Consider the following 57,671-nt stretch of genomic DNA (forward strand, 5'->3'; position numbering starts at 1 on the left):
CGGCCGCATAGACATAATTCACGTCCGTGACCCGGCCACCGCTATAGGCGATCCAGCTCTGCGAATCGTTGCCCCCCACGACGCCGCCGGGATTGGCGAAGAGCTTCAGGTCGAGGCTGGTCAGGCCATATTCGTCGGGCTTGGAAATGGACCAGCCGAGCACCAGTTCGAACAGGCCCGCCTGGGCGCCGCCAATGCCCTCGCCGGTGAAGTAATTGCCGCGGTTGACGCCCTTGCCGGTCACGCCCAGCACCAGGTCGCCCAGATAGGTGCCAGGCAGGAGGTTCGAGATGGCGGTGCGGTAATAGACCGGCACTTCCAGCGTCTCATAAGTGTAGGAGAAGAGGGGAATTGTCCCGGCCTGACGGGAGGCCACATAGCTCGGGACGATCTCCAGGCTCTGCCGGTCGCCGAGCCCAAGCACCACCCGTCCCGCCTGGCTGTAGTAAAGCGGCTGCTGCGGACCCGTCCCCACGCTCCCCTGATCGCTCCAGAAGTCCCAGCTTCCGGTCATCTGGTAGGACACATAGCTATCCCGAAGCCCGGTGAGCGCGGCGCCGAAGCCGACGAAATAGCGATCGAAGCTGGTGGCGTGGGTGCCGGTATTGGACCAGCCGGCAAACACCTGCCACGGCTTCTGCTGGGTGACTTCCAGCGTGAGCGTCGACAGGCCCACCGCGTCGCCCGGCGCGAACACGCCCGACACCGTGCGATAGGGCGTGCGGTTCAGCCAGTTCAGGTCCTCGTCCAGCGCCTCGGCGGAGATGCGCTGGCCGGGAACGGCCCGAACCTGACCGGCAATGGCGGGATCCCCGCCTTGCACCCTCACCCCTCCAACCTTGAACTCCACCACCTGGAGCGTGAGGATGCCGCCCGTGATCTCCTGCGGCGGCAGGGACACGGACACGAAAGGATAGCCCGCGGCGCGATAGACCTTGGAGATGGCGGCCTGCACCTCGCCAATCAGCTTGCGCGTGACCGGTCGGCCCAGGAACGGCTGAAGCGCCTGCTCCAGGCCCGCATGGGGCAGGTCTCCAATATTGCCGATGGCAATGCCGGGCCGGGTGCGCCCCGCGATGCTGTCCTTCGGGCCCAGCAGGCGGATGCCGCGCAGGGCCACCCCAAGCGGTGTCTCGTCCTGGCTCAAGGCGAGGTCCTGGGGGCCGACCATCAAGCGCCCCTGCCCGGAAATGACCGGCGGGAGGTTGCGCTCCACGGGGGCGGCGGCGCGCTGTGCAAAGGCTGGCGCAGCCGCGGCCGCAAGGGCCAGAAGGGCGAGGGAGGAAGTGGCGAGAGCGGGAGTGGGGATGCGGCGCATGGATCTCAGTTCCCGCTCATGGACAGCCACCGGCCGTAGGTGAGCACGCTCGTCCCCGTGCGACTGAGCCCTTGGACCGGTTGCGTGGGCGCCGTGTCGAACACCACCCATGGCACATCGATGGGAGACGTCTGCACATAGGTGGGCTGATCGGCGATGGACACGACAACGACCGCCGCGGGTGACCCCCCCGTGACCGTCAGAACGCCCGGCACATAGGCAAGGGCATAATTGGCGCTCGCCGCCAGCGTGCCTTGCGTGATGTCATAGGCTCCCGCCGGCGAGGCGGCGGTCGCCGAGGTTTCCAGCTCACCGGAAAGCGTGTCGCCATTCACCAGCCCGCTTCCAGAGATTTGATAGGTCAGGGGCGGATTGGATTGCCCTATGGGCCGCTGCTGATTGTCCGCCGTGACCGTGATGGCCCGTGGCGTCACGCTGAGGCCGGAGGCGTTGTTCAGATAGGTGATGGCATAGTTCGACGCCGCGCCCGACGAGAACACGGCGTCGGAGGCGAGCAGGTTGTAGCTGCCCACATTCGACGTGCCCGTCGCAGACGAGGCGACCGTTGCGCCGGAAATGGTGTTCCCGTTCACCAGCCCGTCGCCCCCCACGGTCACCGCGCCCGAGGTCGGGTTGGCATTGCCATAGGTCCGTGACTGGCCATCGGCCGTCACCGTGATGACCCGCTGCGTCACACTGAGGCCAGAGGCATTGTCCAGATAGGTGATGGCATAGTTCGACGCCGCGCCCGAGGAGAACACCGCATCCGAGGCGAGCAGGTTGTAGGTCCCCACATTCGAGGAGCCCGTCGCAGACGAGGCGACGGACGCGCCGGAGATGGTGTTTCCGTTCACCAGCCCGTCGCCACCCACGGTGACCGCGCCGGAGGTCGGGTTGGCATTGCCGTAGGTCCGTGACTGGCCATCGGCCGTGACCGTGATGGCCCGTGGCGTCACGCTGAGGCCGGAGGCGTTGTTCAGATAGGTGATAGCGTAGTTCGACGCCGCGCCCGACGAGAACACGGCGTCGGAGGCGAGCAGGTTGTAGCTGCCAACGTTCGACGTGCCCGTTGCAGACGAGGCGACGGAGGCGCCGGAAATGGTGTTGCCGTTCACCAGCCCGTCGCCGCCCACGGTCACCGCGCCGGAGGTCGGGTTGGCATTGCCATAGGTTCGCGACTGGCCATTGGCCGTCACCGTGATGGCCCGCTGCGTCACACTGAGGCCGGAGGCATTGTCCAGATAGGTGATGGCATAGTTCGACGCTGCGCCCGAGGAGAACACGGCGTCGGAGGCCAGCAGGTTATAGCTGCCCACGTTCGACGTAGCCGTCGCAGAAGAAGCAAGCGTGGCACTGGAAATGGCATCGCTGTTCGCCAGCCCGGCGCCGCCCACGATCACCGCGCCGGAGGTCGGGTTGGCATTGCCATAGGACCGCGACTGACCGTCCGCCGTCACCGTGATCGCCCGCTGCGTCACGCCAAGGCCTGAGGCATTGTCCAGGTAGGTGATGGCATAGTTCGACGCCGCGCCCGAGGAGAACACCGCGTCGGAGGCGAGCAGGTTGTAGGTCCCCACATTCGAGGAGCCCGTCGCAGACGAGGCGACGGAGGCGCCGGAAATGGTGTTTCCGTTCACCAGCCCGTCGCCACCCACGGTCACCGCGCCGGAGGTCGGGTTGGCATTGCCATAGGTTCGCGACTGGCCATTGGCCGTCACCGTGATGGCCCGCTGCGTCACACTGAGGCCGGAGGCATTGTCCAGATAGGTGATGGCATAGTTCGACGCTGCGCCCGAGGAGAACACGGCGTCGGAGGCCAGCAGGTTATAGCTGCCCACGTTCGACGTAGCCGTCGCAGAAGAAGCAAGCGTGGCACTGGAAATGGCATCGCTGTTCGCCAGCCCGGCGCCGCCCACGATCACCGCGCCGGAGGTCGGGTTGGCATTGCCGTAGGTCCGTGACTGGCCATCGGCCGTCACCGTGATCGCCCGCTGCGTCACGCCAAGGCCGGAGGCATTGTCCAGGTAGGTGATGGCATAGTTGGACGCGGAGCCGTTTGCGAACACCGCATCCGAGGCGAGCAGGTTGTAGGTCCCCACATTCGAGGAGCCCGTCGCAGACGAGGCGACGGAGGCGCCGGAGATGGTGTTTCCGTTCACCAGCCCGTCGCCCCCCACGGTCACCGCGCCGGAGGCCGGGTTGGCATTGCCATAGGACCGCGACTGGCCATTGGCCGTCACGGTGATCGCCCGCTGCGTCACGCCAAGGCCGGAGGCATTGTCCAGATAGGTGATGGCGTAGTTGGACGCCGCGCCCGAGGAGAACACCGCATCCGAGGCGAGCAGGTTGTAGGTCCCCACATTAGAGGAGCCCGTCGCGGACGAGGCCACCGTTGCACCGGAAATGGCATCGCCGTTCACCAGCCCGTCGCCGCCCACGGTCACCGCGCCGGAGGTCGGGTTGGCATTGCCATAGGCCCGCGACTGCCCGTTCGCCGTGACGTTGATCGCCCGCTGGGTGACGCTAAGGCCGGAGGCGTTGTCCAAATAGGTGATGGCGTAGTTCGACGCCGAGCCCGACGAGAACACCGCGTCGGAGGCGAGCAGATTGTAGCTGCCCACATTCGAGGAGCCCGTCGCGGAAGAGGCGACCGTTGCACTGGAAATGGTGTTCCCGTTCACCAGCCCGTCGCCACCCACAGTCACCGCGCCGGAAGTCGGGTTGGCGTCGCCATAGGCCCGTGACTGCCCGTTCGCCGTGACGGTGATGGCCCGCTGGGCGATATTGGCGACGCCCACAAACGTGGTGCTGCCGCCGGCGGCATAGGTGCCGCTCATGCCCGTCACGGTGGTATAGGAGATGCCGGCGTTGGTTGAGGTGCTCAGCGTAGTCGTCGGCGTGCCCGACGTGGTGTTCCAGGCATTGGCGCCGAGATAGGTCACGGTGGCCGCCGCAGGATTATTTCCGTAGGTGCCGGTCTGCACCACGCCGACCACGCCGGAGACGCCGTACAACAGGGGCAGGGATGTCACGGTGGCGGGAGACCAGACCTGCCAGCTCCAGCCCTGGTAACTGGACCAGTCATGCATCTGGGCGGTGGTGAGGCCGGTGCCGCCGGCCGAACTGGCCTGGCCGGAGGTCTGCGTGTCCCAATAGGAGGAGGAGATCGTCCCCCCATTGGCGCCGACGAACCCACCATAATACACGCCGCTGGTCACGAGGCCGGTGGAATAACTCTGGGAGATGGTCCCCGTATTGGTACCGACGAAGCCGCCGACCGACCCGCTCGTGGCAGTCGCCGAACCGGTGGCGTAAGACTGGGTGATGCTGCCCGCATTCAGGCCCGCCAGGCCACCTGCGGTGCCGCTTCCCGAGACATTCCCGCTGCCGAAGGACTGGGTGATGGAGCCGCCGCTGGTGTTATAGCCCACAAGGCCGCCGACCGTTATGCCGCCCGTCACGGCGCCACTGGCGAAGGACTGCGAGATGGTACCCTCATTTTGACCGACCAACCCGCCCCCCCGGTCCCCGGTCGCCGTGACGGCGCCCGTCGCATAGGAGAACGTCACGACGCCATAGGACTCGCCGATCAGGCCGCCCGCCATTGTCGCCGCATTGACGGCTCCGCTGGCATAAGACGAGGTCACGTCCGAAGAGGTCCCGCCCACCAGGCCACCGGCAACTGAGGCGGTGGCGGTGACGGTACCGGTGGCGTAGCTCGATTGGATCGCAGAGTTGGCATAGCCCACCAGGCCGCCGACATATTCGTTGCCGGACACGGCGCCCGATGCCCAGCTGCCGGTGACAGCGGCGGACTCTCCGGCCAGCCCGCCCACACTGAAGCCCGTGCCGGTCACGGAACCGGTCGCATGGGATTGCGACACTGCACCGCCGGTATAGCCCACAAGCCCGCCGACCCAATTGGAGCCTTGGACGGCACCGGTCGCAGAAGAGGATGTGATCGTCGCAGCGAGGGTGTAACCGACCAGGCCGCCGACGTTCGCGCCGCCGGTGGTGACATCGCCGCTTGAGGACGACCCCGTGATCGTGCCGGATGACACATTGCCAAGCAGCCCACCCACAGAAGAATGGGTGCCCTGCACATCGACGTTGCTATGCACGTTGGAAATCGTGACTTTGGAGAGGGTCCCCGCCAGTGCGCCGAGAACAGCCCGGCCGCTGATACTGCCCCCGGACAGCGTAAGATTCTGCACCGTGACAGTGTTCAAACCATCCCCGACCTGAGCAAACAACCCTAGGCTCGAGTCAGTTGGCGCGTTGATGGTCAGGTTTGCAATGGTATGGCCTTGCCCGTCCAGGCTGCCGGTGAAGGTGTAGCCATTATAAGCGATGGACTGGAAGCCCTTCCCGCCCCAGACGCTGGACGAGGTCAGCGTGCTGTTGGTGGCGGCAAGGTCGATGTCGGCGCCCAGCACATAGGTGCCGGACAGGTTGGTGTTCACCAGCTGCAGTTGATGGCCATTCATGATGGTGGCCACCCCGTTCACCACCGGCGCGGCTTCCCAGCGGCCGATGGGGCGCATGTCGCCGGTCTGGTACCAGGTGGTGGTGAAATCCCAGTCATAGCTGGTGTAGTTGCGCGCCTGCGTGCTGGTCAGCCCCGTGGCGCCGCTGGCCGATGCGCCATTCAGGGCGCCGGACTGCGTGGTGCTGTCCGTGTCCCAATAGGCCTTGGTGAAGGTCACAGTGCCGCTGCCGACAAGACCGCCGTTCGCCGTTGTGGCGCCCGTCGCGGTCACCACGCCGGAGGCATAGACGCGCGTCAGGGTGGTGTTGGTGCTCGCTCCCACCAGTCCGCCGGCGTGGGAACTGCCCGCATTGGTCGCCGTAACCGAGCCCGTGGCATAGCCGTCGGTGATGGAGCTGGAATAGGACTCGCCGATCAGGCCTCCGGCTTTGGAGGCGCCCGACGAGACTGTGGTCGCCGAGACGGCGCCCGTGGCATAGACATTTGTGAGGGTGGCACCGGTCGCGTCGCCCACCAGGCCACCCACCCTGGCGATGCCGGAATTCGAGACCATAGTGACCGAGCCGGTGGCATAGGCATTGGTGATCTTGCCCGATCCGGTCATCAGACCCACCAGGCCACCTGCTTGGATCCACCCGCCCGTGACGGCGCCGGTGGCATAGGCATTGGTGATGATGCTGGCGCCGGTGGCCTGCCCGACCAGACCTCCCACCGGTGAGGCTCCCGTCACCGTGCCCGTGGCATAGACGTCGGTCAGCGTGCCGCCGGCATTCGTCCCGACCAGGCCGCCGATGATGTTGCGGGTGGAATCGCCGACATTGCCGGAGGCATGCGAAGACGAAATCGTCCCCGAATTATACCCGACCAACCCGCCGGACTCCCACCCCAGCACCGCGCCGGACGCGCTCGACTGTGAGACGACGCCGGTATTGTAGCCGACAACGCCGCCCGCAAAGTTGGCCGCGCTGACCGCAACGCCCGAGGTGACAGAGGAGACGGTGCCCTTGTTGTAGCCGACAAGCCCGCCCGAATAGAGAATGCTGCCGGAAACACTGCCGCCGTCCAGGATCAGGTTCTCAAGGATCGCACCCGTATCCGCATAACCGAACAGGCCGGAATAATAGTCCCCGCTGCGGACGATGGTCAGGTTCGAAATTGTGTGCCCCTGGCCGTCGAGGCTGCCGGTGAAGGGGGTGCTATTGTCCCCGATGGACTGGAACCCGCTGGCGCCCCAGACGCTGGAGGAGGTGGCCGTGCTGGCCGTTGCGGACAAGTCGATGTCGGCGCCCAGCACATAGGTGCCGGCGAGGTTCAGCTTCACCATTTGCAGCTGGTGGGCGTTGTTGAGGGTGGCCACCCCGTTCACCACCGGAGCGGCTTCCCAGCGGCCGATGGGGCGCATGTCGCCGGTCTGGTACCAGGTGTTGGTGAAATCCCAGCCCAGATAGCTGGAGGATTGGCGCGCCTGGGTGCTGGTGAGGCCGGTGGCGCCGGTGGCGGAGGCGCCATTCAGGGCGCCGGACTGCATGGTGCTGTCCATGTCCCAATAGGCGTTGGTGAAGGTCGCGGTGCCGCTGCCGACAAGACCGCCCGCCTCCGTCGTTCCGCCCGTCGCGGTGACGGCGCCCGAGGCATAGACGCGGGTCAGGGTGCCGCTGATGCTGGATCCCACCAGACCGCCAGCATTGGCTGCGTCATTATTGTCCGCAGTCACCGAGCCGGTGGCATAGCCGTCCGTCACGGAGCTGGAGTACATCTCGCCAATCAGTCCGCCGGCCGCGGAGGTACCCGATGAGGGCATCGTGACCGAGACATCGCCGGTGGCATAGACATTGGAGAGGGTGCCGCCGCTCAGGGTGCCGATCAGGCCACCCGCTTTGCCCTGCGACGCATTGGAGACCACGGTGACCGAGCCGGTGGCATAGGCATTGGTGATGGTGCCCCCGGTCATGTCACCCACCAGGCCGCCGGACTGCGTCCATCCGCCGGTGACGGCGCCGGTGGCATAGGCATTGGTAATGACGCTCGCGCCGGACACCTCGCCGACGAGGCCGCCCAGCGGAGAATTCCCCTGGACGGCGCCGGTGGCGTGGACGTCCGTCAGCGTGCCCCCGACATTGCTCCCGACCAGGCCGCCGACAGTATTGTCGGTCGTCGACCCAACACTGCCGGAGGCATGCGACGACGAAATCGCGCCCTGATTCTCCCCGACCAGCCCGCCGGAATTCCACCCGGTTACCGTTCCGGACGCACTCGACTGGGAGATGGTCCCGGTATTGGTGCCGGCGACGCCGCCGGAATAGCCCGCGGCGGCGACCGACACGCTCGAAGTCACCGAGGTAATGGCGCCCTTGTTGTAGCCCACAAGGCCGCCCGAATAGAAAAGGGAGCCGGAAACACTGCCGCCATCCAGGATCAGGTTCTGGAGGATCGCACCTGTGTCCGCATAGCCGAACAGGCCGGAATAATTGTCTCCGCTGCGGACGATGGTGAGGGCGGAGATCGTGTGGCCCTGCCCGTCCAGGCTGCCGGTGAAGGGGGTGCTGTTGTTACCTATGGACTGGAACCCGCTGGCGCCCCAGACGCTGGAGGAGGTGGCCGCGCTGGCCGTTGCGGACAGGTCGATGTCGGCGCCCAGCACATAGGTGCCGGCGAGGTTCAGCTTCGCCAACTGAAGCTGGTGGGCGTTGGTGATGGTGGCCACCCCGTGCACCACTGGAGCGACTTCCCAGCGGCCGATGGGGCGCAGGTCGCCGGTCTGGTACCACGTGTTGGCGAAGTCCCAGCCCACATAGCTGGAGGACTGGCGCGCCTGCGCGCTGGTCAGGCCCGTGGCGCCGGTATTGGCCGGATCGCTGCCGATGCCGACGGCCTGGCCGGTGCTTTCCTTGTCCCAGTAGGATTGGGAGACGGTGCCATAGCTCTGGCCAATGAGCCCGCCGATCTTGGTGCCCGTCCCGGAGACGGCACCGGAGGCGTAGGACTGGGAGACAGCGGTCACCGTGCCCGACAGCCCCCCCACATAGTCGGTGCCGGTGACGGCACCGGTGGCGTAGGACTGGGAAATGCCCGCTCCAGCGCCCGCCTGTCCCGCCAGGCCGCCCGTAAAGGCGGTGCCTGTCACGGCTCCTGTGGCGTAGGAATTTGAGACGGAGAAGCTCGTCCCGGTGATGCTCCCGACCAAGCCTCCGGTTTGTTCACCGGTGCTCGTCACGGCTCCGGTGGCATAGGAATTGGTGATGGTCTCACTGCCCGAGCCGACGAGGCCGCCGGTGCCGTTTCCGGTATTGGTGACCGACCCCGTGGCATAGGAGCCGGTTACGGTGGCGTTCTGAAGACCGGCCAAGCCGCCCGCATAATTTCCCGTCGCGCTGACATTGCCCGTGGCAGAGGAGGAGGCAATGGACGCGCTCGACGATCCAACCAAACCGCCCGCAGAGCCCCCAGACGTGGCGACCACGTCGCCGCCTGCGGACGAACCGGTGATCGAACCACCGAAGGCATTTCCAACCAGGCCGCCCACGGCGCGTTCGCCGGTCACGTCGACGCTGGCATGGACATTTTGGACGTTGCCGGAACTCAGCGCCCCTATGACGGAGCCGGCGTTTCTCTTGGCGGTGATGCTCCCCCCCGCAAGGGTGAGGTCGCGCACGCCGCTTCCGCCCGCCAGCGTCGCGATCGAGATCAGGCCGACATATTCGCTGGTCGGCGCATTGATGGTCAGGCCCGAAAGGGTGTGGTTCTGCCCGTCCAGGCTGCCGGTGAAGTTGGAGCCGAACCCAATGGACTGGAACCCGCTGGCGCCCCAGATGCTGGAGGAGGTCAGCGTGCTGTTGGTGGCGGACAGGTCGATGTCGGCGCCCAGCACATAGGCCCCGGCAAGGTTCAGGTTCATCAACTGGAGCTGATGCGCATTGACGATGGTGGCGACGCCGCCCACCACCGGCGCGGCTTCCCAGCGGCCGATGGGGCGCATGTCGCCGGTCTGGTACCAGTCGGTGGAGAAGTTCCAGCCCGCATAGCTGGAGGACTGCCGCGCCTGGGTGCTGGTGAGGCCGACGGCGCCCGTATTGGACGGCTCGTTGCCGATGCCGACGGTCTGGCCGCTGCTGTCCTTGTCCCAGTAGGACGTGGAGACGGTGCCGCCGGTGCGCGAACCGATCAGCCCGCCAATATTGCTGCCCGTGCCCGAAACGGCGCCGGAGGCGTAGGATTGGGTCACATTGGCGGACGTCGAGCCAACGAGGCCGCCAACATCACTCGTGCCGGTTACGCTTCCGGTGGCGTAGGAATTGGTGGTGCTGCCTTGGGAAGAGCCCGTCAAACCGCCAACATAGGAGACGCCGCTGACTGCACCGGTGGCATAGGAGTTGCTGATGGAAGAAGACCCGTTGACTCTTCCAACCAGTCCGCCTGAGAAGTTGCCGGACGTGGTCACCGCCCCCGTGGCATAGGAGCCCGTGATGGCGCCCCAGCTATTCCCCGCAAGTCCGCCCACATAATCCCCGGCCCCGCTGACATTGCCGGTGGCGAAGGAAGATGTGATGGTGGAAGTGGCTTCCCCAATCAGCCCGCCCACATAGCCACCCGCCGCCGTCCCGACCACGTTGCCGGCGGCGGACGAACCGGTGACCGCCCCGCCGAACGTCAGGCCGATGAGGCCGCCGATGATGCTTGTGCCAGTCACGTCGGCGCTGGCATGGACGTTCAGGACGGTACCGGAATTCATCGCCCCGATGACGGTGCCGACATTGGTGTTTCCCGTGATGCTCCCGCCAGCCAGAGTGAGATCGCGCACGCTATTGCCGGCCGAAAGCGTCGCAACCGAGAACAGGCCCACATAGTCGGCACCCGGCGCGTTGATGGTCAGGTTGGAGATGGTGTGGCCCAGGCCGGCGAAAGAGCCGGTGAAGGCTCCGGTCACGACAGAGGCGGTATAGGTGGTGCCCGTAGCATCAAGGTCCACCGCCAGCGCATATTTGCCGGCGAGCCCGGTGGTTTCAATGGCGTCGATGGCCGCCATGGAATGCAGCAGCGTATAGCTGGCGAGCGCGCCGGCGGCGCCGATCTGCAAGGTGGCTGACGCGCCGGACAGCGTGATGGGGGCCGCGACCGAATAGTCCTTGCCCGCGCCATACTGGATCACCAGCCCGGCATTGCTGCCGGTGGCGGTGATGGCGGAATTCACGATCACATTGCCTGCCGCCGCCAGCGTCAGCACGCTGTTCGCCGACCAGGAGATCGGCGCCGCCACCGTGATGTCGCCGGCCTGGTAGCCGTCGGAGCCGGTGGAGACCGTGACGTTCGCGGTGGCCAGCGCATTGGTCAGCGTCGTCACGTTCAGGACGCTGTTATCGCCAGTGGCGGTGAAGCCGGAGACATTGCTGTCGGTGCCGGTGGAGATGGTCAGGTTGTAGGGATCGAGCAGCAGGGTGCCGAACCGGCCGGCCGTGCCGCGCAAATCCGCCGTGCCGGCATAATCCAGCACGCCCTTGCCCGAGACTTCCGCATCGCCGCCGGCCGTGGTGCCGGTGGCGGAGATGGCGCCCGCGAAACGCGTGGTGCTGTCCGACCAGACCACCACCTTGCCGCCCGCGCCCTCGCGGCCGTCGGCGCGCAGGGACGCGTCGGCGTCCACCGACACGGTCTGCGCGGTGTCCACCGCCTCGGAGACGGTTTTCGAGCCGGCGTTGGCGCCGCCCTGATAGTCACCGCCCACCAGCACGATGCCACCCGAGGCGCCGGAGGCATCCAGGTCCGCGCCGCCAGCCAGCGCGATGTCGCGGCCGGTGACGATGATGGTCCCCCCCTTCGCCCAGGTGCCGGCGGCATTGGCCGTGCCGGAGGCATCGAGCTTGCCCGAAACGTTCACCTTGCCGGCGGACACCCGGATCTCGCCGCCCGAGGACTTGCCGCCGCTCTCGGCGCCGCGCGCCACCACCTTCTGGGAGACGGTGACCGTGCCACCATCGCCCGCCGTCAGGAACACGCGGCCGCCCTTGGTCGCGACGCCGGTGGCCTTGGTGAGGCTCTCGGTGTTGCCGGCCAGCGCATAGACATTGCCGCCGGAGGCGCGCAATTCCGCCTCGGCGGCCTTGATGACGCCGGAGGTCTTCACCTCCGTATCGGCGCCGCCCACCTTCACCACGAACTTGCCGTTGGACAGCGCGGTGTCGCGCACCAGCACCTCATAGCCGGCCGCCAGCGCCGCCGTGCCCTCCGGAGCCGAGAGCGTGCCCGCATTCTCGACCTTGCGGGCAATCAGGGCCACGTCGCCGCCCAGCGATCCGATCTGGCCGTAATTGATGACGCTCGCGGTGCTGGAGCCGCGGAAGGTCAGGTCGCGGCCGGCCAGGAAATCCGCGTCCGACACGTCATGGGTGGAGGCAATGAAGCGGCCGCCGGTGGTGACGGTGCCGGTCGGGCCAACCGTGATGCCGTTGGGATTGACGAGGTAGAGGCTGCCACTTGCCGACAGGGAGCCATCGATCTGCGAGCGCGTGAACCCGGTGACGCGGTTGAGCGTGGCGCCAGCGCCGTTCTCGAAGCGCACCGACCCGCCTTGCCCGATGGAGAAGCTCGACCAGTTGATGATGGCATTGGGCGTGGTCTGGGTCACCAGCATGGCCCCGGCGCCGGTCTGCGCGATGGCGGCCGTGCCCGCGCTCACCGTGCCGCCGGTGGGCAAGGCCTGCGCCAGTGCCGGCGTGGACGGAGATAAGAGGACGCTGGCTTGGGCGAGGAAGGTGACGCCGGCCAACAGCCATCTGGTCCGGCGGGCGATGATGCGCGGCTCTGCACTGCGAACGGGCCACAGAGTCGCTGCCGATTGATGGACCAGACCCATCGCCTTCCCCCGTCACGCGTGTGCGAATCCTGACGAATCCGCTCCCCACCCACGCATTCGACGAAAGAGATAGCTGATCACCTTCCATGATACCACCCACCACCCCTCGCCCTGCCCCTGCGGCACCCTCCCATGACCAGAGGGGTAACGTTTTGTTTCTGTTTGCCTTTCCGGATTTGCGACACATCGCGAGGCGCCGATGCGGCCAAAGAATTGCCGCCAGGGCTGTATAATTCTCCGGCACACTGTGGCGATTACGACACGCCCGGACAGCTTTGCGACCTCACCCCGCAGTCGGCGCCGGGGCGCGCGAGCCGAAGATGGCGCTGCCCACCCGCACATGGGTGGCGCCCTGGTTGATGGCGGCGGCGAAATCCGAGCTCATGCCCATGGACAGGCCCTTCAGCCCGTTGCGCGCGGCGATCTCGGCCAGCAGTGCAAAATGCGGGGCGGGCACGTCCTCCACCGGCGGGATGCACATGAGGCCGGCCACATCCAGGCCGAAGTCGCGCGTGCACTGGGCGATGAAGGCGTCGGCCTCCTGCGGCAGCACGCCGGCCTTCTGCGGCTCGGCCCCCGTGTTCACCTGGAGGAAGACGGGCAGGCGCCGGCCTTGGCGGTCCATCTCCTGCGCCAGGGCCTGGGCGATTTTCGGCCGGTCCACCGAATGAATGGCATCGAACAGCGCCACTGCCTCCCGGGCCTTGTTGGACTGGAGCGGGCCGATGAGGTGCACGGCAATGCCCTGCGCCTCGTCCCGCAGCTCCGGCCACTTGGCCTGAGCCTCCTGAACCCGGTTTTCGCCGAACAGGCGCTGGCCGGCGGCGATCACCGGGCGGATGTCGGGCGCGAAGAAGGTCTTGGAGACGCACACCAGCTGGACACCGGCAGGATCCCGCCCGGCCCTGCGGCAGGCATCCTCGATCTGCGCATGCACCTGCGCCAGGCGCTCCGCCGGTCCGTTCGTGTCGGCCATTCAAGTCCCCATTCATCATGGCGCGCAAGAAGATCCCGGCGCCCGCGCTCCGACTGGAGCGGTGCCGGCTACCTGTGGCATGCTGCACCCGCATCAGCTGCCGTCCCTTTTGCCCCTGACCGGCGCGCGAGAAAAGAGGCAGCCGATGCGCGGGCCGGCGCATCCCCGCCGGCACGCGGTCAAGGAGACAGTGGCGCCCCATGGCGGCAAAGAGCGACACAGGTGCGGTTCGGGCGCGCCGGCCGGCCGTGAATCTGAGGGTTCGGCTCGCGATCCTGTTCCTGCTGGCGGTGCTTCCCGTTGCGGGCGAGCGCATCTGGACCTTGCTGCACGAACGGGAGCGCCAGATCGAGGAGAGCCTGGAAGAATTGCGTGAATTCGGCGAGCAGGTGGCCCTCGTGCAGCGCGAGAGCATCGCCTCGGCCCTCGCGGTCACCCAGGTGCTGGCGCGCGAGGCCTCTCGCCTCAAGGCGGACCCGGTGGCTTGCACCGCCTTTCTCCATCGCCTGACGGCGGACTTGGTGGGCATCCAGGGCGCGATCATCACCGATGCCGCCGGCGTGGTGCGCTGCGCCACCAGCCGGGCGCTGCTGGGCCAGAATCTGTCCGACCGGCCCTATGTGCGCCAGGCTTTCGCCTCCCATCGCCCGGCCACCAGCGACCTGATCCGGGTTCGCGGCACGGGCACTCCCACCATCGCCATCGCCGAAGCCGAGCGGGACGCAGCGGGCACCCCCGTCGCCCTCGCCGCCGTGGCCTTGGACCTGCAATGGCTTTCGCGGGTGAGCGCCCTCACCCGGCTGCCGGTGGGGGCGGTGGTGGAGGTGCTTGATGGAACGGGCGTGGTGGTGACGCGCACGCCCTATCTGGAATCCGCGCTCGGCGCGAACTTGGCGGATCATCCGCTGTTCCAGGTGCTGTCCCGGACGGCGGAGGGGCAGGTCAGGGCGGTGGGCTTCGATGGTGTCGAGCGCTTCTATGCCTTCATGCGGGTGCCGGGGACCGGGATGCGGGTGCTGGTGGGGCTGCCGGCCGCCGACATCACCACGCCGGTCGATGAGCAGATCCTTCTGACCATCGCCTTGGTGGCTTGCGGCGCCGTGCTCATGGTGGTGCTGGCCTGGTGGCTGGCCGAGCGCATGGTGGTGGCGCCGATCCATCATCTGGCGCAGGAGGTGCGGGATGCCGGTTTCGAGGGCGGCATTGCGCTCGGCGAGCCGGAAGTGGCCGAATTCCGCCCCCTGGTCGGGGCCATCAACGAGATGGGCCAGCGCCTCGCCGAACGCACGGCGGAACTGCGCAATCACAATGGGCGCCTCGCCGCCCTTGCCCGCACGGACGGGCTGACGGGCCTTGCCAACCGCCGAACCTTCGACGTGCAGCTCTCCGCCGAATGGGTGCGCTCCGGTGACCGGGCGCTGCCGCTCTGCCTGGTCATGGTGGACGTGGACCATTTCAAGCTGTTCAACGACACCCAGGGGCATCTGGCGGGCGACGAGGCCCTCAAAGCGGTGGCCCGCATGCTGGCCGCCGCCTGCGCCGGAACACCCCACCTGCCCGCCCGCTATGGCGGCGAGGAATTCGTGGTGCTGATGCCCGACACGGATCTCTCCGGCGCCTCGGAATTTGCCGAGACCACCCGCCGCCTGGTGACGGCGCTGGCCATTGAGCATCCCAGCGTCCCCACGCGCCGGCTCACCGCCAGCTTCGGCGTGGCGATGGAAATCCCCGATGCGAGCGGGTCGCCGGACAGCCTCATCTCCGCCGCCGACCAGGCGCTCTACGAGGCCAAGCGCCTCGGCCGCAACCGGGTGGCCATCGCGCATCCGGACGGGACTGAACCGTGACCGGCACCCTTTCCCCGCCCCGGCCCGGCTGCGCCGCGCTGGCGGTGCTGCGCCGGGGCGCGCAAGTTCTGCTGGTGCGTCGCGCCAACCCGCCCGATGCCGGCCTGTGGGGCTTTCCGGGCGGGCGCATGGAGTGGGGCGAGACCATCGCCGAGGCGGCCGTGCGGGAGCTTTTCGAGGAGACCGGCATCGCGGCGGCGGCCGGTCCCGCCTTCAAAGTGCTGGACTGCCTGGACCGGAACGGCGACGGCGTGCTGGTGCACCACTATCTGATGGTCGCGGTGCTCTGCCATCCCACCGAGGCGCAGGCCGAGGCACAGGCCGCCGACGACGCGCTGGAGGCGGCGTGGTTCACCTTGCCCGACCTGCATGCCCTGGCGCCGCGCCTGAGTGCCGGCGTGGTCGAGACCGCAGAGGAGGCGTTCCGCCTCTCCCCCTGAAAGCCCAGCCTCAGGCCAGATCCAAGGCTTTCAGCGTCGCCGCCACCTCGGCCTCGATCTCGGGATTGAGCGGCAGGAGTGGACGCGGCGGCACGGCGCGGACAAGGCCGGTCAGGCCCGCCGCCGCATAGATGACGCGCAGGCTGGAATGGCGGCGGAACAGGTCCCAGAGCGGCTTCAGCCGGGCATCCAGCGCCCGCGCCCGGGCGAGGTCCCCGGCCGCCACCGCCCGGGCAATTTCCAGCGCTGGCGCGGGAAAGAGGCCTGCCACCACGCTGAACCAGGCATCCGCGCCGGCGGACAGCGCTTCCGTGCAATGCCAGTCGCCGCTATAGCCCACCACGCAGCCGGCCGGCACCGCCGCCCGCAGCTCGGCCAGATGCGCGCCGATCACCGCCGGCTCCGGCGCCGTGCTCTTGATGGCCACCACCTCCGGCAGTCGGGCAAGGCGCGCCACCAGGGCCGGGGTGAAGCGGAAATGGGTGGTGGCGGGATTGTCATAGATGCAGAGCGGCAGCCCCACCTCCCGCGCCACGGTGGCGAAATGCGTGAACACCTCGTCGTCGGTGAGCGGCGTATAGGACACCGCCGCCAGCAGGCCCGCCGTGGCGCCGGCCGCCTTGGCATCCCGGGCGAGGCGCACGGTCTCATCGGTCCGCAGGGCGCCGATGCCAACCAGGACCGGCACGCCGCCCGCCGCCGCGAGGCCCGTCTCCAGGGCGCGCCGGCGCTCGGCGCGGGTGAGGAAGGGATAGGTGCCAGTGCTGCCCAGAAGCCCGATGCTGTCCACACCGGCGGTGGCGAGGCGGGCGACGAGGCCGTGGAGGGCGCCGGCATCCACCGTGCCGTCGGCATCAGCGGGGGTGATGGGGAAGGCGGAGACACCCTTGGGCAGCACGGTCATGACCTTTAATGGCAGAGGACAAGCGCCCGCCTCCGGGGCGAGCGCGCAGACCCTATCCGCCATGCGGGCCGAACGCAGCCAGCGCGGCCTTCACGTTTGGCGACACTTTCCAGCTGGCACCGGGCCGTTTCAGGCGGAGAGCGCCAGCCGCTTTGCCGTGCGCAGGGGCAGGCCCGCATCCGCGATGCGTTGAAGGGCAGGTCCGAGCGGCTCGCGCGCCACCATCATATGATGCGCATTGGCATGAAGGAGGACATCCGGCGCCTCGACGATGGCCACATGGCCCGGCCAGAACAGGAGGTCGCCCCGCTGGAACGGCCCCTCCAGGGGACGGGACGCGCCCAGCGCCGCCTCCTGCTGGTGGCTGTCGCGGGGGGATGGGAAGCCACAGGCATTGAGCGCCGTCTGCACCAGGCCCGAGCAGTCGAGGCCCAGCGATGACCGCCCGCCCCACAGATAGGGCACGCCGAGAAAGCGGCTGGCCACCTCCACGAAGTCCGTCTCTACCGTTCCAAGCGGCTCCAGATGGGCGGCGAAGATCGCCCCCCGCTCGGTGAAGGCGAACCGCCCCTCCACGCGCCGCACGGCCACCAGGCTGGCGAAGCACAGTCCGTCCATGGGCGGCAGCTTGATGTCGGGGCCGGGAAAGAGAAAGGTGCGGCTCACCTTCACCCGGTGCGTCGGGTCGGGACCGGAGGTCCAGAGCGCGGCGGTGGGCATGTAGCCCACATAGCCATCGCTCGCGAGCTGCACCCAGGACCAGCCTTCCGCATCGTCCTCGAAGACGGTGACGGCCTCGCCATAGAGCGCCTCGGTGTCGAGGGAGGCCCCCGCATAGGGCTCGCGCCGCAGCGGAGCGACGGGCACCACCACCCGGCGCGCCTCCCCCACCACATAGCGGGGCGCGTCGACGATGCCCCGCAGGCTCTCCGCCGCCAGGTCCGCCCGCGCCGGTGTGAGGCGCGGATCGCTTCTTTGCTCACTCATTTCTCCACCCGCTCCGCTCATGCCCCATACCGCTCCGCCAAAAGGGCATCGAGGGCGCGGATGGTCTGCGCCTCCCCGCCTTCGGGACGGCCGGGCTTGGAGGACGGGTTCCAGGCATAGATGTCCAGGTGCAGCCAGCTCTTGGCGCGCTCCACGAAGCGGGAGAGGAACAGAGCGGCGGTGATGGAGCCGGCAAAGCCGCCCGACCCCGCATTGTTGATATCGGCCACCTTCGAATCGAGCATGGACAGATAGGGCCGCCACAAGGGCAGGCGCCACAGCGGATCGGCCACCGCCGCCGCATGGCGGGCCAGATCCTCGGCGAGCGTATCGTCATCCGTATAGGCCGGCGGCAATTGCGGACCGAGGGCCACCCGCGCAGCCCCCGTGAGGGTGGCAAAGTCGATCAGCAGATCGGGGCTTTCCGCATCCGCCAGATCCAGGGCATCGGCGAGGATGAGGCGGCCCTCGGCGTCCGTGTTGCCGATCTCCACCGTAATCCCCTTGCGCGAGCGCAGCACGTCGCCGGGCCGGAAGGCATCCGCCGAAATGGCATTCTCCACCGCCGGGATGAGCACCCGCAGCCGCACCTTGAGGCCGCGCGAGAGAATGAGATGAGCGAGCCCCAGCGCCGAGGCGGCGCCGCCCATGTCCTTCTTCATGAGCAGCATGCCGGCGGAGGTCTTGATGTCGAGGCCGCCCGTGTCGAAGGCCACACCCTTGCCCACCAGGGTCACCTTGGGCGCGTCCGCGGGGCCGAAAGTCAGGTCAATGAGGCGCGGCGGGCGGGCAGCGGCGCGGCCCACCGCATGGATGAGCGGGAAATTCTCGGACAGCAGCGCCTCACCCACGATGACGCGCGCCTCCCCGCCATGGCGGGCGGCGAGCGCCCGGGCAGCGGCCTCGATGTCAGCGGGGCCGAGATCGTTGGAGGGCGTGTTGACGAGGTCGCGCACCAGGCTCACCGCCTCGAAGGTGCGGGTGAGCGCGGCCACGTCGAGGGTCGCGCCGGGCTTCAGGCGCACGGCCTTGGGCTTAGCGGCGGCGCGGTAGCGGTCGAACCTGTAGGTGCCGAGCGCGAAGGCGAGCGCCCCTTGGGCGGGGACTTCCCCCTCCAGCCGATAGGTGCCGGCGGGCAGGAGGCCCGGCAGGGCGCCGAGCGCCAGGGCATCGCCCCCCTCCCCCGGCACGCCGAACAGGAAGCCCACCACCGCGCCCCCTTCGCCCGGCACCGGCAGGAGCTTGCCGCTCTCCCCCGCAAAGCCGGCCGCCGCAGCAAAGGCGCGGGCGGCGGTGGGAAGGCCCGCGGGCGGGAAGCCGGCGGCGCTCACGCACCAGACGGGCAGGCTCTCGGCATCGGCGGGGGCAAGGAATGCGGGGCGGGACGCGTCGGACATGGGGCACTCCGGGAACCGGGCCTGTGAATCAGGCACCGGAGTTTAAACCAGAGCGCCGCAGACGCGAGCGGTCAGGCCGCGCCCATCAAGGTGGAGAAGGGAAAGAGCAGGAGCGCCGCGCCCGCCAGCGCCACGCCATAGGGCAATGCCGGTAAGGCCGACAGGCGCAGGCGCTGCAAACGGTGGCGCCACAAGGTCGCCGCCACGAGCCCCGCGCCCAAAAGGCCGCACAGGAGGAGAAAGGCCGGCACCTGCCCCGGATCCAGCCAAGGCACCACGGCGGCGGCGAGCTTGGCATCGCCCGCCCCGATCACGTCGGCGGAAAACAGCAGGAACCCCACGCCCAGCACGCCCGCCGCCAGATAAAGGCGCAGCTTCAGGTCGGGCACGCCATGGAGGGCCGCCAGAAGGGCGAAGCCCGCCAAAAGGGCCAGCACCACCAAATTGGGAATCACCCGGCGGGCGAGATCCGTGGCGATGGTGGTGCACAGGGCCGTCGGGAACAGGCCGAGCACCAGGACATCGCCGATGAGGCTAGGAGCGGGCATATGCGCGTCAGTTCCCCGCCGCCGCGGCAGACGCCTTCAGGCGCACGAGGGTGACGCCGATCTGCGTGACCACAGTGACAATGGCCACCGACAGTCCGGCGGCGATCAAACCATATTCGAGCGCGGTGGATCCGCGTTCTTCCCTAACGAAGCGGGACAAGAGAACCTTCATCGCGCACCTCGGCCGCCGTGGCGGCACATGTCTCCCCGCGGCCGAGGCCGCTCCATGGGAGGACGCTAGGGGGCGCCCCTTGCAGGCTGGTAAAGATCCGCCCATCGGGGAAAAAGGATGCTATTCAGCGTGCCCAATTCGTTAACGCGGCCGCACGCGAGGCCGGCGGGGACCTGGCCGTTCCCCTATTCCCCGCATTCCACCGGGGTTGGACGGCGCGCCGCCGGCCGATCGAGGGCGGCGGACATGAGGCTCGCCAGCAGCGCCAGGAGCGACAATCCCACCGAGACGAAGGGCAGGTGCCCATAGGCGATGCCATGGGTGATGGCCACCGCGCCGATCCAAGCCCCCACGGCATTGCCCAGGTTGAAGGCGCCCTGGTTGAGCGTCGAGGCCAGGTTGGGGGCCGAGGCGGCGGTGTCCACCACCCGCAATTGCAGCAGCGGCACCAGCGCGAAGGCAAGCACGCCCCAGATGAGCAACAGCGCGAGGGCCGGCACCGGGGCGCGGGCGCCGGGCACGAAGGCCAGCAGCACCACCAGCAGTACCAGGATGGTGCCGATGAGGGACGGCATCAGCTTCCAGTCCGCCAGCCGCCCGCCCAGCATGTTGCCGGCGGTGAGCCCCACGCCGAACAGGAGCAGCGCGCCGGTAATGGCGGGGGCGGACAGGCCCGTCACCTCCGACAGCAAGGGCGAGATATAGGTGAAGACGCAGAACAGGCTCGCCGAGCACAGCACGGAAATGAGCATGGCCAGCATCACCTGCCCGTTCCCCAGCACCCGGAATTCCTTGAGGATGCCGCCATGCGCCATGGGCAGGCGCCCCGGCACCAGAAGGATCAGGGCGCAGAGCGCGGCAATACCGATGCCCGCCACCGCCCAGAAGGTGGCCCGCCAGCCCATCAACTGGCCGAAGGCGGTGCCCGCCGGCACGCCCAGCACATTGGCGATGGTGAGCCCCGCGAACATCAGGGCGATGGCCTGCGCCCGCTTCTGGCGCGGCACCAGGTCCGCCGCCACCACCGAGCCGATGCCGAAAAAGGCCGCGTGGCAGAAGGCGGTGACGATGCGCGCGCCCATGAGCAGGCCATAGCTCGGCGCCAGGGCGCACAGCACATTGCCGCCAATGAACAGAGCCATCAGCCCCACCAGCGTCGCCTTGCGCGGCAAGGCGGCGGTCAGGATCGCCATCACCGGCGCGCCGATCACCACGCCCAGCGCATAGCCCGTCACCAGCAGGCCGGCGGCGGGAATGGTCACGCCGAGGTCGCGGGCCACGTCGGGCAGAAGGCCCATGACCACGAATTCGGTCGTGCCAATGCCGAAGGCGGCGACGGCGAGGGCGAGCAGCGAGAGCGGCATGGGCAACCGGGGCAGATAAGGGAGAGAGCAGGGTGCACCTCTTGCTGCATTGCAGCAACCCCATGGGATGCAAGCCAGACATGCGGCGGCTTTCCGGGCTGCTCGTCTCGACGGACACGCTTCACAGCCGCCGCGCGCCCCCTCCGGCGACCACAGTTTGGACGCCAAAGCGTGGCAGGAGCAGACCATCATGCCTGAACCGATCACACTCGCCGAAGCCCATCCCGCCGATCTGCCGGCCTTCAGGAAAAACCTGCAGGAGGCATTCGCGCTGGCCGTCATCGAGGAATTCGGACCGCTGCAGGACGGCCCGATCCCGTCTGACGAAGATCTCGACAGCGCGTTCGCCGCGCCGGGCGCCGAGGTGCTTCATATCTTGCGCGACGGAGAGCAGGTCGGGGGTGCTGTGGTGACCATCAACACCACCACGAAACAAAACGCCCTCGATCTTTTTTTCATCTCGCCGGCCGCTCATGGCCAGGGCCTGGGACATCGGGCCTGGACCGCCATCGAGCAACGGTATCCCGACACGCGGGTCTGGCACACGCACACGCCCTATTTCGAGAAGCGAAACATCCACTTCTACGTCAACAAATGCGGGTTCAAGATCACCGCCTTCTACAATGCGCGTCATGCGGACCCGAACCGCCCCGGCACGCAGGACTTTCCAGGCGTGGACGAGGCGTTCGAGTTCGAGAAGGTCATGCCCGGCGCCACGGCCACAATCTGAGACAGGGCCGTGCATGCCCGCCTTGAAGCCGCCGGGGCCTGCGCGGACCTCAACGCTAACCCCGTGATTTATCTCCGGTCCTCTGATTGAATGGCGCCGCCCTTCAAGGACGACGCCATGCCGCTCCAGTTCAAGGACGACCTGTTCGATGCGCAATTCCTGCGCACCCTCGGCCACACCTTCTATGGCGGCGCCGATATCGGCGAATGCTTCGCGGTGGCCGGGCGCATCCCCAATGGCAATACGGAGCGCTGGTACGGAGAGTGGACCGCGCTCGCCCAGCGCCTCTACGATGCCGGGCAGGCGAGCCTCTTGGCCGGGCGGGGCGCCAGCGCCCGCGACGCCTTCCTGCGCGCCTCCAACTATTTCCGCACCGCCGCCATCTTCCTCCTGCAAGGCCCGCCGGACCCGCGCCTGAAGGAAGCCTATGAGCGCCAGCGGGAAGCCTTCGCCCGCGCCTGCGCCCTCATGCGCACGCCGGCGGACAGCGTGCGCATCCCGTTCGGCGACACCACCCTGCACGGCATTTTCCTGCGCCCCTCCGTCACCGACAAGCCGCGCCGCACCCTCATCATCACCGGCGGCTATGACGGCACGGCGGAGGAATGCTTCTTCTATAGCGGCGCGGCGGCGCTCCAGCGGGGCTATAACGTGCTCGTCTTCGACGGGCCGGGCCAGGGGGAGGCGCTGATCCGCCACGGCATGAAGCTGCGGCCGGACTGGGAAGCTGTCATCACACCGGTCATGGATTTCGTGCTCGCCCATGACCTGGTGGACCCGGACCAAGTGGTGCTGATGGGTCTCAGCCTCGGCGGATACCTCGCCGCGCGGGGCGCGAGCAAGGAGCCGCGCCTCGCCGCTCTTGTGCTGGACCCCGGGCAATATTCCATCCTGGAGGAAGCACGCTCCCGCCTGCCGGGCTTCATCGGCCGGCAGGTGCCCGATGGCAACGCCCTCGTCCTGTCCTTCCTCAACTGGCGCATGAAGCGGCTGATCGCCCACCCCACCGAAGGCTGGGCGCTGCGGCGGGGCATGTTCGTGAACGGGGCGGAGAGCCCGCTCGCCTTCCTGAAGTCCACCGCCGCCTACACGCTGGAGGGGTTCGCACCCGAGATCGCCTGCCCCACCATGGTGTGCTCGGCCGAAGGGGACGGCATCGGGGTCACCGCCAAGCGCCTGTTCGATGCGCTGACCTGCGTGAAGCGGCACGCGGTGTTCAGGACGGCGGATGGCGCAGGCGCCCATTGCGAATCCGGCGCCCGCACGTCTTTCAATCGCGAGATGTTCGACTGGCTGGACACGATCCTGGACCAGATCCAGGCGGGGTGAGCCCTCCAACTCATTGAGAGAGAATGCGTGATCCGATCCGCCTGCGGTGCAGGCGGATCGGCGCATGCTCTTGAGCGCTTCAGAGTTTCATGGAAACACTGAAGCGCTCTATCTCTTTGTTTTGATGCATTTCCTTCACGCGAACCGGTTCCCACTTCGCTCGGAAATGCTTCAGAGATCCACCACCAGCCGGTCCGAGGCGGAAAGGGCGACGCAGGCCACCAGCTTCCGCGCCCGGTCCGCCGGGCTCAGGATGCGGTCGCGATGGATGGGCGTGCCTTCCAGGTAATCCACCTTGCAGGCGCCACAAATGCCGCCCCGGCAGACGCAGTCCAGCTTGATGCCGGCGGCTTCCAGCGCATCCAGCATGGACACGCCCGCCGGCACGTCGATGGACCGTCCCGAACGGGCAAGCACCAGCGTGTAGGGGCGTGCGTCCGGGTCGACCACCAAAGGCGGGGGAACGAAGCGCTCCACATGCACCTGCCCTTCCGGCCAGCCTTCCGTAAGGGCCTCGAACGCGTCGGTGAGGCCCTGCGGGCCGCAACAATAGACGCGGCGGCCATCCGCCGGCGCGCCGATCAAAGCGGCAAGGTCCGGCCGGCCCGCGCGCGCGGTGTCGTGATGGACCACCCGCCCCGCCGCGACCAGCCGCGCCAGGTCCTCGGCCAGGGGCGCCGTCCCCCGCGAGAGGAGGTGCAGCGTGAAATCCGTGCGCCCCGCCTCCAGCAGGGCCGCTCCCGCCGACAAAAAGGGCGTGAGGCCGATGCCGCCGGCCACGAACACAAGGGGAGCGGACCCGGGTCCGCCCTCCAGGTCCAGCCCGCCGCGCGGCAGCCCGGCGCCGATCTCCGTGCCCGGCCGCGCAGCGTCGCACAGATAGAGCGAGCCGCCCCGCCCCTGCGCCTCCCGCTTCACGCCGATCACATAGCGCGCCTTGTCCGAGGGCGGGTTGAGCAGGGAATAGGTGCGCTTGTCCCCGCTCGGCAAGGTCAGGTCGATATGGGCACCGGGGCGGAAGGGGGGCAGGTCCCAGCCGTCCGGGTCGGTGAGCACCAGGCGGGTGATGTCGGGCCCTGCGGGCTCGGCCGCGCGGACCACCAGTCTGAGAAGCCGGGCCATCAGGAATTGCGCACCAGGTCGCCCACGCGCACCACGCCGCCCTTCAGAATCTTGCAATTGAGGCCCGAGCGATTGATGAGCGGGTCGAAGATGGCCTTGCCGGTGATTTCCTCGATATGCCGGCACGGCACCGACAGGCGGGTCGCCTCCAGCAGGGTCTCGCCGAGCAGGAAGCGCCGGCCCACCAGGTGGTTGAGCGGCACCCCCTCCACCGTCACGTTGCGCCGATGGTCCTGCGGACCCAGCTCGATCCCGTGGTCGCGCTTGAGCGCCTCCAGCGTCTCGATCTCGAACAGGGTCACCTGCCGGCCTTCCTCGGGCCGCTCGGAATAGAAGCCCTCCTCGCGGCCGATCATGTAGCGGTCGCCCTCAATGCCCTTGCCGGCGATGAGGGTGATCTCGTCCACCCCCCGCATGGGCAGGAAGGCGCGGGCGGTGATGTGCAGGTGGCGCACGATGCCGGTGAAGGCCAGGACCGGCTCTTCGGGCGCGAGGGAAAAGGTCTGGGTGAGCATGGTTCCTCCGGGATGGGAATCCGCCGGGCCGCGGAAGGGCCCGGCGGGTTGCCTCAGCTGATGTCCTTGCCGGCCGTCTCGGGGGCCTTGTAGGTGGCATAGGCGGTGATGAGGGCGCAGGCGATCAAATAGAGCGAGATGGGCCAGGTGGCCCCGCCGCTCCAGGTCATGAGGGACGCGGCGATGAAGGGGGTGAGGCCGCCGGAAATGGCCGCGCCGATCTGAAAGCCCAGCGAGGCACCCGAATAGCGCAGCCGCGCCGTGAACAGCTCCGAATAGAAGGGAGCGCCGATGCCGAACATCACCATCTGGCCGAAGGAGATGGCCACCACCACCGTGGCGGTGACGATCCAGGGGTCCTTGGTGTCGAGCAGCGTGAACATGGGGAAGGCAAAGCCCATGCAGAACAGGCAGCTCAGGTAGAACATGGTCTTGCGGCCCCACTTGTCCGACAGCCAACCGAAGAAGGGGATCGAGAACAAGGCGATGAAGGAGGAGGCCATCACGCCGTTGAGGATGGTGGCGCGCGGCATGCCCAATTTCTGGGTGGCATAGGAGATGACGAAGACGCCGGCGATGGAGGCGTAGGAAATCTCGGCGATCTTCAGGCCCACGGCGGTGAAGAAGGGCTTGCGGTGATGGGTGAAGATCTCCAGCACCGGCATGCGCGCCACTTCATGCTTGGCCTTCAGCTGGCGGAAGGCGGGCGTCTCTTCCAGGCGCAGGCGGATGAACAGGCCGACCCCGATCAGCAGGATCGACAGCAGGAAGGGAATGCGCCAGCCCCAGGTGATGAACTCGCTCTCGGGCATCTGGGAGGCCACCGCGAAAATGCCGAGCGCCGCCAGGTTGCCGATGGGATTGCCCACCTGCACCAGCGAGCCGAACAGACCGCGCTTCTTGTCCGGCGCGTTCTCCACCACCATGAGCACCGCGCCGCCCCATTCGCCGCCAATGCCGATGCCCTGGAGAAAGCGCAGCAGCACCAGCAGGATGGGCGCGGCGACGCCGATCTGCTCATAGGTGGGCAGGAGGCCGATGCAGAAGGTGCCCAGCCCCATGATGATGATGGTGGAGGCCAGCATGGCCTTGCGGCCGTGCTTGTCGCCCAGATGGCCGAAAATGGCCGCGCCCAAGGGCCGGGCGAGGAAGCCCACCGCATAGGTGCCGAAGGCGGCGATGGTGGCGAGCGCCGGGTCGCCCACCGGAAAGAACAGCTTGTTGAAGACGAGGGCGGTGGCCACCGCATAGATCAGGAAGTCGTACCACTCGACCGCCGTACCGATGACCGAGGACCAGACGATGCGGCGCATGCTCGCGGACCCCACAGAGGGCGCGGTGACCGCCATATGTTCGGTGATAGCCATTGAAAGACCCCATCTGGAAGGTTGTTTGTGTGTGGGACGCAAACTCCCGGCCACCGTCCGGCTTCTGCGTCCGGGCGGCGTCAGGCTGACGCGGGAAAGGGGCGACGGGCCGGGCGGTCAGCCCGGCAAGGCGGCGATGACGGCCACCTCCACCTTGATGGCGGGATTGGCGAGGCGCGCTTCCACGCAGGCCCGCGCGGGCGCTGCGCCGGCCGGCAGCCACGGGTCCCAGACCGCATTGAAGGCGGCAAAGTCGCCAATGTCCGGCAGCCAGACATTGGCGGAGAGGAGGTGGCCCTTGTCGGTCCCCGCCTCGGCGAGGATGGCGTCGATCTTGGCCAGCACTTCAGCCGCCTGGGCGCCGATGCGGGCCTCAAGGTCGTCCGGCACCTGGCCGGAGACGAAGACGAAGCCGCCGAAGACGGTGGCGGCCGAGAGGCGCGGGCCGGGATTGATGCGGGTAATCATGCTGGAACCGGACCTCTCGCAGTGTCAGGATGGGCAAAGGCCCGCTTGGTCATGCCCGCGACGGAGAAGCACGCGACTGTCATGCTTGCGACCTGCATGCTTGCGACCTGCATGCTCGCGACTTGCATGCGCGCGATTTTCATGACGGAAGCGGCTCCTTCCGGGCCGTCGGGGGGATGGGTGAGAGCCGGGTGAAGCGGCCTGCACGCATCGAACCAAGTTTACTGACGGAAATCAACAGCCCAAATTCCAGCCAAAGCGCCACCTGCCCGCTTTATGGGCTTCCGCGCCTGGATTTCCCCTGTATTCTCGCCGCAAACACACCCCTTGCCCAATCTTGGGTCGGGTGGTGCAAAAAATTTCTGCGAGTAAACAGGTTTACTGGAAGGTGCCAAGGCGCGCGCGCCTCGGCACCGGGCGTCGCGGCCTCCCCCGTGCCCGAGCGTCACGCCTCCAGTAAACAGAAGCGCGACTTGGATCGCGGTTGAAGCTATAAGACGGGCCAAGCGCGGGCGCTCACCGCGCGGCGGACCGGCCCCGGCTCCCGGGGGCCAAGGAAGGACGGATCAGGTGCTCGACATGTCCCGGGCCGACCGGCTCGGCCCCAATCTGAAGGAATTGCGGCTGGAGCGCGGGCTCACCCTCGACAAGCTGGCCGGCATGAGCAGCCTGACCCGCGGCTATCTCTCCTTGGTGGAACGCGGCCTGAAGACGCCGTCCATCACTGCCCTCCTGCGGGTGGCCGATGCGCTCCAGGTGAACATCGCCCAATTGTTCGACATGAATGCCGCCCCGGCCCCCCGCTATACGCTCCACCGCGCGTCGGACCCGGAACTCTCCTCCATCGACGGCACGTTCGGCCTCACGCCGCTGGCGGCGGGGCGCACGCGCAAGATGATGGAGCCCTTCCTCATGACCCCCTCCACCGGCCCGGCCGCCAGGACGGGGCCGCGCTGGGCCCATGGGGGCGAGGAGATGCTGTTCGTGGTCTCAGGCCGCGTCTCGGTCAATCTGGGCGCCGAGGAACTGGTGATGGATAAGGGCGACTGCCTTTATTTCTCCGGCGAGATCAAGCACGAGGTCCGCAGCCTCGGCCGCCAGAAGGCGCAGGTGCTGGTGGTCATCGCCCTGCCCGCCGAAGAGGCCAAACCCGCCTGAGCTACACCCGCGAGAGCGCCTCCACGGGATCGAGCCGCGCCGCGTTGCGCGCCGGCAGGAAGCCGAAGGCGATGCCGATGAGGCTGGAGCACAGCACCGCCGCCACGATGGAGGCCACCGAATAGATGGGCGCGAAGGGCGAGCCCATCAGGGTGAAAGCGAGGCCCACCGAGAGCGCCAGCAGCACCCCGGCCACGCCCCCCGTCAGGCACACCAGCACCGCCTCGATGAGGAATTGCTGGAGGATGTCGGACCGCCGCGCGCCCACCGCCATGCGCACGCCGATTTCCCCCACCCGCTCCGACACCGACACCAGCATGATGTTCATCACCCCGATGCCGCCCACCAGAAGCGAGATGACGGCGATGGCGGCGATGAGAAGCGTCAGTGTCTGGGTGGTGGCGGTGATGGTCTGGCGGATGTCGTCGGTGTTGAGGATGAAGAAGTCCTTGGTGCCATGGCGCTTCAGCAGAAAGCGGGTGAGCGCCTGCTCGGCCAGGTCCATGGCCGCCTCGTCGCGCACCCGCACGGTGATGGAGCGCAAGGTGGGACTGCCGAGGAAGCGGGTCTGCACCGCCGTATAGGGCAGATAGAGGGAGAGGTTCTGGCTGCCGCCGAAGCCGGTCTGCTGGGCCTGCGTCACCCCCACCACCCGCACCGGCACGTCGCCCGCCAGGATGACCTTGCCGAGCGGATCGGTGCCGGGCGTGGCGAACAGGGTCTTGCGGGTGTTCTCGTCGATCACCCCCTCCAGCGCCCGGGTGCGCACGGCGGTGGCATCGAAGAAGCGGCCCGAGGCGAGCTTCAGGCCCTTGGCGGCGAAATAGCTCTCGCTCACCCCGTTCACCAGCGCGCTCGCCTCCTTGGCGCCGTAGCGCAGGGTGCTGGAGGTGGAGACGGTGGGCGTCACCGCCGCCACGAAGGGCTGCTTGGCGAGTTCATTGGCATCGGCCACCACGAGGGTGGTGATCTTGCCCGATCGCATGTCGCCGAAATCCTTGCCTGCGAAGATTTCCAGCGTGTTGGTGCCCAGCGCCGAGATATTGGCCAGCACCCTTTGGCGCGAGCCCTCCCCCAGCGCCACCACGCTGACCACCGAGGCGATGCCGATGATGATGCCGAGCATGGTCAGGAAGGTGCGCAGGCGATGGGCGTTCATGGACAAGAGCGCCATGCGCAGCGCCTCCCCCACCCGGTCGAGCCGCGCCCGCCACAGATTGAGCGCGCGCGGCGCGGCCGGTGCCTCGGTCGGCGCGGGAGCCGGCTCCGCCGGCCGGTTCACGCGGTCGGCCAGGATGACGCCATCGGAAATCTCAATGATGCGCCGCGCCCGCGCCGCCACCTGCATGTCGTGGGTGACGATGATGATGGTGCGCCCGTCGCGGTTGAGGTCTTCCAGGATCTTGAGCACCTCCTCGCCGCTGGCCTTGTCCAGGGCGCCTGTGGGCTCGTCGGCGAGGATGACCTGGGCGTCGTTCATCAGCGCCCGGGCGATGGAGACCCGCTGCTGCTGGCCGCCCGAAAGCTGGCTCGGCCGGTGGAACAGGCGCGCGCCCATGCCGAGCCGCTCCAGAAGCCGTTGCGCCCGCGCAAGGCGGATGCCGCTGGGCGTCCCGGCATAGACCGCCGGCACCTCCACATTGCCGAGCGCGGTCAATTCGGAGAGCAGGTGATAGCGCTGGAAGATGAAGCCGAAATGCTCCCGCCGCAGCGCCGCCAGCTCGTCCGGATCAAGGCTGGAGGTCTCCCGGCCGGCGATCCGATAGCTGCCGGACGAGGGCCGGTCGAGACAGCCAAGGATGTTCATGAGGGTGGACTTGCCCGAGCCGGAGGCGCCGACAATGGCCACCATCTCGCCGGCGGCAATGGTGAGGTCCACGTCTTTCAGGACGCACAGCATGCCCTCGCCCGCCGGGAATTCCCGGCGAAGGCCCGACAGGGCGATGAGCGGCTCAGCCATGGTTCAGAACCCCATAGGCCCGGGCGGCCCGCCCTGCCGGGTGGTTGTGCTGGCGGAGCGCTCGCCCGTCACCACCCGCTCGCCGAGCGCCAGGCCGGAGCGCACTTCCACCATCACCTTGTCGTTGAGGCCGATCTCCACCTGCCGGAGCGCAACGGAGCCATCCGCCGCCAGCACCCGCACCGGATAGCGGCCATCGGCGGCGCGCGGCCCCAGGGCGGCGGCGGGGATCACCGGCACATCGGTGGCGCTGCCGAGCACGATATGCACCTCGGCGGTCATATAGGTGCGCAGCCGCCCGTCCGGGTTGGGCACGTCGAACACGCCGACATAATAGACCGCGGACGAGGAGCTGGAGCTCGACGAGGAACTGGAGGACGAGCTGGTGGAGGTGCTGAACGAGCTGTCCGAGACGATGTTCTCTGGCGCCGGCTCGATAAAGCCGAGCTTGGCGTCGAAGCGGCGGTCGGGCTCGCCCACGATGGTGAAGAAGAGCGGCTGACCGGGCGCCACCTTCACGATGTCGGCTTCGGAGATGTCCGCCCGCACGGTCATGACGTCCAGCTGGCCGAGAATGACGATGGTGGGGGTGGTCTGGGCCGCATTCACCGTCTGGCCCTGCTGGCTGACGATCGCCAGCACCGTGCCGTCCATGGGCGCGGTGATGCGGGTATAGCCGAGATTCGCCTCGGCCGTGGAGACCGCCACCTCCGCCTCGATGATCTGGGCCTCCAGCGCCGCAATCTGGGCGGCGATGGTCTTCACTCCGGCTTCCGCGCTTTCAAAATCCGCCTGGGAGACGGCGCGCTGGGCCACCATGGTGCGCTGGCGGGCGAGCGTCTGGGCGTTGAGCGCCTGGGTGGCGAGCTTCTCCTCCCGCTGCGCGCGCACATTGGCAAGAGACGCCTTGGCGGTGCGCAGGGCGTTTTCCTGGGTGATGGAATCAATCTCCGCCACCAGGTCGCCCTTGGCCACCTTGTCGCCGAGGCGCACCTTCACGGAGGTCACCCGCCCCGACGCCTGCGAGCCCACCGCCACCAGCCGCGCGGGCTTGAGAATGCCGGTGGCGAGCACCGTCTCCTCCACATTTCCCCGCGCCACTTCCGCCGTCATGAAGCCGGCGGCGGGATCGGCGGCGAGGCGGCCACGCAGCACCAGCCCGCCAGCCGCCAGGGCCACGAGCACCGTCCCGATCAGAAGGAGCCGGCGTCGCCGGGGCGCACGCGCGGGCAGGTCACTGGCCATGGGCGGCGGTGTCCTTTGCAGGCAGGAAGTCGGGCTTGGCGAGGTGGGGGACCATCTTGTCCACCACCTCCGGCCGGGACGTGTCGACGAAGCCGTCCCAGCCCCCGCCCAGCGCCTTGTTGAGGGCCACATAATCGGTTGCGATGGCCACCTTGCTCTGGAGCAGGGAATCCTGCGCCGAATAGAGCGAGCGCTCCGCGTCCAATACGTCGAGAAAGCTGGTGGAGCCGCTTTCATAGAGCGCCCGGGAAAGCCGCGCCGCCTCGCCGTAGGAGGCTGCACTCCGGCCGAGCTTTTCCGCGCGCGCCCGCTCCTGGCGGAGCGCCACGGCGGCATTCTCCACATCCTCCAGGGCGGTCAGCACGGCGGAGCGAAAGGCGATGAAGGACTGGTCGCGCTGGGCCTGGGTGACTTCCACCGCCGCCTGGAGCTGGCCGCCATTGAAGATGGGAACCGTCAGGCTCGGCCCGAAGGACCAGCTGATGGTGGAGCCCTTGGCGAGATCGCCGAGCTTGGTGCCGGTGGTGTCGATGGAGCCGGTGAGGCTGACGCTTGGATAGCGCGCGGCCTCCGCCTGGCCGATGAGGGCGGTGGACTGGGCCAGTTGCCGCTCCGCCTGCCGCAGGTCGGGGCGGGCGGTGAGGATGTCGGCGGGCACGCCCAGCGGCTGTCGTCCCGGCGGAGCGGGAATAGGGGCGGTGGACGCCATCCGGCTGGAAAGCGCGGTGGGCGGCCGGCCGGTCAGCACGCTCAGCCGATGCACCGCCTGGGCATAGGACGTTTCCAGCGAGGGAATGTCCGCTTCCGTGCCGGCGGCGAGGCCCTCCGCATTAGACACGTCCACCGCCGAGGCCCCGCCCGCGTCGAACTTGCGGCGGGTGAGCGCCGCGGTCTCGCGCTGGGTGGCCGCCGTGCGGCGGGCGAGCGCAATGCGGGCCTGATAGCCGCGCGCGGAAACATAATTGGAGGCGATGTCGCCGATGAGGGTCAGCAGGGTGGCGCGCAATTCGTCCTGGGCCGCCTGCTCGGCATAGAGCGCCGCCTCGGCGCCCCGCCGATTGGCGCCGAACAGGTCCAGCTCCCAACTGGCATCAAAGCCCGCCTGATATTGCGTATAGGGCCCGGAGACGGTGACGTCCCCGCCACCGCCCACATTGGAGCCGTCATCGCCGCGCGTGGCGGTGGCATTGCCGGTGAGACTGGGCAGGAGGGTGCCCAGCGCCTGGCGATAGGAGGCCCGCGCCTCCCGCACCCGGGCCTTCGCGGTGGCGACATCGAGATTGTCCGCGACCGCTTCGTCGACCAGCGCGGTGAGGGTGCGATCATTCAGCCGCCGCCACCATTGCGCGAGCTCCGGTGCCTTGTACGACGCGCGGGCGGGCGCATCTCCCCATTGAGGGGGCAGCGACAAAGCGGGGGTCTCATAGTCCGGGCCGACGGCACAGGCGGACAGGGCGCAGGCGAGCGCCAGAAGAAGGAGAGCGGACGCCGCGCGGCGCCCCGCGCCGGCCAGGGGTCCGCGCACGGACAAGGCGGATCGGGCCGATCGGGAGACGCAGGCGACCAGACGTCTCGGTACCACGCGTCTGCGCAAGGGACCATCCACAGGAGATCATGGCAGCCGGCCGCAACCCGACATCAGGAAATGCCGCGCAGCTGCCTGACCGGCGGCCGGTCCTGTGTGCCGCCCGCTCCGCGGCAATGCAAAAAGAGAATTGTAAGATATTTCAGCCCTTTGTTACCCAAGGTTTCCAAGGGCCGCCGGATCCTGAAGGGCGCTGGGGAATGGCGCTCAGGTTTCCGGCCCGGCGGGGGACGCCAATTCCCTGGACAAAGCGAGAAGATGGAGCGCCGCTGCTTCGGCCGCCGCATGCTCGATGGCGCGGTAGCGGGCAATGAGGGAGAGGCCGAAGGGGGTCAGCACCGCCCCGCCACCGCGCCGCCCACCCGTCTGCGCGGTCACCACGGGCGTGCCGAACATGCCGTTCAGGTCCTCCACCAGTTCCCAGGCGCGGCGATAGGACATGTCCATGGAGCGGCCGGCGGCCGAGATGGAACCGAAGGCCGCGATCTTCTCCAGAAGCTCGATCTTGCCGGGTCCAACGCGCTGGCCCGGCGCGAGATCGATGCGTACGCTCAAGGCCGCCATGGGTCCGCCTGGAAACGAGGAAAGCGGGCGCGCGCCGCGCGCCGGTCCTGCAGTCTAGCATCCGCCGCCCGCCAGGCAATGCAGGCGAACCACATAACGCCTGTGCACGGATGGCGGCGCAGTGCGGCTGCCGCGCGATCCGGCAAGCCATTGGAATGAGAAGTCTCTTTACCGGGACATGCCCCGTGCCCCTCTCCGACCGGCGCTCTGCGGTGGGCCGACGGCTTGCGGTCGCTATATCCGCGTGGATATAATGCTGGTCATCAGAGGTGAGCGGAGAAGCGGCATGGCCGGTGACGGGTCCGCACAGACGAACGATGTCTTTCAGGCCCTCGCCCATCCGGTGCGGCGGGCGCTCATGGACCTGCTGCGGGACGGGGACCGGGCGGAGGCGGAGCTTGGCCGCGCGCTCGATCTTGGCAGCGCGGAATTGACCGAGCAAGTGGCGCACCTGGCTCAGGCGGGGCTAGTGGAGCGCAAGGGCGATGCGCCCGGCACATGGCGGCTTTCCCTTGCGCCCGCAGCGCTTGGCCCGGTGGATGCGTGGCTCACCCCCTACCGCCCGTTCAAGCTGGTGCGCATGGCCGATTTCCGTCGCCTCGTGGAAGGCGAACTGCGCAACGGGCGGTGAACGCGGCCTTGCTGCCTCACACGCACATGAGCGGGGCGCACAGGCGCGCGCGGGCGGCGGTGGCGGTGCCGGCTTCCCCCAGATAGTCGATGCGGGCGCAGATCTGGTCGAGGATGGGGCGGGCCTTTTCCACATCCTCCCGGCTGCCGGCGGCAAAGCCCAGCATGCGGCCGGACTTCATCTCGCCCAGCGTGCCGAGCACCTGGCACTCGACGAAGGCGCCGCCGGCGGCCTTCACCCGTGCCGCCCGGTCGGAGGCGCGGCCGGTGGGCACCTCGCCCATTTCCACCACCAGCTTGCCGTCCAGGTGGCTGGAGAGCAGGCCGCACGGACCGTCATAGGCCTGCACGCCCGCATGGGCTTCCAGGCGCGTGATGACGGCATCGCAGCGGCTCGCCAGCGCGCAGAGGCCCATTTCGCAGGCGCCGGAGGCGCGGGCGCGGCCGCAAATATCGTCGGAATGCACCACCTCGTGCCCCGCCGCAGACAGGCGGCAGGCCAGCGCCGCGCCGGTGCGCGCGGGCGCCAGGATGGCGATGCGCATCGCCTCTCTCTCGGCCCTTTGCATGGCCTTGTCTCCCTTGGCACCTCCCAGCGGCCCGCCGGTCTTTGCCGGGGTTCCGCGTGCCGTCTTGTGCGGACGCCGCCATGATGACGAGGCGTCCGCGACCAGTCTTCCCTGTCCCGCCCTCGGGTGCAAGCCCCAGCGGGAGCGAGCAAGCCCCGAGGGGCCTCAGTCGGCAGTCCAGCCGCCATCCACCAGCACGGAGGAGCCGGTCATCAGCGAAGAGGCATCGCTGGCCAGGAACAGGACCGCCCCCATGAGATCCTCCACCTGCCCGAGCCGCCCCAGCTTGATCTTGGTGAGCACGCTTTCCTTGAAGCCGGGCTGCTCCAGGAAGGGGCGGGTCATGGGCGTCTCGATGAAGGTGGGGGCGATGGCGTTCACCCGCACCTGGTGGGGGGCCAGATCCACCGCCATGGCCTTGGTGAGCCCCTCGATGGCCCATTTGGTGGAGCAATAGACCGAGCGCCGCGCCCCGCCCACCTGCCCCATCTGCGAGGAGGTGTGGATGATGGAGCCGCCCCGCCCCGCATCCACCATGCCCCGCGCCACCACCTGGGCGACGAAGAAGGCGGCGCGGACATTAAGGTCGACGACCGCGTCGTAATCCTCCTCCGTCACGTCCAGGAAGGAGGCCGGCCGGTTGGCGCCGGCATTGTTGAAGAGCACGTCGAACGGGCCGGCCGCGCCGATCACCTCGCGCACGCGCGCCACGTCGGTCACGTCCAGCGCCAAGGCGGTCGCGGTCTGGCCACGGGCGCGGATGGCGGCGGCGGCCTCCTCGATCTCGCCGGCGGAGCGGGCGACGAGGGTCACGTCAGCACCCGCATCGGCCAGCACCGCCGAGGCAGCAAGACCGATGCCGCGCCCCGCGCCGGTCACCAGCGCGCGCTTGCCGGACAGGTCGAAGGTGGGCTTCCTGGGCAGGTCCATGCCAGTCTCCTGAAAAGGGGGGACCGCGCCGGGCGGCGGCCAGGCGCGGGAATCGAAATGCGCCCAACCCCTTACGGGATCGGGCGGGGCGATTGAAGCCGATCCGGGATGAGAAACCCGCGCGGGGAGGCCGCGCGGGTGTCAGGCCTATTCGGCCGCCGAGGCGTAGGGCACGTTGCGCCCGCCATAGCGCCGCACGCGCACATTGGCCTGCTCCGCATGGCCGGCAAAGCCTTCAAGCATGCACAGGCGCGAGCAATATTCGCCGATCATGGCCGAGGCCTCGTCGGTGAGCACGCGCTGGTAGGTGCAGGTCTTCAGGAACTTGCCCACCCACAAGCCACCCGTATAGCGGGCCGACTTCAAGGTCGGCAGCGTGTGGTTGGTACCGATCACCTTGTCGCCATAGGCCACATTGGTGCGCGGACCCAGGAAGAGCGCGCCGTAATTGGTCATGTTGCGCAGGAAATAGTCCGGGTCCACCGTCATCACCTGCACATGCTCGGAAGCGATGCGGTCGGCTTCCGCCACCATTTCCTCATAGCTGTCGCAGACGATCACCTCGCCATAATCCGCCCACGCCTTGGCGGCGGTCTCGCCGGTGGGGAGGATGGCGAGGAGGCGCTCCACCTCGGCCATGGTCTCCTGCGCGAGCTTTCGCGAATTGGTGAGCAGGATGGCCGGGGAATTGGCCCCGTGCTCGGCCTGGCCGAGGAGATCGGTGGCGCACATTTCGGCGTCCACGCTCTCGTCGGCGATCACCAGAGTCTCGGTGGGGCCGGCGAAGAGGTCGATGCCCACGCGGCCATAAAGCTGGCGCTTGGCCTCCGCCACGAAGGCGTTGCCCGGGCCCACCAGCATGTCCACCGGGGCGATGGAGGCGGTGCCCAGCGCCATGGCACCCACCGCCTGGATGCCGCCGAGGCAATAGATCTCGTCCGCGCCCGCCAGATGCTGGGCGGCGACGATGGCGGGGGCCGGCTTGCCCTGATAGGGCGGCGCGCAGGTGATGATGCGCTTCACCCCCGCCACCTTGGCGGTGATGACCGACATATGGGCGGAGGCGAGCAGCGGATATTTGCCGCCGGGCACGTAGCAGCCGACCGAATTAACCGGGATGTTCTTGTGCCCGAGCACCACGCCCGGCAGCGTCTCCACCTCGATGTCCACCATGGACTCGCGCTGGCGCTGGGCGAAATTGCGCACCTGCGTCTGGGCGAAGCGGATGTCGTCGAGATCGCGCGCGGTGAGCTGAGCAAGGCACGCCTCGATCTCGGCGTCGGACAGGCGGAAATCCTCCCTGTCCCAGCCGTCGAACTTTACGGACAGCTCGCGCACGGCGGCATCGCCCCGCGCCTCGATGTCGGCGAGGATGCCCTCCACCGTCGCGCGCACCTTCGCCTGGTCGTCCGCGCGCGCGGCGGCATCGCGGCCGCGCTTGAGAAATTCAGCCATGCTGGCGTCCTCCTGCCGGGCGTTTCGCCGGCCCTACTTGATGGCCTGGGGATTGATGGGCGAACCGGCGCCGCCCGGCAAGTGCATGGGCGGGGCGCAGAAAAAGAACTCATAGACGCCGTCGGCGGCGCAATCGGCGGCCAGGTCCTTCACATAGAAGATCTCGCCCATGGAGATGCCGATGGCGGGAATGACCACCCAGTGCCAGGGCTGGTTGGCCTCGTCCGTCTCGTTGGGACGCACCTCGCAGCCCCAGGTGTCCGAGCAGATGGCGGCGATGTCGGTCTCGCGGATCCAGTAGCAGGTCTCGAACGCAAAGCCCGGCGCGGCGCCGCCCGCATAGCCCGACCAGTCGCCCTTGGCGAGGCAGCGCTCCTGGTGGCCGGTGCGCACGATGACGAAATCGCCCTTGCGGATCTCCACCTTCTGGGCGGCGGCGGTGTCCTTGAGATCCGCGATGGTGATGGCATAGCCATCGTCCAGGCTGTCCACGCCCTTGAAGCGGGCCACGTCCAGGAGCACGCCCCGGCCCACCATCTTGTCGCGCACATGCTCGATGCCGAGCTTCTTGGCGCCACGGGCATCCACGAGGCGGGCGTCATAGCCATTGTACATCTTGTCATCGAGGAAGATGTGGCAGAGCGCGTCCCACTGGGTGGAGGCCTGGCAGGGCATGTTGATGGCGTCGTCCGCATAGCGCAGGTACGGCGCGGGCGTGTCCTGGTTGCCGGCGGCGGCGTCCGTGCCGGTGGCCAGCATGGTGTGGATGGGGTTCCACCGGCCGCCGAACAGGCCGGACTGGATGGGCTCCTTCAGCGACAGGCCGAGCGCGAACGTCTTGCCCTTGCGGATGAGCTTGCCGGCATTGACCACGTCCTCGGGCGAGACGTTGTTCAGCGTGCCGATCTGGTCGTCCGCGCCCCAGCGGCCCCAGTTGGAGAGCTTCTCGGCGGCTTCATAAATGGCGGCGCGATTGACCTTCATGGCATCCTCCGAAATTTGTTATCGATCGATAAATACATGATGCTAGGATGAGCGCAAGGCCCTCGCCGGGGCATCTGCGCGGTTCGGTCACCGAAGGCTCGGACCCGCGCAGGTTGAAACCGGCGGAAAGAGCGGCTCTATGGATGAGCGCCCCGCACGGCAGGCGGGGCGCCACACGGGAGGGGGCGAGGGTGGCAGGCAAGACGGCGCAGCCGGCGAAGGCCAAGCGCAAGCGGGCGACCTTGCAGGGCGAGCCCGGCACGGGCGGCGCTGCCGCCTCGGCCGGCGCCGCGCGTACGCATCGGCTCTCGGCGCAGGACCGGCGGCGCGACATCCTGGAAAAGTCCATCGCCTATTTCGCGCAGGTGGGCTTTGACGGCGGCACGCGGGAGCTGGCCCGACACCTGGGCACCACCCAGCCCCTGCTCTACCGCTACTTCCCCAACAAGGACGCGCTGATCCAGGAAATCTACAAGGTGGTCTATCTCGACCAGTGGCGCCCCGCCTGGGACGCCCTGCTGGAGGACCGCACCCGGCCGCTGCGCGAGCGGCTCCAGGTCTTCTATGAGGAATATACGGACGTCATCCTCACCCCCCACTGGATGCGGATCTATTTCTTCGCCGGCCTGAAGGGCGTGCCCATCAATGAGCGCTATCTGGCGCTGGTGGAGGAGCGCATCCTCACCCGCATCATCCGAGAGTTCCACCACGCATGCGGCCTGCCGGTGCCCGCCACGGTCTCGCCCGAAGACCTGGAGATCGCCTGGGACCTCCAGGGGGGCATCTTCTATTATGGCGTGCGCAAATATGTGTATCGCTCGCCCGTCCATGTGGAGAAGCCGGCCATGATCGCCCAGGCGCTGGACGTGTTCTTCGCCGGCTACAAGACGGTCCTTTCCCGGCGCAACGGACTTTAGGCCCCGCGCCGGGACGATAGGACGCCGATCCTCAGTCCTTCCGGCACATGTCCTTGAGCACGCCGAACAGGGCCGCCGTGTCCTCCTGGTTCCGCCCGGCGGCCAGCGCCGCCACATAGAAGGGCACCGCCGCCGCCATGAGCGGGATGGGCGCCTTTACGTCCTTGGCGAAATCGGAAATGAGGGCGAGGTCTTTCATATAGACCTCCATCTTCATGGTGGCCGGCTCGTAGCGCTCCTCGATCATGAGGGGGCCGCGCACCTCGAACATGCGCGAATTGCCGGCGCCGTCGCGGATGGCGTCGAACACCATGTGCAGGTCGAGGCCCGACGACTGGGCCAGCAGCAGCGCCTCGGCGGTGGCGAGGTTGTGGATGGTCACCAGGTGGTTGGCCACGAACTTCAGCTTGGTGCCGGCGCCGAACGGACCCACATAGCGGGTGTTGCGGGCAAAGCCGTCGAAGACGGGGCGCAGGCGCGTCGCCGCCGCCTCGTCGCCGGAGGCATAGAGCACGAGATCGCGCACCGCCGCCTGGGCGCCCGTGCCGCTCACCGGGCAGTCCAGCACATGGACGCCCTTGGGCGCGAACACGTCGCGGCAATAGTCCTTGGCCTTCAACGGGAAAGTGCTCATCTCCACCACCACCGCATCGGGGCGGATGGAATGGATCATGCCGTCCGGCCCGGCACACACGCTCTGGAGCGCCTCCACCGAGGCCAGCGCCACGAGAATGGTGTCGGAGGCCTCGGCAACGGCGCGCGGGGTCGCCGCCACCGTGCCGCCGGCCTCGGTCAGCGCCGCGAGCGCGGCGGGGGCCACGTCGAAGCCCACCACCGGAAAGCCGGACTGAAGCAGGTTGCGGGCATAGGCCATGCCCATGATCCCCAGGCCCACGATCCCCACAACGGGCTTTGGCGCCGCATCCGACATGGCGTTCCTCCGGTTTGTTTTCGCGCTAGAATGAAGGTGTTCGGAAAGCTGTTGACCGGGCCGCACCAAGCCTTAAGCCGAGCGATGCGCAAGGTACGTGAATTGGGCACGCGAGCCGGTCGTACCCTTCCGAAATAATTGACACATAAGGGGCTGACAACACTTATCGAGCGATAACAAATGCGCGACGGCGCCGCATCTTCGGCCCTAATGGGAGCCATCAGCGCCGCTGCTGCCCTTCCCCTCTCACATCCCCGTCCCTCCTCTCGCAAGGACCTTTGCATGACCCTTTCGCTGACCCAGGCGGTTGCCCTGGTGGATGCCGCCCTCGCCCGCGGGCGGGAACTGAATTTCGCCCCGCTCACCGTCGCGGTGCTCGATCCCGGCGGCCATCTGGTGGCGCTGAAGCGCGAGGACGGCTCGGGCATCATGCGGCCGGAGATCGCCATGGGTAAGGCGTGGGGCGCGCTCGGCATGGGGCTCGGCTCGCGGGAGATGGGCGAGCGGGCCGCCAAGGTGCCGCACTTCGCCAATGCCCTCATGGCCGCCAGCGGCGGGCGCGTGGTGCCGGTGCCCGGCGGCGTGCTGATCTGGAAGGACGGCAAGCTGATGGGCGCGGTGGGCATTTCCGGCGACACCTCGGACAATGACGAGATCTGCGCGCTGGCCGCGATCGCCGCCATCGGCTGCCTCGGCCAGACGGGCGCCACCCCGCCGGCGTGAGCGCATCGGGGGGCGGGCGCACCGCCCCCTTCAGCCCGCGCTAATGGTCGTGGTCGTGATGATCGTGACCGTCATGGTCATCTGCCTCCGGCAAGGTGAGGCCGAAGGTCTTCACCAGGTCAGCCACCTGCTCCGGCGAGAGGTGGCGGGGATTGAGGCCGCGCAGCAGGAGATAGAGCTTGGCCGTCTCCTCCAGCTCCTCCATGGCGAACACCGCCGCCTCCAGCGTATCGCCCGCCACCACCGGCCCGTGATTGGCCAAGAGCACCGAGGAATAGCGCCCCGCCAACCCCCTTATGGCCCCCGCCACCGCCGGGTCGCCGGGCCGGTAATAGGGCAAGAGCGCCGTGCGGCCGGCACGCATGAGATAATAGGGCGTGAGCGGCGGCAGAGCGGCCTTGGGGTCGATCTCCGGCAAAAGCGAGAGCGCCACCGCATGGGTGGAATGCAAATGCACCACCGCCCGCGCGCCGGAGCGGGTGTCATAGAGCGCGGTGTGGAGCGGGATTTCCTTGGTGGGCGCATCGCCCTCCAGCAGGCGGCCAGTGGCGTCGAGCCGCGAGAGCCGGGCGGGATCGAGGAAGCCCAGCGAGGCATTGGTGGGCGTCACCAGCCAGCCGCCATCCTCCAGCCGCAGCGAAATGTTGCCGGACGAGCCCGGGGTGAGCCCGCGCTCGAACAGCGACCGGGCGAACCGGCAGATCTCCTCCCGCAGCCGCGCCTCGCTCATGCGTGTCTCCCGTTTCTTTTGGCCTCAGGCGGTGGCGCCGGGCACCAGTTCAAATCCCACATCCACCTTCTGCGCCGGCGCCCCGGCGCCTATGAGACGGGCGGCGATGGCCCCCACCGCCACGCGGGGGGTGCGCAGGGTGGCGAGCGGCTGCGGGGTCAGCCGCGCCACGTCGAGCCCGTTATAGCCGAACAGAGCGAGCCGCTCCGGCACCGCCACGCCCCTGGACAGGCACAGGAAGTAGGCGCCCAGCGCCATGTCGTCATTGGAGAAGTACACCGCCTCCAGCCCCCGTGCCCGCGCCAGCAGCCGCTCCAGCCCGTCGCGCCCGAGCTCCACGGAAGAGGGCGCGGAGAAGACCTCGCGCTCCGGCGGCGCCACGCCGGCCTCGGCGAGCGCCGCCTCGAAGCCCTTCAGGCGCTTGGCGGCGCGGGTGTCGCGCACCAGATCGTGGCCCACATAGCCGAATCGCCGGTAGCCCCGCGCCAGCAGGTGGCGGGCGCTGGCATGGCCGGCGGCAGCGTTGGAAAAGCCCACCACGATGTCCATGCCCTCGCCGTCTGTGTCGAGCACCTCCACCACCCGCGCCGAACCGCCCGCCAGCAGAACCCGCGTCTCGTCCGCATGCTCCAGCCCCGCCAGCATGAGGGCGGCCGGCCGCCAGGCCAGCATGCCCGCCACATGGGCGGCTTCGCGATCGGCATCATATTCGCTGACCGCGATCACCGGCTGGAAGCCCTCCTCCTCCAGCGCACCGCTGGCCCCGCGCAGGAGGTCGGCGAACACCACATTGGCGAGAGAGGGCACCACGATGCCCACCAGCTTCGAGCCCGCCGAGGCCAGTGTCCCGGCGATGCGGTTGGGCACATAGCCCAGCTCCCGCACGGCGGCGCGCACGCGGGCGCGGGTCTTCTCGGAGACCGCCCCCTCGCCGCGCAGCACGCGCGAGACGGTGCTCTCGCCCACCCCGGCTCTTTCAGCCACATGGGCGAGGGTGACCGCCTCCCGCACCCGTCCCGGCCCCTGTTCCGACACCGCCTGATCCTCCCAACCGCGCCATCTTCCATGCCGGAGGGCGCCGCCGCAAGCAAATTGGCAGCGCTGCCAAAAATCCGTTGGCAGCGCTGCCAACGCCTTCTATAGCTGTCTTCCCGACGCTCCGATGCCGGCCGGCCCCACCGTCCCGCGCCGAAAAGAGCGCACCGGCAAAAAGGGCGGCGCGCCCCGGCGCAGGCGGCCGCCGGGAGGATTGCGCCCGGAGCCTGTCATGTCCGCCTCGTCTCATCCCGCTTCGCCAGGCGCCCCGCGCGCCGCTGTCATCGGCCTCGGCTCCATGGGCTATGGCATGGCCGCCTCGCTCCTGCGCGCGGGCTTTGCCGTCTCCGGCTTCGACGTGGCACCCGGGCCCATGGCGCGGCTTCAGGCCGAGAGTGGTTCCGCCGCCGGAAGCCCGGCGGAGGCCGTGCGCGGCGCGGACGTGGTGGTGAGCGTGGTGGTGAACGCGGCCCAGACCGAAGCGGTGCTGTTCGGGCCCGACGGCGTCGCCGATGCCATGCCGGACGGCGCCGTCTTCATCTCCAGCGCAACCATGGACCCGGAGGTCGCCCGCCGCCTTGCCGCCGCGCTGGAAGCGCGCGGCCGGCTCTATCTGGACGCCCCCATTTCCGGCGGCGCCGCCCGCGCGGCGAAGGGCGAACTGACCGTGCTCGCCTCCGGCCGCCCGGAGGCCTTTTCCAAGGCCCGCCCGGCGCTCGATGCCATGGCCGCCAAGGTCTATGAGCTGGGAGACGCGGCCGGCACGGGTGCCGCCTTCAAGATGATCAACCAATTGCTGGCCGGCGTGCACATCGCCGCCGCCTGCGAAGCCATGACCTTCGCAGCCAAACAGAATCTCGACCTCGCCAAGGTCTATGAGGTCATCACCGCCTCGGCCGGCAATTCCTGGATGTTCGAGAACCGCATGCCCCACGTCCTGGCGGGGGATTACAAGCCCCTGAGCGCGGTGGAAATCTTCGTCAAGGATCTCGGCATCATCCAGGACATGGCGCGCTCGGCCCGCTATCCCGTGCCGCTGGCCGCCGCCGCCTTGCAGATGTACCTGGCCGCCTCCGGCGCCGGCATGGGGCGGGACGATGATTCCTCCCTCGCCCGGCTCTATGCCCAGCTCTCCGGCACCACCCTGCCGGCCTCCCAGACCGAAAAGGCCTGAGCCATGGCCCTGCCGCTCGCCGCCATCGCCGACGACTATACCGGCGCCTCGGACCTCGCCAACACCTTCACTCGCGCGGGCCTGCGCACCGTGCAGACCATCGGCCTGCCCCCCGACAACCTCGCCTTGCCCGAGGTGGATGCGGTGGTGGTGGCCCTGAAAAGCCGCTCCATTCCCGCCGCCGAAGCGGTGAAGCTGGCCCGCACCGCCCGCGACTGGCTGGAGGCGCGCGGCGTCGGGCACATCCTGTTCAAGATCTGCTCCACCTTCGATTCCACCGATGCCGGCAATATCGGCCCCGTCACCGACGCCTTGCGCACCGATGCAGGCGCGCCGCTGGCCCTCGTCACGCCTGCCTTTCCCGAGACGCTGCGCACGGTCTATCAGGGCCATCTCTTCGTGGGCGACCTGCCCCTGAATGAAAGCCCGCTGAAGGACCATCCGCTGAACCCCATGCGGGATTCCGACCTGCGGCGGGTGCTCGCCCGCCAGTCCGCTCATCCGGTGGGGCATTTGCCGCTTTCGGTGGTGGAAGCCGGCGACGGGGCGGTGGCCGAGCGGCTCGCGTCCCTCGCCGCCGCCGGCATGGGCGCCGTGATCGCCGATGCGGTGTTCGAGCGGCACCTGGAGACGCTCGGCCGCGCCGCCCTGGCGCACAAGCTCTCCACCGGCGCCTCGGGCCTCGGCCTCGGCTTGGCCCGCGCCTTGGTGGCCTCCGGCGCGGCGGCGCCCCGCGCGGGCGCCGCGCCTTTCGCGCCTGTGGGCGGGCCGGCGGCCATCCTGGCGGGCAGTTGCTCCGCCGCCACGCTGGAGCAGTTGCGGGTAGCGGAGCGCACCATGCCCGTCCTGCGGCTCGACGGCACCCGCCTCGTCACCGATGCGGACGCCGCGCTGGAAGACGCCCTGGACTGGGCCAGGGCGCGAATGGCGCCGGGCCCGGTGGTGATCGCAGCCAGCGACACGCCGGAAGGGGTGCGTGCGCTCCAGGCCCGGTTCGGGCGGGAGGCCGCCGGCCACGCCATCGAGCAGGCCTGCGCCACCTTGGCCGAGCGCCTGGTGGCCTCGGGCGTCCATCGCCTCATCGTGGCAGGAGGCGAGACCTCCGGCGCGGTGGTGGACCGCCTCGGCATCCCCGCTTTCCAGGTGGGCCCGGAAATCGCCGCCGGCGTGCCCGTTCTGGCGAGCCTCGGCGCGCCCAAGCCCCTGCGCCTCGCCTTGAAGTCCGGCAATTTCGGCGGCCCGGACTTTTTCGCGCGGGCGCTGGTGCAGGTGCGGTGAGGGGGGCTCGGGAGGGATAAGTCGCGGCGCGTGTCCTTGAATGGGATGCGAGCCGTTTGTCGTTTCTCTCCCGTCACTTGCGCCATCACGTAAGGCCCGACGCACCCTCTCCATCTGTCATGGCCGGGCTTGTCCCGGCCATCCACGGGACATGACCGGGCGCACCCCATTTCCATTGTTGCACGAGCGGAGGGACGTGGATGCCCGGGACAAGCCCAGGCATGACCGTAAAGGGCGCTGCGGCCTGGATCGCCCGTCCGGTGGCCGATCGCTCCCCCTCACCCTGCCGGATACAGCAGCCGTGCCAGGTCCCGTGCTGTCGCCCGCAGGCGGGTGGGGTCGCCGTGGACCCGTTCCATCACCGCAAGGCCCCGGGTGAAGGTCACGATCAGGCGCGCCGCTTCGGGCGGCGGCAAGGCGAGGCCGGCACGGGCCTCCGGCCGGTCCAGGGCGGTGCCGATCGCGGTCTCAAGGCGGGAGAGAAGGTCGCGCACCCGCGTCGCCACCTTGGGGCTCGCCAGATCCCCCTCGGCGGCCAGCCGGGTGGTGAGGCAGCCGCGCGCTGCATCGTTGAAGGTCATGTTGGCGATCAGCGTCTCGAATAGGCGCTCCAGGCCGGCGGCACCCGGCGCGCCCGCGAGCGCGGACGCCACCGCACCGACAATGCGCGCCTCATAGGCATCGAAGGCGCGCAGGAAAAGGGCCTCCTTGTCGCCATAGGCGTTATAGAGGCTGCCCCGTTGAACGCCGGTGGCCTGCGCGAGGTCGCACATGGAGGTGGCCTCGAAGCCCTTGCGGCGGAACACCGCCTCGGCCCGCGCCAGCACCTCGTCCTCCTCGAACCGCCGCACACCGGCCATCGCCATACCTCGCGCGTCCGCCTTTCCGGTCGGCACTTCATTCTTGACACAAGCGTCAAACTTGACACTCATGTCAAGCATGCCATGGGGCAAGGGACCTTCCAAGAGGCCGGCCACCCGCCTCCCGAAGGCCCGACGCCCGCTCTGGGAGGACGGCATGATCGAACTTCTCTACTGGACCACGCCCAACGGCCATAAGATCGTCATCGCGCTGGAGGAACTGGGCCTCGACTACAAGATCACCCCGGTCAACATCTCCACCGGCGACCAGTTCAAGCCGGACTTCCTGGCGGTGAGCCCCAACAACCGCATCCCCGCCATCATCGACCATGCGCCGCAAGACGGGGCAGGCCCGCTCTCGGTGTTCGAATCCGGCGCCATCCTGGAATATCTCGCCGACAAGACGGGCAAGCTGCTGCCCAAGCCGCCCCGCGCCCGCTTCCAGACCCTGGAATGGCTCTACTGGCAGATGGCGGGCCTTGGCCCCATGGCCGGGCAGGCCCATCACTTCCTGCATTATGCGCCCGAGCACGTGCCCTACGCCGCCCAGCGCTATGTGAAGGAATCCAACCGCCTCTATGGCGTGCTCGACCGCCGGCTGGCGGTGGCGGACTATATGGGCGGCGACTTCTCCATCGCCGACATCGCTGCCTATCCCTGGGTGCGTTCCCATTCCCGGCACGGCCAGAACCTGGACGATTTCCCCAACGTGAAGCGCTGGTTCGAGGCCATTTCCGCCCGCCCCTCGGTGGTCAAGACCTATGAAATCGCCGCCTCCATCAATACCGTGCCGACCGTGAGCGAGGCCTCCCGCAGCCTCCTCTTCAACCAGACCGCCCAACTCCCCGCCGGAGGCGCCGCATGACCGTCAAGGCTCCCCTCACCCTCTACGAACTGGCCGGCGCCGACCCGCGCCTGCGCTTCAGCCCCCATTGCTGGAAGGTGCGCCTGGCGCTGGCCCATAAGGGGCTCGACGTGGACGGCGTGCCGTGGCGCTTCACGCAGAAAGAGGAGATCGCCTTTTCCGGCCAGGGCGCCGTGCCGGTGCTGGTGGACCAGGGCGAGGCGGTGAGCGATTCCTTCCGCATCGCCTGTTACCTGGAAGACCGCTATCCCGATCGCCCCGCCTTATTCGGCGGCGAGGTGGGTCGCGGCATGGCCCGCTTCGTCAACAGCTGGGCCGATACCGGCCCCATGGCCACCATCGCCCCGGCCCTGATGCTGACCATCTTTGGCCGCATCGCGCAGGAGGACCGGGACTATTTCCGCACCTCCCGCGAGAAGCGGTTCGGTAAGGCCCTGGAAGAGGTGGCCGGCGATGTGGACGCGCGCGTCGCCGCCTTCCGCCAGACCCTCACGCCCCTGCGCGCCATGCTCCAGCACCAGCCCTTCGTGTGCGGCGACACCCATGCCTATGGCGACTATGCCGCCTTCGGCGTCTTCATGTGGATCCGCTGCGTCTCCGACCTGGAGGTGCTGGAAGAGGCCGATCCCGTCCATGCCTGGCGTGAGCGGATGCTCAACGCTTTCGACGGCCTCGCCCGCACGGCGCCCACGCCGAAGGATTGCGGCCTCGCCGCCTGACGTTCCCTCCGCCGGGGCGCCCTGCCCCGGCGGATCAGCCCCCATGATGGGCGAAATTAAAGATCATAATTTGAAATCATGGCCCGATGCCCTCAAGGTGCCTTCATGTGAGGCCGCTGAGGAACAACAGCCGAAATGTCCGACCTGGAAACCTTGAACCCCATTCTTCCGCGCCATTTCCGCGACGTCCTCGGGGCTTTCGCGACCGGCGTGGTGGTGGTGACCACCAATGGGAGCGGCGGGCGCCCGGTGGGGCTGACCATCAATTCCTTCAACTCGGTGTCGCTGGACCCGCCGCTCATCCTGTGGAGCCTGGCGCTGAAAGCCCCAAGCCTGCCGGCCTTCCAGGCCAGCAATGTCTTCAATATCAACATCTTGGCCGAGCACCAGGAAGCCCTGGGCCGCCGTTTCGCCACTCCCGCCGAGAACAAGTTCGCCGACGTGGACCATGCCCCCGGCCTCAATGGCGCGCCCGTCCTGGCGGACACCGCGGCCCATATGGAATGCCGGGTCTATGCCCGCTATCCGGGCGGGGACCACGAGATCTATGTCGGCGAAGTCACCGCCCTACAAGATCGTGGGCATGCCCCCCTCGTCTATCACCGCGGCGGCTTCCGCCGGCTGCACGGCGGCTGAACCGGGGGCCCTCAGGCGGCGGGCGCCTCGTCCTCGAAATAGCCGGTCCAGAACCGGTTGAGCCGCACCGCCTCTTCCCGCAGAAGCTCCAGGAAGGCAGCGGCGGGGGGCACGATGACGCGGCTCGACGGCTCGATGAGGACGAGGTCAAGTGGTTGAACCGGATCGACAATCGGCTGCACCGATAAAGGCAGCCGGTCGATGTCCGCCGCCAGCATGATGGCGGGGACCACGGTCCGCCAGTCGGATGTGGCGACGAAATCCAGCGTGCCCATCATGGAATCCATCTCCAGCATCCGCTCCACCTGCACGCTGTTCGAGGCAATATAGGTCTCGATCAGGGTGCGGCGGGTGTTGGCGACGGAGGGCAGGACCAGCTTCAACGGCCCGAGCGTCCGCAGCCGCACGGGCTTGAGGTGGCGGGCGGGCTCCAGGCGGCTCACCAGCGTCTCGTGGGTCGTCAAAAAGTGCTGTGATTTCAAGCCCGGACGGCCGGGAATGGACGGCACGATGGCGAAGTCCAGCTCGCCATTCAGCACCGCTTGGGTGAGGATCGGGCTGAAGGCCTCCACCACCCGCACCGACACATTGGGATAGGCGGCGATGAACCGCCGCATGGCGGGGGCGAGCGTGACCCGCGTCATGGTGGGCATCAGCCCCACCGCAATGTCGCCGGAGACGCCAGACCCGAACATCAGCATGGTCTGGTGGGTCGCCTCGTGGAGGCGCAACATCTCCACACAGCGGCTGTAATAGGCATCCCCCGCCGGAGTGGGCGTGACGCGCCCCTTGTCGCGCGAGAACAGCCGCACGCCAAACCGTTCTTCCAGCTTGCGAATATGCTGCGAGACGCCGGATTGGGTGCCGTGTTCGCGATTGGCGGCCGCCGTGAACGACCGCTCCTCATAGGCGGCCACGAACAGGCGGATTTCTCTCAGGCTTTCAGCCACTTGGATACCCGTTCTCTTGTCACCCGACGACGCCGGCGGGATCCTCCCATCCAGCTAGGCTCGCATGACTATTGATCGCTGGCAAAGGGCGGGCGCCCGTCCGCGCCCGCCCTGATGCCTCAGGGGACCATGGCGAGACCGCCGGACTTGGCGGACGCAAAAACCGCCTCCAGAGCCGCCACATTCTCGATCATCTGGTCCATGGAGATGGGATAGGTCTCCTTGCCCTCGGCCGCCCGGGCGAATGCCTCCAGATTGGCGCGCACCGCCGGAGCAGGCGGGTATTCCAGGTCCTCCCGGGGCTTGCCGCGAATGACGTAAGTGGCCGTCCAGCCTTCCGAATTTTCCGGATGCGCCTTGTCGCGCACCTCGGCCCAGCCAGTGGAGCCATAGACCGCGATCCGGCCATCGAAGGGCGTGGTCAGGATGGCCGAGAGCAGCGCGTTGGCGCCGGACTTGAAATTGAGCGTCATGGCGAGCGTGTCGCCATTCTCAAACGAGGTGGCCAGCGTGGAGAGCGAGGTCAGAGCCCGCTCAGCCGGTCCAAGAATGGCGGTGGACAGGTCCAGCAGATGGATGCCGGTGGCGGTCACCGGCCCCACCGGGTTGGACGCACTGATGCGCCAGTTGCCGGGCGGCAGGGCCAAGAACTTGTCCTGGCTGAAATTGGCCTCCACCTGGAGAATGGTGCCCAGCTCACCCGCCTTGATGCGGTTCATCAGGTCGATGATCGGCGGCTCGAACCGCCGCTCATGGCCGACGCCCAGCACCCGGTTATGCGCCCGGCATACGGCCACGGCGCGCTCCGCATCCGCCCGCGTCAGGCACAGGGGCTTCTCGCAGAAGACGTGCTTGCCGGCGGTCGCGGCGGCGACGATCTGCTCGGCATGGAATTGCTGCGGGGTGCACAGGATGACACCTTCCACTTCGGGATCGGCGATGACCGCCTCGAAGGTGGGAAGGAAGCGCGCGTCACGCTCGGCCGCGAGTGCCGCCTTGGCGGGGTCGACATCGGTCGCTGCCACGATGCGGATGTCCGGGCTGCCGGCCAGCACACGCAGCATGGTGCCACCCCACCACCCCATTCCGATAAGTCCAACCTTGAGCATGCGTCTTTCCCTGTTTTTCAGCGTGTTGCGAAGCGTGGCGCCCCGTTCCGCTGCACTTTGCTGGCGCCGGGCCCGCAGCACAAATTATGAAGTCTTCTGTTTGCCAGTCATTTTTCTAATGGAGTTCAACCGGGGTCGCGCGCTCCGTCAGGTGGAGGGCAAGGGCGACCAGCACCACCGCGAGGCCGATCCCCATGGCCAGGGTCCAGCCGCCCACCACCATGGCCCAGGCGCCCACGGCGGAGCCGATCGCGCCGCCCGAATAGAAGATGGAGAAGAACAACCCATTGACCCGGCTGCGCCCTTCCGAGCCCAAGGTGAGGATCGTGCGCTGCCCCACCACCAGCGAGCAGGCGACGCCGCAATCGAGAAGAATGCCGGCAACGACCAGCAGCACCAGCCCGCTGTGCCCGGCTCCCGCCATCAGGCACAGTGCGAACGCCACGACGGAAGCGAGGATGCCGGCAAGCGCTCCGAGGCGTCCCCAGCCACGGTCAGATGCCCAGCCCACCAGGGGTGCGGCCCCTGCGCCCGTCACGCCCAGCAGCGCGAAGATGGCGATGCCCTTCTGCGTCATTCCGAAGGCGGAACTTGCCAGCAGGAGGGGGATTACCGTCCAGAACAGTGTGAAAGCACCGAACAGGCAGAATTGAATGGCAGCGCGGCGACGGAGAACGGGGTGATCCACAAGCAGCGCGCGCAGAGAGCGGAACAGCGTGCGATAGCGAAAGCCATCCGAGGGCGTGCGCCGGGGCACCACCAGCGCCATCACCAGCGCGAGCACCGTCACCACGGCGCAAGAGCCCAGAAACACCGCGCGCCAGCCATGGGCATCCGCCATCAGGCTGGCGATGGGCCGCGCCAGCATCATGCCCAGGAGTACTCCGGACATGACATTGCCCACCACCCGCCCCCGGTCAGCCGGCGCGGCGAGATGGGAGGCGTAAGGCACCAGGATCTGCGCCACCGAAGCCGAGATGCCGATGGAAAAGCAGGCGGCGAGGAAGAGCGGCGCATTGGCCGCGAGCCCCGCCGCCAGCAGGGATCCGGCCACAACCAGCAGCGTCGCGACGATGAGGCGCCGGTTCTCGAAACGGTCGCCCAGCGGCACCACCAGGAGCAGGCCGAGGCCATAGCCCACCTGCGTCACGGTCATGGCGATGCCAGCCGCCCAGGGGGCAATGCCGAGCGCCTCGCTGATGGGGGCCAGCAGCGGCTGGGCATAATAGAGGTTCGCCACCACGATGCCGCCGCCCACCGCCAGCAGCAAGGTGAGCCAGAAGCCGAGCATGGGAGGAACCTGCCCGGCCACCTGTTCGCCCTCTCGGGGCTCGGCCGTCATGGCCACATCCTGACGCCGTCATAGATGAGCTTCGCGCCCACCAGAAGCAGCATCACATAGACGCAGAAGAAAAGGCGCTCGCGGTCGAGCCGGTCATGCAGCTTGCGGCCGCAATAGGTGCCGAGCGGAATGGCCGGGATCATGGCGGCCGAATAGGCCAGCAGATGCAGCCGGTCGAGGCCGATGGCGGCCATCAGCGGAAGCCGGGTGACGTTGGCGATGGTGAAGACCGCCGACATGGTTCCCGCATACATGGTCTTGGTGAGGGTGCGGCGGGTGAGATAGACCGCCACCGGCGGCTGGCCGGCATTGGCGAGGAAGGTGGTCAGCCCGCCAAGCGCACCCCACCCGAAAGCCCGCGGAGGCGAGACCTCCAGCGGCGTGCCCGGCTTCGGCCGCAGGAAGACCTGCCGGGCGGCGAAGGCCAGGACAGCAAAGCCGATCAAGGCGGCGCTCAAGTGGCGCGGCAAGCCGCCGAGCAGCAGTGCGCCCACCACCATTCCCGCAAAAACCCCGCTGGCGATCCAGATCACATCGGGCATGGACCAGGTGCGGGGCGGAAAGGCCTTGAGCGTTGCAAGATCCATGAGGGGCAGCAGGGGCGCCAGCACCACGGCGGCATCCACCGGGTCCATCACGAAGGTAAGGATGGGAATGCCAACCACGGCGAGGCCGCCGCCAAAGGCCCCCTTGGAAAAAGAGATGATGAAGACCGCCGCCAGCCCCGCGACGATCACCTGCGGTGCGAGATCCATGCCCGATTGTCCCGTCTCGGCACCCGACACATGTCGGCACCGGCCCGCCCGCGTGTCGCTCAGAAGAAAATAAGGCGCAACCGGAATCCCGGCCGGGTTTCCGGTTGCGCCGTCACATCGAAGGATGTGTCACTCGGCGGCCTTGGGGGCGCGGGCCTCGCGGCCCTCCACCAGAGGGACCACTTTTTCCGCCAGGAGGATCATGGACTTGCGGCCAAGCTCGCGGTCGACCCAGTCCTTGCCCGCGTAAAGCAGTGTGCCGAACGGGCCGGTGATCTCCTGGAAGCGGAGCAGGTCGTCGGCCACCTTGTCGGGCGTCCCCCAGATGACCAGTTCGTCGAGCACGCGCTCGATGGTCAGGTCGTCGTCGGACATGTTGGGATCGGGCTTGAAGAGGTCGGCCCGCTTGTTGGCCTTCATCTTCGTCAGAAGCTGGTTGTAGTAGAAGCGATACGGGCTCTTGGGCCCAAGCGCATATTCGCGGGCGGTGGCGAGATCATCGGCCACGAATACGCTCTTGGCGACGCGCCAGTCGGCGGGATTAGCCACGCGGCCCACCCGCTCGCAGCCCTCCACATATTTGGGCCAATGGGTGGCCACCCACTTGGGCAGAAGGAAGTTGGCGGAGATGGGCAGCCAGCCACGCGAGGCCGCTTCCGTCACGCCCTTGGAATAGGGCGCCACCACGGTCACCACGATGGGGGGATGGGGCTGCTGGAGCGGCTTCGACATGATGCCCTGGCCGATGGCCGGCATCATCGTGCGCTCTGTCGAGATCTTCCAGTACTTGCCCTCGATATTGTAGGGCGCCTCTCCGGCCCAGATGGCCAGCACCGAATTGATGCCCTCGACGAACATCTCGTTCCGGTTGGCATCCAGGTTGCCGAAGACTTCCGCGTCAGAAAGCAGGCCGCCCGGGCTGATGCCGAAATTGAATCGACCATCCAGCATGTGGTCGAGCATGGCGATCTGCCCCGCCACGTTCGCGGGGTGGCTGTTGGGCATGTTGATGGTGCCCGTGCCCAGCCGGATCTGCTTGGTGTGCGAGGCGATCCAGGCCATGAACATCGCGCAGGAGGTGATGTTCTCCGCCTGGTCGGTCACGTGCTCGCCGCAATAGGCTTCCGTGTAGCCAAGTTCGTCCGCCAAGATAAAGGCGTCACGATCTTCTTTGAGAGACTGCCGCCAATCCTTGTCGATGGGGTGGATCGGCATGGTGAAGAAACCGAGCTTCATCGCTCAACTCCAGACTGCTTTCAGCCAGGATAATCTGGCCCGGCCATTCACTGAAATGATTGTTTCTGATGCGCCGGATCAGTCCGGCTAATCGCCCGGTCGATGCCGGCGCGGGGGAAGCCGCGCCGGCAAGGCCTCAGGCGGAGGCGCGCTGGGCCACCGTCTCGCCGGCCAGCCAGGAGCCCACGGTCGCATTGAAGGCGTCCGGGTTCTCCAGGATGATGATGTGCGAGGCCGGGGCGATCTCGACGAAGCCGGCACCGGGGGTGAGGGTCGCCATCTCGCGCATAGCGGCCGGCGGGGCACCGCCGTCCTGCGCACCCGCGATGAAGAGGGACGGCGCGGAGATGGAGCCGAGACTGCGCTTATAGTCCAGGCCCTTGAGGGCTTCCGCGCACGCGATATAGCCTTCCATATCGGTAGCGAGGATCATTCGCTTGGCCTCCTCCACGATGTCCGGATTGGCCTCGCGGAAGCCCTGGGTGAACCAGCGCTCGATCGTGAAGTCGACAACGCCCTGCATACCACCCGCCGCGCGGATGGCGGCGATGCGGGTGTTCCAGCTGTCCACGAAGGGCGGGATCGAGTCCGATCGGGCCGCCGAGCAAATCAGCCGGTTGACGCGGCTGGGATGATTGATGGCAACGCCCAGGGCCGTCATGCCGCCCATGGAGAGGCCGAGAATGTCGGCCTTCTCGATCCCGTAATGGTCCATCAGGCCGACCAGGTCGGAGGCGAACAGATCCATGGAATAGGGCGCGGGCGGCGCCGAGCTCTGGCCGTGGCCGCGGGTATCGTAGCGCAGCACCCGGTGGGTCTTAGTGAGAAGCGGCATCTGCAGCCGCCAGCTCTCATGGGTGCAGGCCAGGGAATTGGACAGGACGATCCAGGGCTTGCCGGCATCGCCATCCACGCGCGCCGCGATCTCGGCGCCGTTCACCTTCACCTTGTCAACATTGCTCATGGGATCCTCCCGAACGGTCTGAAGAAAAAGAAAAGACGAGCGCAGGTCTCCTTTCGCGGAACACATGCAGTCCCACGGGCCGAATACCGGTCGCTCGTCGAAGTGAGGGCACGGCTCTTGCGGCCGCTTTCGCCCACCGTCCGGCCGTCAGGGCCGCCGGACGGAATGCCTCATCCGCCCACCTTGCCGAGGTTCGGCAGCCAGGTGGCGATCTGCGGGAAGGCGATCAGAAGGCCGATCACCACCAGCAGGCAGATCCAGAAGGGAATGGCCCCCCGGAAAATCTCGCCCACCGATATCTTCTCGTCTGGCAAGGCGGCCTTCACCGTGAAGACCAGGATGCCGAACGGCGGCGTCAGGAGGCCGGTCTCGATGGCGATGATGCCGATCAGCGCGAAGGCGAGCGGGTCATAGCCAAGCGCTGCAGCGATGGGAGCAAACACCGGAACCGTCAGGAGAATGATCGAAATGGAATCGATCACACAGCCCAGCAGGAACCAGATGAAGATCATGATGCCGAGAATGGCGAGCGGCGGCAGGCCGGTATCCAGGAAAAAGGCCTGCACTGCCCCTGTAATGCCCGTCATCGACAGGACGCGGGAATAAAGCTGCGCCATCACGAGGAGCAGAAGCAGCGGCGCGGACGTACGGCCGACACTGAGCACCACGTCAAAGATCTGCTTGGCCCGCATGCCACGGCCAATGGCGATGAACAGGGAGAGCGTCGCGCCCACGCCCGCGCCTTCGGTGGGCGTGAAGAAGCCGAACCAGATGCCGCCGAGCACGCTGAGAATCAGCGCCAAGACCAGCAGCGTACCGACTAGGGACTTGCCGAACGCCTCGTCCTCCACGGGCTGGCGCGCGGGCGCCGGCGCCCGTCCACCGCCCATCCCAGCCACGGCGGCACCAGAGGCGGTGACACCCACCACCTCGGGTCCTCGGGCTGCCTCGCCCACCAGTGCCGGGTAGCGCAGGGCGAAGAGGACGATGTAGATGCTGTAGACCGCCACAACCAGGAAACCCGGAACGACGCCAGCCAGGAACAGGCTGCCGATGGACTGCTCGGTGATGACCCCCCATACGATCATCAGCACCGAGGGGGGAATGAGCATGCCGAGGCACGCCGAGCCGGCGATACAGGCGAGCGAGAACTGGCGATCATAGCCGTAGCGCTTCATCTCAGGATAGGCGATGCGCGAGAAGGCTGCCGCCGCCGCGATAGAGACACCCGACACGAAGGCAAAGATGGCATTGGCGAAGACGGTGGCGATGCCGAGCCGTCCCGGAAGCCATTTGGTGACGCGGTTGACCAGCGCGAACAGGTCCCGTGCCGCCCCACAGCGGGCGAGGAACTCGCCCATGAGGATGAAGAGCGGGATCACCGCAAAGATATAGTCGCGGATGGCTTCATAGGCGGTGTTCGAAATGAAGGTGACCACCACCTCCATGTCCCCGTTCATCATCAGATAGATGCCGAGGGCGGACGCCAGGCCCAGGGCCACCGCGATATGCGTGCCGAGGAAAACAAGAAGAAGCAGGACGCCGAGCACCAGCGCCATTTGGGTTCCGTCGAACATGGGCGCCTCCTTAGTGCGATACGCCGGTGATGATGACTTCGGCGCGGCGCGCGGCCACGATCTGGCGGCAGGCGAGCAGGATGTAGCCGAGGCAGGCGAGCAGGGTTCCAACAAGCACGGATAGGCGCACCGGCCACATGGGCACATGCAGGGCGCCCTCGCCCTCATATTCCCCGCTGGTCCAGGCATGCATGAAGCCCTCGACGGAGCCCCAGAAGATAATCCCGAACAGGAGCGCGCCGAGAAGCGAGCCGATGATGCCGAGGGCCGCCTGCACCGGCACGGGGAAGTGCACGGTGAAGGCATCCACCTGCATCATGCCGCCGGACAGAATGGCGTAGCTCGCCTGCAGGTAGCAGATGATGACAATGGAGCTCGAGACCAGTTCCGGCGTGCCCTTCAGGGGCGCGCTGAACAGGACGCGGCCGATCACATCGGCGCACACGACGAAGCAGAGGAGAAAGGCGAGCAAGGCGGCGAGCGTAAGCAGGCCCTTCGACACCCAGTCGAGGCTGGTGCCGATGAGAGACTGCGCGTCGCGCGACTGGCCCGACGCGGCGGACAGTGGCGAAGACATGGGCGCACCTGTCGAGAAGAGGGACGTGAAGCGGGCACCGCCCCGGACGCCTGAGGCCTCCGGGGCGCGCGGGATCAAGGCGTCACTTGATCTGGTAGCGGACCGGCCACTTGTGGCCGTGCTTCTCGTAGAGCTCCATGGCCATGGACAGGACTTCGGTGGCGGGCAGGCCAGCCTTGTCCAGTTCCTGCGCCTTCTCCTTCGGCCAGTCCTTCAGCGAGGTCGCCCATTCGATGCGGACGGAATCCGGAACCGCCGTCTTCACCTTGGCGCCAAGCTCCTTCAGCTGCGCGATCTGCTTGGGATAGTTGGCGTCGTTGACGGTGCCGGTCTTGGCCTCGAACTCGCGGGCGACTTCCAGGATGATGTCCTGCACGTCCTTGGGCAGCTTGTCGAAGCGGGCCTTGTTGATGGTCATGCCGTGCCAGGTGATCGCACCGAACCCGGTCTCGGTATAATAGGGCGACACTTCGAACAGCTTGAAGTTGACGACGCCCGACGGGAACATGATCCAGCCGTTATAGACACCCGTCTGCATGGAGGTGTAGGCCTCCGGCAGCGAGGACTGGACCGGGATCGCACCGGCATATTCCAGCCACTTCAGGTTCAAACCAGCGCCGGCGAGCTTGCGACCCTTGAGGTCGGACACCGTGTTCCAGTCGAACGTGGTGGTGAGGTTGTAGCCATTGTCCGAGATCAGGGCGATGAGCTTCTGGTTGAACTTCTTCTCGAAAACCTCACGCATGTACGGCACCTTGTCGTACACTTCGCGTGCCACCTTCACCGAGACTTCAGAACTCATGGAAGAGAAGGGCAGCATCACCTGGAACGCCTGCAACGGCAGGTTCGAGGGCTCGAAGCAGAAGCAATAGCCGCCAATGTCGATGATGCCGGACTGAACGCCTTCCAGTGTGTCCGCCACCTTGACCATGGAGCCGCCATAGCCCTCCACGAACTCAATCTTGTGGCTGGTCCTCTCGGCGACGCGCTTGGTGACCTCCGGAACGAAGAAGGTCTGCATCAGGTTCACATACGTATTCACCGCAGGGTGACCGGATGCAATCCGCAGCCTAAAGGTGTCAGCGTGCGCAAATCCCGCCATGCCAGCCACGAGGGCAGCGGAAAGGGCGGAGATTCGAAGCAGATTTCGCATGTCTTGTTTTCCTCCCGGACCATTTTCTTGATTCTGGCCGCACAATTATCGGCAGCCTTTTCGCCTGATTGATAAAGCGGGGGAGCGCGCCTTGGGGCGGCTCGGAAGATCACGGCCTGTGTCGGCCCACCCCTGAATGGACCTGTGCGGCGCGCGTGCACCGGATAATCATTTTTAGAGGCGGCCCAGCCAGATGGCCAAATGATCATTTATGATCGAGTTCATAATTCTGACTAATGG

At 67.8% G+C, this 57,671-nt stretch carries 47 protein-coding genes (1 of these 47 only partly in view); 13 read left to right on the plus strand and 34 right to left on the minus strand.

The features are described 5' to 3' along the window. From PV781_RS14500 to PV781_RS14510, 3 genes are all read right to left on the minus strand, one after another. Positions 1–1,318 carry the 5' portion of a ShlB/FhaC/HecB family hemolysin secretion/activation protein gene (locus PV781_RS14500; protein ID WP_274776340.1) on the minus strand. 476 nt of this gene lie to the left of the window's left edge, so only the first 1,318 of its 1,794 coding nucleotides appear in the window; its start codon is at positions 1,316–1,318; its stop codon lies off the left edge, out of view. 5 nt (positions 1,319–1,323) lie between these two features. Continuing rightward, positions 1,324–12,654, minus strand: a complete 11,331-nt coding sequence (locus PV781_RS14505) for an MBG domain-containing protein (RefSeq protein ID WP_274776341.1) — start codon at positions 12,652–12,654, stop codon at positions 1,324–1,326. 283 nt (positions 12,655–12,937) lie between these two features. After that, entirely contained in the window at positions 12,938–13,630 is a 693-nt protein-coding gene (locus tag PV781_RS14510) for a YggS family pyridoxal phosphate-dependent enzyme (protein WP_274776342.1), read from the minus strand. Positions 13,631–13,830: 200 nt separating this feature from the next. Here PV781_RS14510 and PV781_RS14515 point away from each other — a divergent pair, with 200 nt between their 5' ends. Together PV781_RS14515 and PV781_RS14520 are read left to right on the plus strand one after the other, a co-directional pair. Further along, positions 13,831–15,477, plus strand: coding sequence for a sensor domain-containing diguanylate cyclase (locus PV781_RS14515; RefSeq protein WP_274776343.1), 1,647 nt, complete (start codon positions 13,831–13,833; stop codon positions 15,475–15,477). Continuing rightward, the gene (locus PV781_RS14520; RefSeq protein ID WP_274776344.1) at positions 15,474–15,917 is read left to right on the plus strand and encodes an NUDIX hydrolase; all 444 of its coding nucleotides are present in this window, start codon (positions 15,474–15,476) and stop codon (positions 15,915–15,917) included. The genes PV781_RS14515 and PV781_RS14520 overlap by 4 nt, the downstream gene beginning before the upstream one ends. A 10-nt stretch (positions 15,918–15,927) precedes the next feature. Here PV781_RS14520 and PV781_RS14525 read toward each other — a convergent pair whose 3' ends face one another. The 6 genes from PV781_RS14525 to PV781_RS14550 all read right to left on the minus strand — a co-directional run bounded on the left by PV781_RS14525 (position 15,928) and on the right by PV781_RS14550 (position 21,289). Continuing rightward, positions 15,928–16,821 (minus strand): dihydrodipicolinate synthase family protein, encoded by an 894-nt coding sequence (locus PV781_RS14525; protein ID WP_274776345.1) that lies wholly within the window; start codon positions 16,819–16,821, stop codon positions 15,928–15,930. 129 nt (positions 16,822–16,950) lie between these two features. After that, complete coding sequence (locus tag PV781_RS14530) at positions 16,951–17,808, minus strand: C40 family peptidase (RefSeq protein WP_274776346.1); 858 nt, start codon at positions 17,806–17,808, stop codon at positions 16,951–16,953. 17 nt (positions 17,809–17,825) lie between these two features. Continuing rightward, positions 17,826–19,205, minus strand: a complete 1,380-nt coding sequence (locus PV781_RS14535; RefSeq protein WP_274776347.1) for a leucyl aminopeptidase family protein — start codon at positions 19,203–19,205, stop codon at positions 17,826–17,828. A gap of 71 nt (positions 19,206–19,276) precedes the next feature. Then, a complete protein-coding gene (locus PV781_RS14540; protein ID WP_274776348.1) occupies positions 19,277–19,753 on the minus strand; it encodes a prepilin peptidase in 477 nt (158 codons plus the stop codon). Between the two features lie 7 nt (positions 19,754–19,760). Continuing rightward, entirely contained in the window at positions 19,761–19,925 is a 165-nt protein-coding gene (locus PV781_RS14545; protein WP_209101034.1) for a Flp family type IVb pilin, read from the minus strand. A 185-nt stretch (positions 19,926–20,110) separates the two neighbouring features. Then, positions 20,111–21,289 carry an MFS transporter gene (locus PV781_RS14550; RefSeq protein WP_274776349.1) on the minus strand — a complete coding sequence of 393 codons (1,179 nt, stop codon included), beginning with the start codon at positions 21,287–21,289 and terminating at the stop codon, positions 20,111–20,113. A gap of 190 nt (positions 21,290–21,479) precedes the next feature. Here PV781_RS14550 and PV781_RS14555 point away from each other — a divergent pair, with 190 nt between their 5' ends. After that, on the plus strand, positions 21,480–22,019 hold the full coding sequence (locus PV781_RS14555; RefSeq protein WP_274776350.1) for a GNAT family N-acetyltransferase: 540 nt from the start codon (positions 21,480–21,482) through the stop codon (positions 22,017–22,019). A gap of 117 nt (positions 22,020–22,136) precedes the next feature. Continuing rightward, positions 22,137–23,348: an alpha/beta hydrolase family protein gene (locus PV781_RS14560; protein ID WP_274776351.1), complete on the plus strand. Its 1,212-nt coding sequence runs from the start codon at positions 22,137–22,139 to the stop codon at positions 23,346–23,348. Between the two features lie 171 nt (positions 23,349–23,519). On the opposite strand, the gene PV781_RS14565 is transcribed toward PV781_RS14560, so the two are convergent. The 4 genes from PV781_RS14565 to PV781_RS14580 form a co-directional block, all read right to left on the minus strand. Next, positions 23,520–24,470 carry a PDR/VanB family oxidoreductase gene (locus tag PV781_RS14565; protein WP_274776352.1) on the minus strand — a complete coding sequence of 317 codons (951 nt, stop codon included), beginning with the start codon at positions 24,468–24,470 and terminating at the stop codon, positions 23,520–23,522. Next, positions 24,470–24,985: an MOSC domain-containing protein gene (locus PV781_RS14570; RefSeq protein ID WP_274776353.1), complete on the minus strand. Its 516-nt coding sequence runs from the start codon at positions 24,983–24,985 to the stop codon at positions 24,470–24,472. The genes PV781_RS14565 and PV781_RS14570 overlap by 1 nt, the downstream gene beginning before the upstream one ends. A 53-nt stretch (positions 24,986–25,038) precedes the next feature. Beyond that, entirely contained in the window at positions 25,039–26,352 is a 1,314-nt protein-coding gene (locus PV781_RS14575; protein WP_274776354.1) for an MFS transporter, read from the minus strand. A gap of 117 nt (positions 26,353–26,469) precedes the next feature. Further along, complete coding sequence (locus PV781_RS14580) at positions 26,470–26,820, minus strand: RidA family protein (RefSeq protein ID WP_274776355.1); 351 nt, start codon at positions 26,818–26,820, stop codon at positions 26,470–26,472. A gap of 579 nt (positions 26,821–27,399) precedes the next feature. Here PV781_RS14580 and PV781_RS14585 point away from each other — a divergent pair. Beyond that, on the plus strand, positions 27,400–27,978 hold the full coding sequence (locus PV781_RS14585) for a helix-turn-helix domain-containing protein (RefSeq protein WP_274776494.1): 579 nt from the start codon (positions 27,400–27,402) through the stop codon (positions 27,976–27,978). A gap of 1 nt (position 27,979) precedes the next feature. Here the strand turns inward: PV781_RS14585 and PV781_RS14590 are convergent, their stop codons facing one another. The 4 genes from PV781_RS14590 to PV781_RS14605 form a co-directional block, all read right to left on the minus strand. Next, the gene (locus PV781_RS14590) at positions 27,980–29,938 is read right to left on the minus strand and encodes a MacB family efflux pump subunit (RefSeq protein ID WP_274776356.1); all 1,959 of its coding nucleotides are present in this window, start codon (positions 29,936–29,938) and stop codon (positions 27,980–27,982) included. 3 nt (positions 29,939–29,941) lie between these two features. Next, positions 29,942–31,183 carry an efflux RND transporter periplasmic adaptor subunit gene (locus PV781_RS14595; RefSeq protein WP_274776357.1) on the minus strand — a complete coding sequence of 414 codons (1,242 nt, stop codon included), beginning with the start codon at positions 31,181–31,183 and terminating at the stop codon, positions 29,942–29,944. Beyond that, on the minus strand, positions 31,173–32,708 hold the full coding sequence (locus PV781_RS14600) for an efflux transporter outer membrane subunit (protein ID WP_425532403.1): 1,536 nt from the start codon (positions 32,706–32,708) through the stop codon (positions 31,173–31,175). The genes PV781_RS14595 and PV781_RS14600 overlap by 11 nt, the downstream gene beginning before the upstream one ends. Positions 32,709–32,975: 267 nt before the next feature. Further along, positions 32,976–33,332 (minus strand): winged helix-turn-helix domain-containing protein, encoded by a 357-nt coding sequence (locus tag PV781_RS14605; RefSeq protein WP_274776358.1) that lies wholly within the window; start codon positions 33,330–33,332, stop codon positions 32,976–32,978. A 286-nt stretch (positions 33,333–33,618) separates the two neighbouring features. Between PV781_RS14605 and PV781_RS14610 the strand changes: the two genes are divergently transcribed. Further along, the gene (locus PV781_RS14610; protein ID WP_274776359.1) at positions 33,619–33,963 is read left to right on the plus strand and encodes an ArsR/SmtB family transcription factor; all 345 of its coding nucleotides are present in this window, start codon (positions 33,619–33,621) and stop codon (positions 33,961–33,963) included. A gap of 16 nt (positions 33,964–33,979) precedes the next feature. On the opposite strand, the gene PV781_RS14615 is transcribed toward PV781_RS14610, so the two are convergent. The 4 genes from PV781_RS14615 to PV781_RS14630 all read right to left on the minus strand — a co-directional run bounded on the left by PV781_RS14615 (position 33,980) and on the right by PV781_RS14630 (position 37,900). Beyond that, a complete protein-coding gene (locus PV781_RS14615; RefSeq protein WP_274776360.1) occupies positions 33,980–34,507 on the minus strand; it encodes an NAD(P)-binding domain-containing protein in 528 nt (175 codons plus the stop codon). A 189-nt stretch (positions 34,508–34,696) separates the two neighbouring features. After that, entirely contained in the window at positions 34,697–35,461 is a 765-nt protein-coding gene (locus tag PV781_RS14620; RefSeq protein ID WP_274776361.1) for an SDR family NAD(P)-dependent oxidoreductase, read from the minus strand. A gap of 147 nt (positions 35,462–35,608) precedes the next feature. Then, positions 35,609–36,916, minus strand: a complete 1,308-nt coding sequence (hisD, locus tag PV781_RS14625; protein ID WP_274776362.1) for a histidinol dehydrogenase — start codon at positions 36,914–36,916, stop codon at positions 35,609–35,611. 33 nt (positions 36,917–36,949) lie between these two features. Continuing rightward, complete coding sequence (locus PV781_RS14630; protein WP_274776363.1) at positions 36,950–37,900, minus strand: cyclase family protein; 951 nt, start codon at positions 37,898–37,900, stop codon at positions 36,950–36,952. Between the two features lie 191 nt (positions 37,901–38,091). On the opposite strand from PV781_RS14630, the gene PV781_RS14635 reads away from it, so the two are divergent. Further along, positions 38,092–38,817, plus strand: a complete 726-nt coding sequence (locus PV781_RS14635; RefSeq protein ID WP_274776364.1) for a TetR/AcrR family transcriptional regulator — start codon at positions 38,092–38,094, stop codon at positions 38,815–38,817. Between the two features lie 31 nt (positions 38,818–38,848). Here PV781_RS14635 and PV781_RS14640 read toward each other — a convergent pair whose 3' ends face one another. Continuing rightward, entirely contained in the window at positions 38,849–39,748 is a 900-nt protein-coding gene (locus PV781_RS14640; RefSeq protein WP_274776365.1) for an NAD(P)-dependent oxidoreductase, read from the minus strand. 282 nt (positions 39,749–40,030) lie between these two features. On the opposite strand from PV781_RS14640, the gene PV781_RS14645 reads away from it, so the two are divergent. Further along, complete coding sequence (locus tag PV781_RS14645) at positions 40,031–40,471, plus strand: GlcG/HbpS family heme-binding protein (protein WP_274776366.1); 441 nt, start codon at positions 40,031–40,033, stop codon at positions 40,469–40,471. Positions 40,472–40,511: 40 nt separating this feature from the next. On the opposite strand, the gene otnC is transcribed toward PV781_RS14645, so the two are convergent. Both otnC and PV781_RS14655 read right to left on the minus strand, forming a co-directional pair. Further along, complete coding sequence (gene otnC, locus PV781_RS14650) at positions 40,512–41,201, minus strand: 3-oxo-tetronate 4-phosphate decarboxylase (RefSeq protein ID WP_274776367.1); 690 nt, start codon at positions 41,199–41,201, stop codon at positions 40,512–40,514. 24 nt (positions 41,202–41,225) lie between these two features. Beyond that, positions 41,226–42,236: a LacI family DNA-binding transcriptional regulator gene (locus PV781_RS14655; protein ID WP_274776368.1), complete on the minus strand. Its 1,011-nt coding sequence runs from the start codon at positions 42,234–42,236 to the stop codon at positions 41,226–41,228. Between the two features lie 232 nt (positions 42,237–42,468). Between PV781_RS14655 and ltnD the strand changes: the two genes are divergently transcribed. After that, positions 42,469–43,410 (plus strand): L-threonate dehydrogenase, encoded by a 942-nt coding sequence (gene ltnD, locus PV781_RS14660; RefSeq protein ID WP_274776369.1) that lies wholly within the window; start codon positions 42,469–42,471, stop codon positions 43,408–43,410. Between the two features lie 3 nt (positions 43,411–43,413). Continuing rightward, positions 43,414–44,688, plus strand: coding sequence for a 3-oxo-tetronate kinase (gene otnK / locus PV781_RS14665; protein WP_274776370.1), 1,275 nt, complete (start codon positions 43,414–43,416; stop codon positions 44,686–44,688). 278 nt (positions 44,689–44,966) lie between these two features. On the opposite strand, the gene PV781_RS14670 is transcribed toward otnK, so the two are convergent. Then, complete coding sequence (locus PV781_RS14670) at positions 44,967–45,554, minus strand: TetR/AcrR family transcriptional regulator (protein WP_274776371.1); 588 nt, start codon at positions 45,552–45,554, stop codon at positions 44,967–44,969. Between the two features lie 151 nt (positions 45,555–45,705). Between PV781_RS14670 and PV781_RS14675 the strand changes: the two genes are divergently transcribed. The 3 genes from PV781_RS14675 (at position 45,706) to PV781_RS14685 (ending at position 47,768) form a co-directional block, all read left to right on the plus strand. Then, complete coding sequence (locus PV781_RS14675) at positions 45,706–46,413, plus strand: glutathione binding-like protein (RefSeq protein ID WP_274776372.1); 708 nt, start codon at positions 45,706–45,708, stop codon at positions 46,411–46,413. Continuing rightward, complete coding sequence (locus tag PV781_RS14680; protein ID WP_274776373.1) at positions 46,410–47,132, plus strand: glutathione S-transferase family protein; 723 nt, start codon at positions 46,410–46,412, stop codon at positions 47,130–47,132. The genes PV781_RS14675 and PV781_RS14680 overlap by 4 nt, the downstream gene beginning before the upstream one ends. Before the next feature lie 135 nt (positions 47,133–47,267). Then, on the plus strand, positions 47,268–47,768 hold the full coding sequence (locus tag PV781_RS14685) for a flavin reductase family protein (RefSeq protein ID WP_209100966.1): 501 nt from the start codon (positions 47,268–47,270) through the stop codon (positions 47,766–47,768). Between the two features lie 11 nt (positions 47,769–47,779). Here PV781_RS14685 and PV781_RS14690 read toward each other — a convergent pair whose 3' ends face one another. The 9 genes from PV781_RS14690 to PV781_RS14730 form a co-directional block, all read right to left on the minus strand. Further along, a complete protein-coding gene (locus PV781_RS14690) occupies positions 47,780–48,718 on the minus strand; it encodes a LysR family transcriptional regulator (RefSeq protein ID WP_274776374.1) in 939 nt (312 codons plus the stop codon). 119 nt (positions 48,719–48,837) lie between these two features. Continuing rightward, positions 48,838–49,827: a Gfo/Idh/MocA family protein gene (locus PV781_RS14695; protein ID WP_274776375.1), complete on the minus strand. Its 990-nt coding sequence runs from the start codon at positions 49,825–49,827 to the stop codon at positions 48,838–48,840. 115 nt (positions 49,828–49,942) lie between these two features. After that, on the minus strand, positions 49,943–51,169 hold the full coding sequence (locus tag PV781_RS14700; protein WP_274776376.1) for an MFS transporter: 1,227 nt from the start codon (positions 51,167–51,169) through the stop codon (positions 49,943–49,945). Next, positions 51,166–51,924 (minus strand): sulfite exporter TauE/SafE family protein, encoded by a 759-nt coding sequence (locus tag PV781_RS14705; protein ID WP_274776377.1) that lies wholly within the window; start codon positions 51,922–51,924, stop codon positions 51,166–51,168. Before PV781_RS14705 ends, PV781_RS14700 begins: the two co-directional genes overlap by 4 nt. A gap of 129 nt (positions 51,925–52,053) precedes the next feature. After that, complete coding sequence (locus tag PV781_RS14710) at positions 52,054–53,160, minus strand: LLM class flavin-dependent oxidoreductase (RefSeq protein WP_274776378.1); 1,107 nt, start codon at positions 53,158–53,160, stop codon at positions 52,054–52,056. A 136-nt stretch (positions 53,161–53,296) separates the two neighbouring features. Continuing rightward, positions 53,297–54,124, minus strand: a complete 828-nt coding sequence (gene pcaD / locus PV781_RS14715) for a 3-oxoadipate enol-lactonase (RefSeq protein ID WP_274776379.1) — start codon at positions 54,122–54,124, stop codon at positions 53,297–53,299. Positions 54,125–54,294: 170 nt separating this feature from the next. Beyond that, the gene (locus PV781_RS14720) at positions 54,295–55,701 is read right to left on the minus strand and encodes a TRAP transporter large permease (RefSeq protein ID WP_274776380.1); all 1,407 of its coding nucleotides are present in this window, start codon (positions 55,699–55,701) and stop codon (positions 54,295–54,297) included. Between the two features lie 10 nt (positions 55,702–55,711). Next, positions 55,712–56,278 (minus strand): TRAP transporter small permease, encoded by a 567-nt coding sequence (locus tag PV781_RS14725; protein WP_274776381.1) that lies wholly within the window; start codon positions 56,276–56,278, stop codon positions 55,712–55,714. A gap of 82 nt (positions 56,279–56,360) precedes the next feature. After that, the gene (locus tag PV781_RS14730; RefSeq protein ID WP_274776496.1) at positions 56,361–57,299 is read right to left on the minus strand and encodes a C4-dicarboxylate TRAP transporter substrate-binding protein; all 939 of its coding nucleotides are present in this window, start codon (positions 57,297–57,299) and stop codon (positions 56,361–56,363) included. Positions 57,300–57,671 lie beyond the last annotated feature (372 nt).

The sequence above is a fragment of the Aquabacter sediminis genome (genome assembly GCF_028863665.1).
In the GTDB taxonomy this organism is placed as follows: Bacteria; Pseudomonadota; Alphaproteobacteria; order Rhizobiales; family Xanthobacteraceae; genus L1I39.

Coding starts and splice junctions, on each gene's coding strand:
- PV781_RS14695 (WP_274776375.1), bottom strand. CDS start 49,827: ATGCTCAAGGTTGGACTTATCGGAATGGGGTGGTGGGGTGGCACCATG.
- PV781_RS14615 (WP_274776360.1), bottom strand. CDS start 34,507: ATGCGCATCGCCATCCTGGCGCCCGCGCGCACCGGCGCGGCGCTGGCC.
- PV781_RS14620 (WP_274776361.1), bottom strand. CDS start 35,461: ATGGACCTGCCCAGGAAGCCCACCTTCGACCTGTCCGGCAAGCGCGCG.
- otnK (WP_274776370.1), top strand. CDS start 43,414: ATGGCCCTGCCGCTCGCCGCCATCGCCGACGACTATACCGGCGCCTCG.
- PV781_RS14530 (WP_274776346.1), bottom strand. CDS start 17,808: ATGAGTGAGCAAAGAAGCGATCCGCGCCTCACACCGGCGCGGGCGGAC.
- PV781_RS14680 (WP_274776373.1), top strand. CDS start 46,410: ATGACCGTCAAGGCTCCCCTCACCCTCTACGAACTGGCCGGCGCCGAC.
- PV781_RS14575 (WP_274776354.1), bottom strand. CDS start 26,352: ATGGCTATCACCGAACATATGGCGGTCACCGCGCCCTCTGTGGGGTCC.
- hisD (WP_274776362.1), bottom strand. CDS start 36,916: ATGGCTGAATTTCTCAAGCGCGGCCGCGATGCCGCCGCGCGCGCGGAC.
- PV781_RS14560 (WP_274776351.1), top strand. CDS start 22,137: ATGCCGCTCCAGTTCAAGGACGACCTGTTCGATGCGCAATTCCTGCGC.
- PV781_RS14645 (WP_274776366.1), top strand. CDS start 40,031: ATGACCCTTTCGCTGACCCAGGCGGTTGCCCTGGTGGATGCCGCCCTC.
- PV781_RS14510 (WP_274776342.1), bottom strand. CDS start 13,630: ATGGCCGACACGAACGGACCGGCGGAGCGCCTGGCGCAGGTGCATGCG.
- PV781_RS14610 (WP_274776359.1), top strand. CDS start 33,619: ATGGCCGGTGACGGGTCCGCACAGACGAACGATGTCTTTCAGGCCCTC.
- PV781_RS14720 (WP_274776380.1), bottom strand. CDS start 55,701: ATGTTCGACGGAACCCAAATGGCGCTGGTGCTCGGCGTCCTGCTTCTT.
- pcaD (WP_274776379.1), bottom strand. CDS start 54,124: ATGAGCAATGTTGACAAGGTGAAGGTGAACGGCGCCGAGATCGCGGCG.
- PV781_RS14525 (WP_274776345.1), bottom strand. CDS start 16,821: ATGACCGTGCTGCCCAAGGGTGTCTCCGCCTTCCCCATCACCCCCGCT.
- PV781_RS14700 (WP_274776376.1), bottom strand. CDS start 51,169: ATGACGGCCGAGCCCCGAGAGGGCGAACAGGTGGCCGGGCAGGTTCCT.
- PV781_RS14670 (WP_274776371.1), bottom strand. CDS start 45,554: ATGGCGATGGCCGGTGTGCGGCGGTTCGAGGAGGACGAGGTGCTGGCG.
- PV781_RS14710 (WP_274776378.1), bottom strand. CDS start 53,160: ATGAAGCTCGGTTTCTTCACCATGCCGATCCACCCCATCGACAAGGAT.
- PV781_RS14565 (WP_274776352.1), bottom strand. CDS start 24,470: ATGGCCCGGCTTCTCAGACTGGTGGTCCGCGCGGCCGAGCCCGCAGGG.
- ltnD (WP_274776369.1), top strand. CDS start 42,469: ATGTCCGCCTCGTCTCATCCCGCTTCGCCAGGCGCCCCGCGCGCCGCT.
- PV781_RS14630 (WP_274776363.1), bottom strand. CDS start 37,900: ATGAAGGTCAATCGCGCCGCCATTTATGAAGCCGCCGAGAAGCTCTCC.
- PV781_RS14730 (WP_274776496.1), bottom strand. CDS start 57,299: ATGCAGACCTTCTTCGTTCCGGAGGTCACCAAGCGCGTCGCCGAGAGG.
- PV781_RS14705 (WP_274776377.1), bottom strand. CDS start 51,924: ATGGATCTCGCACCGCAGGTGATCGTCGCGGGGCTGGCGGCGGTCTTC.
- PV781_RS14555 (WP_274776350.1), top strand. CDS start 21,480: ATGCCTGAACCGATCACACTCGCCGAAGCCCATCCCGCCGATCTGCCG.
- PV781_RS14675 (WP_274776372.1), top strand. CDS start 45,706: ATGATCGAACTTCTCTACTGGACCACGCCCAACGGCCATAAGATCGTC.
- PV781_RS14540 (WP_274776348.1), bottom strand. CDS start 19,753: ATGCCCGCTCCTAGCCTCATCGGCGATGTCCTGGTGCTCGGCCTGTTC.
- PV781_RS14685 (WP_209100966.1), top strand. CDS start 47,268: ATGTCCGACCTGGAAACCTTGAACCCCATTCTTCCGCGCCATTTCCGC.
- PV781_RS14505 (WP_274776341.1), bottom strand. CDS start 12,654: ATGGGTCTGGTCCATCAATCGGCAGCGACTCTGTGGCCCGTTCGCAGT.
- PV781_RS14550 (WP_274776349.1), bottom strand. CDS start 21,289: ATGCCGCTCTCGCTGCTCGCCCTCGCCGTCGCCGCCTTCGGCATTGGC.
- PV781_RS14515 (WP_274776343.1), top strand. CDS start 13,831: ATGGCGGCAAAGAGCGACACAGGTGCGGTTCGGGCGCGCCGGCCGGCC.
- PV781_RS14535 (WP_274776347.1), bottom strand. CDS start 19,205: ATGTCCGACGCGTCCCGCCCCGCATTCCTTGCCCCCGCCGATGCCGAG.
- PV781_RS14570 (WP_274776353.1), bottom strand. CDS start 24,985: ATGCTCACCCAGACCTTTTCCCTCGCGCCCGAAGAGCCGGTCCTGGCC.
- otnC (WP_274776367.1), bottom strand. CDS start 41,201: ATGAGCGAGGCGCGGCTGCGGGAGGAGATCTGCCGGTTCGCCCGGTCG.
- PV781_RS14605 (WP_274776358.1), bottom strand. CDS start 33,332: ATGGCGGCCTTGAGCGTACGCATCGATCTCGCGCCGGGCCAGCGCGTT.
- PV781_RS14590 (WP_274776356.1), bottom strand. CDS start 29,938: ATGGCTGAGCCGCTCATCGCCCTGTCGGGCCTTCGCCGGGAATTCCCG.
- PV781_RS14725 (WP_274776381.1), bottom strand. CDS start 56,278: ATGTCTTCGCCACTGTCCGCCGCGTCGGGCCAGTCGCGCGACGCGCAG.
- PV781_RS14585 (WP_274776494.1), top strand. CDS start 27,400: ATGTCCCGGGCCGACCGGCTCGGCCCCAATCTGAAGGAATTGCGGCTG.
- PV781_RS14640 (WP_274776365.1), bottom strand. CDS start 39,748: ATGTCGGATGCGGCGCCAAAGCCCGTTGTGGGGATCGTGGGCCTGGGG.
- PV781_RS14595 (WP_274776357.1), bottom strand. CDS start 31,183: ATGGCCAGTGACCTGCCCGCGCGTGCGCCCCGGCGACGCCGGCTCCTT.
- PV781_RS14580 (WP_274776355.1), bottom strand. CDS start 26,820: ATGATTACCCGCATCAATCCCGGCCCGCGCCTCTCGGCCGCCACCGTC.
- PV781_RS14545 (WP_209101034.1), bottom strand. CDS start 19,925: ATGAAGGTTCTCTTGTCCCGCTTCGTTAGGGAAGAACGCGGATCCACC.